Here is a 56,378-nt window from a genome sequence, read left to right as displayed (position 1 = left end):
ACCCCTACCCGGATTTGTTCTTCGAAAAGCACCTCTGAGCGGACCGCCGAATCCAGCTCCTTCTGCGTTATCGTTGAAGCCGCAGGAGCACCGCCATGACCCGCGTCGACCTCGCCGACGTCTACCGCAGCTACATCGCCTGCCTGAACCGGCAGGATTGGCCGGCGCTCGGACAGTTCGTTCACGACGACGTCTCCCACAATGCGAAGGCGCTCGGGCTCGCCGGCTACCGCGCGATGCTGGAGCAGGACTTTCGCGGGATTCCGGATCTGCATTTCAATATCGAACTGCTGATCTGCGATCCGCCCCGCATCGCCTGCCAACTGAGATTCGATTGCACGCCGGTGGGGACTTTTCTTGGGCTCGACGTCAACGGCAAGCGCGTATCCTTCTGCGAGAACGTCTTCTACGAATTCCAGAGCAACAAGATTTGGCAGGTCTGGTCGGTGATCGACAAGGCCGCGATCGAGGCGCAGCTTTAGGGCTGCGCCTCGGCCGGCCCAATCATGCGGCTACCGGCGCGGGCTCAGCCTCCCTCTTGGCAAATGGCCGGAACGTCATCGCCATCAAGAACGCGCCGAGGCCCATTGCCCAGGAGCCGATATAGAGCCAGGCGTAGCTCGAGAACGCGTCGTAGATCAGGCCGCCGGCGAGCGGGCCGGTCGCCATGCCGAGGCTGCCGGCCATCGCCGTGCCGCCGATCACCGTGCCCATCATGCGCAGCGGAAAGTTGTCGCGGGCAAGCGAGGCGTAGAGCGGCATGGTGCCGGCATAGATGAAACCGAACACTGCGGCGACCGCGTAGAATGTCGTGAGCTGGTGCGCGAAGACGTAAGCGAGCGCGCCGAAGGCTTGCGCAAGCAGGCCCGAGACCAGCACCCGCTTGGCGCCGAAGCGATCGCCCATGAGACCGAAGGCGATCCGGCCGCCCATGCCCGCAAACCCTTCGACGCTGTAGATCGTCACCGCCGAGATCAGCGGAATGCCGCAACTCACGGCATAGCTGACGGTGTGGATGATCGGGCCGGAGTGCGTCGCGCAGCAGAAGAAGTTGGTCGCAACCAGGATCAGGAATTGCGGCGAGCGCAGCGCCTCCGACAGCGACATCTCGGCCTGCGGCGCGCCCGCTTCGGACGTTGCAGCCTGCGGGTTCGCCAGCGCCGGCGGGCGGCGCACCAGCAGCGAGACCGGGATCATGATGGCGCCGACCACGAGCGCAACGAGCTGCATCGAGATGCGCCAATCATGACTGGAGACGAGCCAGGCAGCGAACGGTGCCATCGTCATCGGCGCCATGCCCATGCCGGCCGACACCAGCGAGACCGCAAGGCTGCGGTGGGTGTCGAACCAGCCGGTCACTGTCGCCATCATCGGCGCGAAAATCGCCGCGCAGGATGCGCCGACCAGGAGGCCAAAGATGAATTGGAACGCGATCAGTGAGGTCGCGTGGCTCGCGAGAAACAGGCTCAAGGTCAGCACCACCGATCCCGTCAGCACCACCGGCAGCGGGCCGAACCGGTCAGTCAGCGTGCCCCATGCCATGCTGGTGAAGGCCATCGCGAGAAAGCCGATCGTCATCGCGCTGGAGATGCCCGTCACGGACCACCCGGTGTCCTTTGCGATCGGCTGCAGGAATACCGGCAACGAAAACATGCCGCCGATCGCCACACAGCCAAGCAGGCCGCCGGCGGCGACGATCACCCAGCGATAGTGAGAATTGTTCATCCCAGGTCTCCCGAAAGGGTTTCTCTGGGTGGAAGACGAATGGGAACAGCGGAAGTCGACAGGCCTCGCCCGCTTGTCGGAAAAATATCAGGATTGGCGGGATAAGCCGCGTGGGCGCTGTTGGCGTGCGCGTTCCAATCGTGCTTCCTTGCCCACGCTTTCCCAAGGAGCCGGTAAGAGTGGGCGCAGATTGGTATTTTCTCTGGGCGGTACTGGGGCCGCCGCTTGGCTTCCTGCTCGTGATCGGCGCCATTCCGTTCCTGATCTACAGTCTTTTCGCCAGCAATGCGCCGCGGAGCCTCACCGCCAGTCGGATCACACTGATCCTCGCCCTCTCCTCGGCGCTCGTCTCGGGCCCGCTCTGGGTCACGCTGATCTCCGGCCAGCTCCGGGACGGATCAGCCGTCGACTACCACGACCGCGATTTTGTGGTCTTTGAGGCCATTGCCACGTCCGAAGCGCTCGTGCTCCTGGCATCCGTGCTGAACGTCGCACGACGGCGAGCACGTCGCATCTCGTGATGACGCGCTCGATGAGCGGCAAGACGAACTTGAGATGGAACAGGTAGAGCAACCTCGCCTTGGGCACCCTCGGACGATCGGGTTTCGCCGAGTCGGGCTCCTATAGTATTGTTGGAGATCATACGTCGATCGCTACCAGCCGGCCAGAGCGGGGAATGGCGACATGTCGAAGCAAGCCCAGGTGCAGGAGCCCAAGGTCGAGATCGGATCTGTCGTGATCGATCCCGACATCACGCTGCGGCGCATGGTCGTCCGCAGCCCGAATCCCAACGGGACCGTGCTTCTGCTGCATGGATTTCCTGAAACGGTTCTTGCGTGGAAGGACATCTCGCAAGCCCTCGCCGACAACCATGACGTCCACAGCTTCGACTGGCCCGGCTTCGGACTTTCGTCGCGACCGACTGTCGACCGCTTCTCCTACGCTCCCAGAGATTATGCGCGGGTGCTGAAGGACTATCTCGAAACGGCAGGTATCGATCGCTCGAATCTCACGATCTACGCGACCGACATCAGTGCCCTGCCGGTGCTGCTCCTGGCGCTCGATGAGCCCGACGTTGCCGGGTCACTCATCGTGGGCGACTTCGCGCCCTTCAACCGGCCCGCCCTGATGTGGGAGAACTTGCAGGGGCTGAAGTCGAAGCCCGCCTCGGACCACGTCCGCGCCGCGATGAACGCGGGTCGCGACGAAATCCTCGAAAACACCTTCCGGCGCGGCCTGCCGAAGGACGCGCATGTCGAGATTTCACAGAATTTCAGAGATGACATGGCACGCGCATGGAGCCACGGCGGGATGACATGTGTGGACGCCTTCTACCACTATTATTCCTTCTTCACCCGCGATCAGGAGTTCTTCGAGGCCAATCTGGCGCGGCTCAAAACGCCAGTGAAGGTCGTGTGGGGCGCAGACGACCTCTATATCAAGAAGGAAATGGGCATCGAACTCGCCGAGCGCATCCATGCCGAGCTCACGCTTCTTCCCGGCATCGGTCACTACCCTCACCTTCAGGCGCCCGGCCGGACGATCGAGGAAATCCGCGCCGCGTTGCGCTGAGCACCTGCAGACGTGACAGTACAAATACAGCATCTCCCAGAGCGCCGCGCGGCGCAGCGACCGCATGTCCAAGCGTGCAAGAGGGCACTTAAGGGCAACACTCAGGCCTATCGTCCGCGCCTGTCGGAGCCATTCGTCGAAACCGATGCGCCCGAGGCGCGCTTCGCCCAGCGACGCTTTATTCGACACGCTGCTGAAATCCGGCCGCCATCTTGGAGGAGAACAAAAGGATGGGAATGAGCTTCGAGCTAATGGTGCTGACGGCGGCGAGTGTTTGGGGTTTCCTCCAGCTTGTTGCTGCCGCGCAAGCCGCAAACGCGCAGTATGGGCTCGCATGGGCCGCAAGCCCGCGCGACCTTGAGATGCCGCCGCTCAAACCCATCCCCGGGCGGATCGACCGCAATTTCCGCAACTACATGGAGACATTTCCTTTCTTTGCAGCGGCAGTTCTGACCGCTCAGGCGACTGGCGTTCACAACGAGCTCACCCATTGGGGATCGCTTGCCTATCTCGGCGGGCGTATCGCTTACACTGCGCTCTACATCTGCGGGATACCGCTGATCCGCTCGCTGTTCTGGAACATTGCCGCTTTTGGCATGCTTGCGGTTCTAGCCGCGCCCTTCGTGTCGCACTGAAGCGCGCGGCGATGAAGAATGCCTTCGATTTCGTCTATCCGGCCGCCACGGCGGACACTAGCCGGCCCCGACGATACGCCAGCAGATAGAACGCGGCCACGTGCGTGATCATGAGCAGCGGCACATAGATGATCGGGATCGCGTAGACGGCACCCAGCTCCCCCGCTAGCGGCGCAAGGCCGAGCTGGTTGCCATGATAGTAGTCGACGAGGATGTCGACCGCCCCCACGAGATTAAAGGCAACGACGAACAGCCAGAAGAGTTTGGGCACCCGCACTGTCAGAAGCGCCAGCATCGCCAGAAGTCCGGTCGCGAAGTCGAAATAGGCGGCGAAGCTGGCGAATCCGGCGGGCAGATTCGGCCCGACCACGCCGGGGATCAGGAAGACCAGCCCGAAGAAGCGGAAGCTGTGCAGAGTGGCGATGACGCGCTGCGCCTCGACCGGCTCCATCGATTTGAGCCAGGGCCAGCCATACGCAAAGAAGCAGAGCAGCCACGGGACGTAGCCGAGAACGAGATGAATCTGGAAGATGGTTGCGGTCGACATCTGGTGTCTCCTCAGACGGCTGTGGGTATGGCTTCGAACACCGCGGTCAGAATGCCGAGCCGGCCTTCCAGGAGATTTCGTCCGAGATTGGCGGAGAGCTGGGCAAAGTCCGGCCCCATCACCACGCCGAGATTAGGCGACGGCGGCGGTCCGGACGCGCGAAGCTGGGTGACCCAGGCCTTGGCGGCCTCGCTGTCGTCCTGAAAGACCAGCGTGCGAAAGCCGGCTGCCTCGACCGCCTCGCGCGTAGCTGCGGCCGACAGCAGAAAGCTCGTCGCCGGCGTTCGCGCCCACGGCACCGGATAGAGCGGCTCGCCGGCGGCCAAGACGACGTCGTAAGTCGCAAACCTGCCGCCCGCCTTCAGCACGCGCCGGATCTCACGATAGAGCTGCGCCCGGTCCGGAATGTTCATGGCGACATGCTGGAGCCACGCCACGTCGAAGCGGCCGTTGTCGAACGGCACCGCGAACGCGCTGGCCGTCTCGAACGACACGCGCTCGCTTTGTTCGGTGCGTCCGGTCAGATAGCGCGCTGCATCAACGAACGGCTGGCTGAGATCGACGCCGGTCACCCGGCAGCCATAAGTCGACGCGAGAAAGCGCGCCGGCCCGCCGACACCCGCGCCGACATCGAGAACCGACATCTCGGCCGTAATTCCAGCGAGCCTGGCGAGCTCGGCGGTGGCCGCGAGGCCGCGGGTGTGGAATTGGTCGAGGGCTCCCAGTTGCTGCGGCGCGAGCCGCTGATCCTCCGGCCCAAGGACGGTGAGCGCCGTCTTCAGCCGCTCGGTCAGGCCGTTCGCCGCATAGTGGTCGCGCACGCCATCAAGGACATCGGTCATTTGCAGGACTCCATAAAGGCTTCAAGTCTCGCCGCATACGTAGGACCGCTTCCAGCCAGCGACTATCCGCGATAATCTCGACAGGCTATGAAGCAGAACTTCACAGTCAGGCAGAGCGCGCTCGACGGCGTGGAGGCGTTCCTCGTCGTTGCCCAACACCGCAATTTTCATCGTGCGGCCGCCGAACTCGGGGTGACCCCGTCGGCGGTCAGCCAGGCCGTGCGCACACTCGAGGCGCGCATTGGTGCCGCGCTGTTCGCGCGCACGACGCGCAGCGTCGGACTGACCGAAGCCGGCGAACGATTCCTGTCACGCGCCAAACCTGCCTTCGAGGAGCTCGTCGCCGCCAGCGAGGCTGCGCGCGACCTCGGGCAGCGACCGGCCGGGTTGCTGCGCCTCGCCGTTCCCCGCTCGGTCGTGCCGCTGATCCTCGATCCGGTGATCGCGGCCTTCTGCCAGGCCTATCCCGAGATCGAGGTGGAGATCGCGGCAAGCGAGGAGATGGTCGATCTTGCCGCAGGCGGCTTCGATGCCGGTATCCGTCTCGGCCAGCTCATCGCGCCGGATATGATCGCCGTGAGGCTGACGCAGCCGTTCCCGTTCATGGTCGTCGGCAGCCCCGACTATCTTAGCGGGCGCAAGCGGCCGCAGCGCATCGACGATCTTCGCGAGCACGCTTGCCTCCGCCTGCGCCGCGCGAACGGATCGATCGCGCCCTGGCCTTTCGTGGACGGCAACAAATCAATCGAGGCAATCGTCTCGGGGCCACTCATCGCGCACGACTATGTCTCGCTGCTGGGTGCGGCAATCCAGGGTGTCGGCCTTGCGCAGGTGCCCGCCCCCCTCGCCCGAGCCCCAATTGCCGACGGCCGGTTGCAAGCGCTGCTCGCGCCCTTTGCCGTCACGGGACCTGGAGTCTTTCTGTACTATCCGGGGAAACGTCAGGTCCTGCCAAAATTGCGCGCGTTCATCGAGCACGTCAAATTCCGCAGCGCCGATGCGCCGCGAGGCGCGAAGAACGCCGAGACTTCACGCACGCCCAAGCGTGCAAGAGGCCCTTGAGGGCAACGCTCAGGCCTTCGTGCGCGCCTGCCGGAGCCATTCGTCGAGACCAATGCGGCCGAGGCGCGCTTCGCCCAGCGGCACCAGCGAATGCTGCTCGACCTTGCCGCCAAAATATCGTGCCTCTGGATCGCGCACGACCGCACGCGGGTCATCGGTCGCCTTCAGATAGCGGGCAACGATTTCGTCGAACGGTGCGCGATCCGGGCCGGCGATCTCGACTATGCCGTTTCGCGGCGGTTCGAGCGCCACGCCGGCAACGGACCTCGCGACATCGTCGGCCGCAATCGGCTGAAACAGGCCGGGTGAAACCCTGAGCGTATTTCCTTGCGCACTCGATGCGGCGATGGCGCCGAGAAATTCCATGAACTGGGTCGCGCGAACGATGGTGTAGGGGATGCCGGAGGCCACGATCAGCTTTTCCTGGGCGACCTTCGCGCGGAAATAGCCGTTCTCTTGTGTCCGGTCGGTTCCGACGATGGACAGAGCGACATGGTGCCGGACGTCGGCTGCGGCCTCCGCCGCGAGCACATTGCGGCCGGCAACCTCAAAGAACTCCAGCACGGCCTTGTCCTCGAACGAGGGCGAATTGGCGAGATCGACCACGACCCGTGCACCGGTCATGGCGTCCTTGACCCCTTCGCCGGTGATGACGTTGACGCCGCTCTTGAGCGAGGCGGCGACGACGTCGTGGCCACCCTGGCGCAGAATGGCGACCACTTTCGAGCCGATCAGGCCGGTGCCGCCGATGACGACGATCTTCATGGAGGTCCCTCCATCGTGACGATTTGGTGCAATTGAGGATCCGGGCCTCAATGCGGTGCATCTTGCAGCACGCACCAGACCGTTTGATGTCGCATTTTGCCGCGCACCCTCAGATGTGATCGCGGGTCTCGGGACGAGGTTCCAAAAAGCTCGAAAACAACCCCATGCAAAGTAGCCCGGCTGCCGGTGCGTCGCCTGACGATGTCGGGAAGCGATTTGACACGTCGGGCAAATCACCGGCACGATGGCATCATCCAGCCAACTCGATCTCATCGCGCTCTGTCAGGGGTCAGCACCACTGACAAGTATTTTGTTCGACGAGTAGCCTTTGCGTCAGATCGACTTCACCTCACCGCCGTCCATGCGAAGCGTCGAGCCGGTCATCCAGCGCGCGCCCGGCGAAACCAGGAACGCCATCAACTCGGCAATTTCCTCCGGCTCGCCATAGCGGGCGATGCCGGCTTCCTTCGGGAAGTTGGCGGTTGCCTCCTCCACGGTCATGTCGTGCAGCGGGGCCCAGTGCTGGAGATAGGAGCGGCGGCGGCCCGTCATGACCGGTCCGGGCAGGACGCTGTTGACTTGCACGCCATCGGCGATGCCGCGATCCGAAAACGCCTTTGCCAGCGCAACGATGGCGGCATTGATGGTGCCGACCGCCGCATAAGGCGCCTTCGGAAACAGGGCCGAGTTGCCCGACATCAGCACCACCGAGCCCTTTGCCTCCTTGAGCGCCGGCCACGCCGCAATCGTCAGCCGTCGCGCACCGTGCAGCTTCAAGGCGAGGCCAGCCTCCCATTGCTCGTCCGTCATCTCGAACAGGTCGATCTGCGGCACGGCGCCGGCGATGTTGAGCAGCACGTCGAGGCGGCCAAACGCCTCGAGTGTCTTGTCCACCACCATCTGCGCCGCCGACGGCTGGCTCAGATCGGCATCGACGACCAGCGCCTCCGCGCCGACCGCCCTCACCGCTTCGGCGGTCTGCTGCAGACTGGTACGGCTGCGCGCCACCAGGGTTAGCGCGGAGAAGTCACGCGCGAGCCGGATTGCCGTAGCCTTGCCAATGCCCTGACTGGCGCCGGTGATGAGAGCGACTGATTTCGACATCTGTATCCTCCATCGAACATTTCAGTGTGAGTCGCGGACCACGACCATTTTTCCGCGCGCCTCATCGGCCTCCATGACGCTTGGCACTTGCGAGGCAGGCGCGGTTGCGAAGTCAGCGGGCAAGGAAGTCGCGGATGGCGGCTGCGATCTCGGCGGCGTGGGTCTCCAGCGCGAAATGGCCGGTGTCGAGGAAACGCACCGTTGCATTCGGTATGTCGCGCTTGAATGCCTCCGCCCCTGCCGGCAGGAAGAACGGATCGTTCTTGCCCCACACCGCCAGGAACGGCGGCTTATGGGTGCGAAAATAATTCTGGAAGGCCGGGTACAGCGCAACGTTGCTCTTGTAGTCGCCGAACAGATCGAGCTGCACCTCGTCGGCGCCGGGCCGCGAGAGATAGTAGTTGTCGAGCGAATAGCCGTCCGGCGAAATCCTGGTCACGTCGGGAACGCCATGCGTGTATTGCCAGATCGTCGTCTCCGGCTTGAGGAAGGCGCGCAACGCCTGCCGGTTTTGCTCCGACGCATCCTGCCAATAGGCGCGGATCGGATTCCAGCCGTCGCTCAAGCCTTCCTCATAGGCGTTGCCGTTCTGCGAGATGATCGCCGTGATGCGCTCGGGGTGTTTTGCAGCGATCCGAAAGCCCGTGGGCGCACCGTAGTCGAAGACATAGATCGCAAAGCGCTTTAGGCCGATCACCTCGGTGAAGCGATCGATGACCTCGGCAATATGATCGAAGGTGGTGGCGAACATGCCGCGCGCCGACGTGTCCGACTGCCCGAAGCCGGGCAGATCGGGGGCCACGATGTGAAAGCGATCGGCGAGCAGCGGGATGAGATCGCGGAACATGTGGCCCGCGCTCGGGAAGCCGTGCAGCAGCAGCAGCGTCGGCGCATCCGCACGCCCGGCTTCACGATAGAAGATCTTCCAGCCGTCGACGTCGGCAGTGCGATAGGTGATGGTAGACATTGCGGTGCTCCTGTTTGGTAACCTGTATTTTACCACATTAAAGGTTACGTTCGCTCGCCGCCTGGCGCTAACCATTCTTCGTGCCTGGCGGGGCGACGTTTCTGATCTCAGCGCGCAAGTGCGGCCGCATCGCGCACGGCTTCGCGAATGATGTCCACCGCGAGCCCGGGCGCGGTGACGATGGGAGTGTGATCGACCTGATGCGCTCGCACGCGCGCCTTCATGCGCGCCGCCATGAAACGCTGGGTCTCCGCAGCGATCATCCGGTCCTGCTCCGCAACCAGGAACCACGAGGGGCGATCCTTCCACAGCGGCCGATCGACCGCGACGGTGATGCAGGCTGGCGAGATCGGTCGCTGAACCGCGGTCAGGAGCGTCAACTCCTCGGCTGACGCCCGCTGGGCGAAAGCGGCGGCAAAGGCTTCATCGGGCAAATAGATCAGGCCGTGATGGTCCGGCGCTAGCTTAGGTGCCTGCGGGTGCGGTTCCGCGCGATAGAACATTTCGGCGACCGTTTCGCCCTCGTCCGGCGCAAGCGCTGCGACATAGACCAGCGCCCTCACCCTCTCATTCCGCGTCGCCCCGATCACGGCCCCCGCATAGGCATGGCCTGCGAGAACCACCGGCCCCGTTACACGCTCGAGGATCCGATCAAGCGCCGCCACATCATCGCGGAACGATGTGAGCGGCAGCGGCGCCGCGACGGCCCTGGTGCCCTCGGCCGCCAATAGCTGGATGACCTTGGCCCAACTCGATCCGTCAGCCCAGGCGCCATGGACCAGCACAACCGTCACTTCGTTCGCCAACATCGCCGCTCTCCTCCGGGGGTTCGGGTCAGTAACCCATTTATTAGCTTTAAACTGGTTACTATCGACGAACGTAACTTGTCAATCTGCATTAGGGCGGTTATCTATGGAACAACGTTCACGGTTGGGTGATGGAATTGGGCCAGCGCCCGGAACAGGAGCCTTCGATGAACCAACATCCTCCCGCGATCTTCGTCGGCGATGCGCCCGGACTGGATTTCCTGAATTCAATCGCCACGCCAGTCGATACGCCCCTCGACTGGCTCGATGATGGCGAGGGCCTACTGAACTGGCTCGAGCAGGCGCAGCTCGTGCCTGCAGACGCACTTGGGAGCATTCGCTCCCAGGCGCTGCCCGGCGAGCTGGACAAGGTCGCAGATCAGGCAAGGAACCTGCGCGAGTGGTTCCGAGGCTTTGTGCGCAAGCACAAGGGCCGTCCCCTGACGGCAAAGACTCTCGCCGAACTCGAGCCGCTCAATCGCCTGCTGCAGCGGGATGATTGCTTCGACCGCATCGTGGCTGCGCCGAAGGGCGCACCGTCGCCTCTCCAGCGGCAGTCGATCCGCCGATGGCGCACGCCCGAAGCCCTTCTCGCTCCCATCGGAGACGCACTGGCACAATTTGTCTGCGTGGAAGATTTTTCAAACGTGAAGGCCTGCGAAGGACCGGCCTGCACGCTGCTCTTCGCCGACCACACGCGCGGTCATCGGCGACGCTGGTGCAGCATGGCCATCTGCGGCAATCGCGCCAAACAGGCCGCGCACCGTCAGCGGATCAGGGCGCAGTAGGCCGCGCCAAGTGCCCTCGATGCCCCGCGTGTCTCGATCACTCGCACGCAACCGTCCCGGACGCCGACCGGGTTCCATCCAAGTTATTCAGCCCTTCCCCGGGGATCACCCGCCACTAGATTGTGCAAATCTCCAATGCATTGCACAAAAAGATGCACTTTAAATTTTCCTATTTTGTGCGACGATGTGGGGCTTCCGTGGCAATCCCAACAAAAGGGGACCCCCAAATGAAGTTTGCGCTCGCCAGCCTGACCGCCGCCGCGGCCGTCGCGGCAACCCTGGCCCTCGGCCAGCCTGCTCGTGCCGGCGACCTGATCGTCGCAACAGACACGGCCTTCGTTCCGTTCGAGTTCAAGGAGGGCGACAAGTATGTCGGCTTCGACATCGACCTTTGGGCCGCCATCGCCAAGGATATCGGCGTGACCTACACACTGCAGCCGATGGACTTCAACGGCATCATCCCGGCGCTCCAGACCAAGCAGGTCGACGTCGGGCTGGCCGGCATCACCATCAAGGATGAGCGCAAGAAGGTCATCGATTTTTCGGACGGCTATTACGACAGCGGATTCCTGCTGATGGTGCCGGTCAACAGCACGATCAAGGGTCCGGAAGACCTTCCCGGCAAGACGCTCGCCGTGAAGACCGGCACGTCGGCGACCGACTACGCCAAGGAGCACTTCAAGGGGACGGAGCTCCGCCTCTTCCCCAACAGCGACAACGCTTATCTCGAAGTCGCGACCGGACGCGCGGACGCCGCGATGCACGACACCCCCAACGTCCTCTACTACATCAAGACCAACGGTCAGGGGAAAGTGAAGACCGTCGGTCCGCAGATGATGGCCCAGCAATATGGCATGGCCTTCCCGAAGGGCAGCGAGCTCATCGCCAAGGTCAACGCCTCGCTGGTCAAGCTGAAGGGCGACGGCACGTACACCGCCATCTACAAGAAGTGGTTCGGCGCCGAGCCGCCGAAGAGCTGATCCACGTTCCGTGGCGCGCGCCGGCCTAAAGCGCGATGAGATCAGGATAAATCGCCATCGCGCTTTAGGTTGTTTGTTTGAGCATGATCTTTTCGGAAAACCGCTTCGCACTTTTCCGGATCATGCTTTAGCCGGCGCGCCTTCCCTAGAGGAATGCTCTCATGGATTTCGAGTGGTCGGTTATCTGGCAGGCCCTGCCTGAGCTCCTGAAGGGTGCCCGCCTCACCGTGCTGATCGCGCTGGCCGGGCTCGCCGGCGGCCTAGTGATCGGCTTCGCGGCCGGCCTGGCGCGCGCCTACGGCAATGCCGTCCTCAACGCCATAGCCTTCGCCTATGTCGAGCTCATACGCGGCACGCCGATCATCGTGCAGGTGATGTTCATCTATTTCGCGTTGCCGATCCTCGCGAATGTCCGCATTTACCCGCTCGCGGCGGCAATCATGGCCATCATCGTCAACGCCGGAGCCTATATCGCCGAGATCGTGCGCGGCTCGTTTCTCTCCGTCCATAAAGGATTGCGGGAAGCGGGTCTGGCGCTCGGCCTGCCGCTCTGGAAGGTGCTTCTCTACATCATCGGCCCGCTCGCCTTCCGCCGCATGATTCCGGCGCTCGGCAACCAGTTCATCGTCAGCCTGAAGGATACGTCGCTCTTCATCGTCATTGGTGTCGGCGAACTCACGCGGCAAGGCCAGGAAATCATGGCGGCCAATTTTCGCGCCGTCGAAATCTGGTCCGCCGTGGCGATGTTCTACCTGATCATGACCGGCGCGCTCACGCTTATCCTCAGGATGACCGAAAAGAGGATGCGCATCCTGTGAGCATCGTGGAGTTCAAGAAGGTCACCAAGCGGTTCGGCCAGGTCACGATCCTCAACGAGGTCGACCTGTCGATAGAGGCCGGCGAGAAGGTCGTGCTGATCGGTCCCTCCGGATCCGGCAAGTCGACGCTGCTCCGCTGCATCAACGCGCTGGAGGAGATCAATGGCGGTGATCTCGTCGTCGACGGCATCAGCGTCAAGGCCGGCGGCCGCATGGTCCGCATGATCCGCCAGGAAGCCGGCATGGTCTTCCAGCAATTCAACCTGTTTCCGCAAATGACGGCGCTCGAGAACGTCGCCTTCGGCCCGCGCCGCGTGCGCGGCGAGTCGCGGCAGGATGCGCGAAAGCGGGCGCTGGAAATGCTCGCCAAGGTCGGCCTCGCCGACCGCGCTCACCACTATCCGAGCGAGCTTTCCGGCGGCCAGCAGCAGCGCGTCGCGATCGCCCGCGCGCTTGCCGTCAAGCCGAAGCTGATGCTGTTCGACGAGCCGACATCCGCACTCGATCCGGAACTGCGGCATGAAGTGCTGCGCGTCATGCAGTCGCTGGCCGAGGAAGGCATGACCATGATCGTGGTCACCCACGAGATGGCCTTCGCCCGCAAGGTCGGCACCAGGCTGATCTTCATGGAAGGTGGCAAGATCGCAGTCGACGGCGAGCCACGGGAGCTGCTGGCCAATCCGCAAAACCCTCGGCTGAAAGAGTTTCTGCAACATGTCGTATGACGCCGGCCGCCGGCTTTCCTTCATCGATGTCGCAGGTTCACCATTCGATGTCGGAGCAACCCTTGGGCACTTCGGTCGAGCGGCCCTGCAGGACCATTTCCGTAACTCTGCTGCGTGGCGCGAGCTGACCACGCGCCGCGGCGATCCCTTGCTCGCCGAGATGGCGGCCATCGTCCGGGACCGGTTTCCAAGGTACTGGGCTGAGCTGCAGGGCCTCGCCGTCGGGCTGGCGCTGCCCTTCGACGACGTCTTCCTGTGGAACTGCCGCGGCGATATCTGGGCGATGGCGCCGGATGGCTGCACGACCGTGCAATTGCCCGGCTCTCCGCATGTGATCGGTCACAACGAAGATGGCGACCCCGACTTTGCCGGCCACTGCGCCCTCGCCCATCTTGCATCCGAAGGAGGCACACCGTTCACCGCCTTTGTGTACCCGGGCTCGCTGCCGGGACACACATTTGCGGCCACGTCGAAGGGAGTGGTCCAGACCGTCAACAATATCAGGCCGCTGGCCGGCGGCGCGGGCACGCCGCGCATGGTGCTCGCCCGCGCGATACTCGACGCGCCGGACCTCGACGCGGCACTCACCGTGCTCAAATCCGCGCCGCGCGCCGGCGCATTTCACCTGACGTTGGCGCAAGCCGGTGACGAGCGGCTTCTCAGCGTCGAGTTCACCGCCCGGGCCCTGTCGGTCGATCGGGTCCGGACGCCGCGTGTCCATTCGAATCATCTGACCCATGCCGACACCGGGCGCATGTCGCAGATCGTCACCGGTTCGTCCGGCGTGCGACAACGGCGCGGCGAGATGCTGCTCGGCCAAACGCTCCAGTCGGAACCGCAAGCCCGCGCGCTCGACATCTTGTGGGACGCGGCCGACGCGGAATTGCCGATCTACCGCACAGACCCGGCCGATAGCGACGTCGAGAACACGCTCGCAAGCGCCGTCTTCCGGGTCGGGGCTGACAAGGTCGAGTGGTCTGTCTACGATGGAGCGCACGAAGCGGCTCGCTTCGATATGCGGGATGGGCTGGTGCCCTTCGCGGCGTGAACAGGATCTAGGGTGATGCCAGAGGAAGCCATCGCGGTGCCGCCGCGCACCATCGAGGATCTCAGGGCACTCGCGCTCTCGGTTGGCCGCGACGAGGCAGGCTTTTCGCTCGGCTCCAAAGCGCACGACGTCTTCGCTAAGCTGGTGGAAGCACCGGAACAGTCGGCGGTTCGCTCGATCTCGGAGCTTGCCGATCAGTTCGGCATCAATCCGTCGACGCTGACCCGACTGGCGAAACGTCTCGGCTTCGAAGGCTTCAGCGATTTCCAGGCGGTCTTCCGCAAGGCCATCGCGAACGAGCAGCAGTATTTCTACAGCCGCCAGGCCGGCCGGCTGATGGCCGCGCCGTCCGCCGGCAATGCCGAAGTCCAGGCGTTCGCGCAGCTGGCGCGGGAAACGGCAGCGAATGTCGACGGATTCCTCGGACAGCTGGACGGAGCCGCTCTGCAAGGGGCCACGAAGCTGCTGGCAAATGCCCGCCGTATTCGTGTCCATGGCGTTCGCCAATTCCATTCGCTGGCGAGCTTTCTCACCTATTGCCTGGGAATGGTGCGCTCGGACGTCGCGCTGCTCGACGCGCCGCGCCTCGGCGTCGCCGAGGCATTGTCGCAGCTCGACCCGGGCGACGTCGTCATCGTCGCCAGCTGCGCGCCCTATACGCGCAGCGTCGCGGAGGTGGGCCGCGTTGCGGCTTCGAACGGCCAGAGGGTGATCGCGATTACGGATTCCCGGTCGTCTCCACTCGTTCCTCCTGCCGAGCATGCCTTTTTCATCCCCCACGCGAGCAGCTTCTATTCGAACAGCATGGGCGCCTATGTCGTCTTCTGTGAAGCGCTGCTCAACCTCGTCGCGCGGGAATTGGGTGACAAGGCACTGAACTCCCTGGCGGGTCGCGAGCGGCTGATCGCGGAGATGAACATAGAGGTCGGCTGACTGCGTAGCGATCTGCTTATGGCAGCAACGCCAGCCGCGCTGCGCCGCTTTGGAATCGTCACCGTCGAGCCCCAGAGATCATGACCATCCACCCGATCGTTCGCTATCCCGACCGCCGGCTCGCGATCCCGGCACGGCCCGTGACCGTGTTCGACGACGCGTTGCGAGAGCTTGCGCAGGATCTGCTCGAGACGATGCGCGCGGCGCCCGGCGTCGGCATCACGGCGCCGCATATCGGCATCCCCCTGCGCGTCGTGGTGCTCGAGCTCGACGCAAAGGATGGCGCGCGGACCTACGTCAATCCGCAGATCGACTGGGCCTCAGCAGAGATGCTCCTGCACCGCGAAGGCAGCGTCTCGATGCCCGGCGTCAACGACGAGGTCCAGCGCCACGCCCGCGTGCGGATCAGCTATCACGATGTCGACGGCAACATGCAGACCGAGGAATCGGACGGCCTGCGCGCCATCTGCCACCAGCACGAGATCGATCAGCTCGACGGGGTGTTCTGGATCCAGCGACTGTCGCGGCTGAAGCGGGAGCGGCTGGTGAAGAAGTTCGAGAAGATGGCGCGGGGTTCGTAAAGCTTCGTATGGCGGGTTAGCGGAGCGCAACCGGCTCTCTTCGCCATACGTGGAGAGGGTGGATCACGCCCGCCGGCCAACCAACTAATCCACCCTACGCCCGGCTCTGAACATTGGCAATGAGCGCGATGATCTTCGGTCGGACGACGTCGATTTGATCGAGAATCTGGCGCGGCATGTGATCGGCATAGGCCCTGAACTTTTCCAGCACATCGTGGGCGGCTGAAAGACCGACCTCGCGGACATGCGAGTCCACCTTGTGCTGGGCGTCCTTGAGCTGGCTGCGGAAGCCACCGATCAGCTCGCACATCAGTTTGTCGATGGGACCAATCGACTGGCGCGGATGCAAGGGAAGACCGCCCATGGCCAGTTGCGTGTCCCGGTCCATCGGGAGGTAGACGACGTTCCAATCGTCATAAGGCAACAGGTTCATCACCCTGATCAGCCATGGGCCGAGTTCGCCGTTAAAGACCGGCTCGGAAAGCACGAAGAACGGGCGGATCGCGTTGTGGCCATGGTCTCGCAGCAGATCCTTTTCGATCCGCGTGCGGCGCGCATCCTGCGTCGCCAGGGATTGCTTCACCCTACGCGCGAACTCGGCGTCGTCGGGGATGATATTCGCGGCGTCGTTCAGCCCGAATCCCAGCGCCCGCAGCATGTCGCCATGCCGTCCCGCGAACACGTCTTCGCCGAACACCCGACGCTTGCCGTCAGAATCGACCCGCGGCTGCAACGTTGAAGAATCGATCGGTGCCTTACGCCTGCCGAACATGTGGCATTCCCACCTGTTTTCCCCGGAAGGCTATGCGAGAAAGATTAAGAAATGAGGCCGCAGAAAGGTATCATTATCGTTGCTATGGCCGCCAGGTCGAGCGGGACTCGACGGCATCCTGTGCATCGTTGCCAGCACGTAGGATGGGTGGAGCGAAGCGATACCCATCAATCCCGTTTTTGCGATCGCGATGGGTTTCGCTGCGCTCTACCCATCCTACGCGCTATTTCAGCGGCAGAAAAAGCTCTGCAATCGTCTCATGCTCCGGCACCTCCGGGAAGAAGCTCAGCCGCCGCGTGGCGCGGAGAAATGGCTAGTTCGGCAAGTATCGGAATCAATCGACGCAGTGGACGGATGCTTAGTCAGAACGGCCTCCGCTTGGCATATCGCCATTTTTCGCTCGATACCGTCACAATCAACAATTCCCAATCGAGCTAGGCATTGATGGTCCGGTTTCGCGCAAAAACTGGCCGATACGCATGTCCGAGCTGAGACGGGATCCGGAGCTGACATGTCTTTCAGAGCCTGACTGCGCCGAAGTCTGCTCACCCTTCGATCAGTCGTAGTGACGCCCCAGAAACGCCCGCAACCTCTCGGTTTTCGGATCGGTCATGATCTCGCTCGGCGCACCCTGCTCGACGATCACGCCGCCGTCCATGAAGATGACGCGATCGGCAACCTCACGGGCGAAGCCCATCTCGTGGGTGACCACGATCATCGTCGTGCCCTCGTTGGCCAATTCTCGCATGACGCGGAGCACTTCGCCGACCAGCTCAGGGTCGAGAGCCGATGTCGCCTCGTCGAAGAGCATGACAGCCGGACGCATCGCGAGAGCCCGGGCGATCGCCACGCGCTGCTGTTGGCCGCCGGAGAGACGGGCGGGATATCGATCGGCCTTGTCGGCCATGCCGACCTTCGTGAGCATCTCCAGCGCCTGCTTCTGCGCCTCAGCTCTGTCCCGGCGCTGGACCGACAAAGGCCCCATCATGACGTTCTGAAGCACGGTCCGATGCGGGAACAAATTGAAGCTTTGAAACACCATGCCGACATGCTCGCGGTTCTTCGCGACCGCCTTCTCATCAAGCATCCGGCGGCCACCTGTGCCGTCGCTCTGATAGCCGACCGGCGCACCATCGACCGTGATCGTGCCGTCCTCGAATGTCTCGAGGAAGTTGACGCAGCGGAGCATGGTGGACTTGCCTGATCCGCTCGGCCCCAGAACGACAACGACTTCACCGCGCCGCACGTCGAACGAGACGCCGTCCAGAACCCGATGCGCTCCGAAGGATTTCACAAGGCCGTTTACTGATACGATGACGGCAGATTCAGCGGAGGTGGTCATGGGCGGCCTCAGTGATCGAAGGAGATTTTCCGCTCGCAGTAGCTAGCGAGCAGCGAAACCGGGTAGCAAATCAGAAAGTAGATCAGCATGACGCCCAGGAAGATCTGGAAAGCCGCGAGCGTTCTCTCGACGACCTCGCGAACTGCAAAAGAAAGCTCCCAGGCTCCGACAACCGAGGCGTAGGACGTCTGCTTGATCGCCATCAGTGAAATGTTGAGCACCGGTGCGATCGCGAGGCGAGCCGCCTGAGGCAGAATAACCTCACGCAGCATCGTCAACCGGCGCATGCCAAGGCTCTTGGCTGCGGCCACCTGGCCGGCCGGCACAGCTGCGATGGCCCCCCGCACCGCCTCTGTGACGAAGGCGCCGACGTAAACAATCATCGAGATTGTGACTGCGGAATACGCGCTGAGGCGAATTCCAAATGCCGGGAAAGTGTAAAAGCCAAGAAACATCACGACCAGCACGGGGATGCCCCGAAACACGAACACATATGCCGTGATGACTGACCGGAGGACCCGTCCTCCGCCGCTGGCGATCGTTCCAACCACCGTGCCCAGAAGCGTGCCGGCGGTGACGACCACGAACGCAAGCCACAGCGTGACGAGCGCCCCCTGCAATAGATAAGGAAAACTGCCGAAAAGGATGGAGATGCTCATCCAAGCCTCCCGGTGAAGCGCATCTCGCCGATCCGGAAGCCGATACCGACGACTGTAGTCAGGATCAGATAGAGCAGTGCAACAAGGATAAAGACTTCAAAGGACGCTCCCGAGCGTTCAATGATAACCTTGCCGGACAGCGTCAAATCGAGCACCCCGATCGCCGATACGAGAGACGTGTCCTTCACCAGGACGATTAGCTGGTTCGAGACAGGTGCCATAACTTGGATTGCGGCCTGCGGAAGAATGATCTGTCGAAAAATGGCCCAGCGACGCATGCCGATCGCCTGTCCTGCCTCCCACTGTTTAACGCCCACGGCCGCGATGCCGCTACGAAAGAGCTCTGACAGGAAGGCTGCGTGTTGAAGCGCAACGGCGAGGACACCGCAGGTGATCTCGTCCCAGAAGATTCCCAAGATAGGTAGGCCGAAGAAGAGGAGGTACATCTGGACGAGGAGCGGCGTGTTCCTCATCACTTCCACATAAGCTCGCACCAGACCGCTCAATAGCCGCCAGCCGGCGATTCGGGGCAGTGTGAGAAGAATACCGATCGCGAGAGCCGTCGGCGCCGCGAGAGCCGCGACGAGGATGGTAACGAGCATCCCGCTCCAGAGTTGCGGAAGATAGCGGGCGGCGAAGCTGCCGAACTGTGACCAATCCATCACCGCCCCCTACGCTCTTCAGTTATTGTTGAGATACCACTTTGCGTTTTTCGGCTTTTCACCGAACCATTTCTCGTAGATCGCGCTGTAGTCCGCGAAGAGGTAGCCGCCGGTCATTTCAGACACGACGAGATCGAGGTACTGCCAGAGCCTGAAGTCACCTGACTTCATGAAGATGCCTGTGTTGACGACGTCAGTCAGGCGCGTTTCCATCACGCGCATGTCCGGATTGTTCTTGACGTACCAGGCGGCGACGGGCGCATCGAGTTGGGCGGCCTGGGCTCGTCCGAGCTTCACCGAGTTGAATTGGGAAGCGATACCGTCAAAAGTCTGGAGCTTGGCCTGCGGGAAGAGGCGCTTGGCGCGCTCCTCCTGGGTCGGCGTGGTCAGATTGGCGATGGTGACGTTTGGCTTATTGAGATCCTCCAGCGTCTTGAAGGGCGCGTCCTTCCGGACGATAAGGACGATGCCGCCGTCGATATAGTTTCGGGTGAACGCGACGCGTTGGGCGCGGTCAGCGTAGATAGTGGTCGTCTGTGCGCCGAAGTCGATCGTGCCGTTCTGGGCGTTCGGCCAGCGCTGCGCGGCGCTCTGGCGGATGAACTCGACCTTGTTGGGATCGCCGAAGGTCGCCTTGGCAATCAGCCGGGCAATGTCGATGTCGAAGCCGACCAGTTCACCCTTTTCATCGACAAATCCAAACGGCGGCGACTCGCTAGACACGCCGACGATCAGCTTGCCTCGCCCCATGATTTCATCGAGCCTGGACTTTTCCTGAGCGTGGCTCGCCCCGACCGAGAGCCCGAGGGCGCAGAATGCCGCAACCAGACCGATGACAAACCGCCGCGAAAGGCATCGCATTTCCGTGCTCCATTGGCTGTTGGAAGGTAGAAAACGTGGCATTCGGCTACGACTAGCGCTCCGCCGGGTACGGCGAAAGAACACGGCTTCTGACGGAGCACGTTAGAAATAATTACGCCACGAATGATCTAGAGGCGGCAGTTGATCGCCGCCCGCTCCAATGCGGCCAGCGCAGCCGCGACGACAGGGCGCCGGGACGTACCTTTCGGCACGGCGCTGAAGATGTGCCGGTGCAAGGCAGGCGCAAGGGGAAGAACCAGAAAGTCGGGATCCTTCTTCAAGTGATGCACCGCCAGGCCGGGCAGCACCGTCACGAAATGCCCCGTGCGTACCATCTCGAGAGTGGCGGAAATATTACGGGCGCTGCAACCAATCTTCATCTCGAAACCAGCGGCGTGGCATGCGTTGGTCAGGTTGAGCTGGTACGCGACTGCCGTTTGGTTGATCGCCCACTTCTCGTTCGAGAGATCCTTGAGTTCTATGCTCGTCAAGTCAGCCTTTGCGAAGCGGTGATCTGACGAGAGAATGGCGTTCAAGCCGTCGACATAAAGCGGGTGAAATTCGAGAGCCTGCTGATACGCATTTGCGTCCACGTAATCATCGACAATTGCAATATCGACCTGCTTGGCGACAGTCGCCTTGAGGCCTTCGGTCGGCTCGAGTTCGACGAAGCTTGCATCGATCAGAGGATGCGTCTTGTGCAGATAACCGAAGGCTCTGGGAACGATGCTTGTCGCGACGCTTCCGAAAGCGGCAAGCCGCAGCTCACCCGCGGGCGGACCGTCACTCTCGCTCAGCTCGGCCTCGATGCGATCGGCTAACTGCAGGAGCGGAGTGACGCGGTCCAGGAGTTGCTGTCCCTTGGTCGTCAGGCGCAACCCACCGGCTGAACGCTCGAAGAGGACCGCTCCCGCCTCGCGTTCAAGCAGCGCCAATTGCTGGGACACGGCCGGTCGCGTTTGGCCGAGTGCCCGTGCAACCGCCGAAATCGTGCCGAGCTCGGAAAGCTCATGAAAGAGTCGCAGCCGTGAAAGATTGAGCGCCAAACTCGCAAATCCCCTCAGACCCTCACAGTAAGAATTTCTTTCGCCTCGCGTCAATTGGACTGGTCTTCCGGGCCCTGTCGAACTGGACCTAAAACGGCCGGCATCACGCCCGTGATCCCGATCGCCGCAAGGGTGAGCTCGTGGTCGCCGGCCATTCCATCGGCCTTTTGGCCAATATCGCGAGGATTTTCGATGCCGACGATCGCCTTTCTGGGTGTTGGCCGCATGGGTTCACATATGGCGCGGCGGCTTGCCGCGGCCGGACACAAGGTGCGGGCCTACGATCCCAATACGCCGGCTGTCGCCAACCTTGCCGCGGCCGGCGTCGAAGCTGCCACAAGCCCGAAAGCTGCGGCTAACGGCGCCGATTTCATTCTGGCCAGCCTCCCCTCGCCAGCGGCCCTGCGGACGGCGGCGACGGGCGAGGATGGGATCCTCGCCGCTGCAAAGAAGGGCGCAATCGTAGTCGATTTCAGCACGGTCGATCCCGCCACCACCAAGGCAGTCGCTGCGATCTGTAACGAAGCCGGCGTCGGATACCTGGATGCTCCGGTTAGCGGTGGCGTCGCCGGCGCGGAGAACGGCAAGCTTCTCATCATGATCGGGGGCGACCAGGCCGTGTTGGACGCGACGCGCCCCGTCCTCGAGACGCTGGCGGGCAAGATCATTCATTGCGGACCGGTGGGTTCGGGGCAGCTCATGAAGCTCAGCCACAACCTGCTGACCGCCATCAACACGGTAGCGCTCGGCGAGGTTCTCGCGGCAAGCGTGAAGTCGGGCGCGAAGCTCGACGTGCTGCTCGAGGTTCTCGGCCGCGGCCTCGCCGGCAGCAAGATGCTCGATTGGCTGGGCAAGACGCTCTTCACTGAGGAGCGCCCCGCGTTCTTCGCGCTCGACCTGATGCACAAGGACATCTCGCTCGCGCTCGACGAGTTCACGGCTTCGCCGATGTACCTCGGGCAGCTCGTTCGCCAGATCTACAACACTGCCCGCGCAGAAGGTCTTGGCGGAAAGGATTCCACGAGCGTCTCGGAGGTCTATGAGCGGCTGCTCAAGGTCAATCTCCGTCAGCCGTCAGCTTAATTTCAAAGGCCAAGGAAAGATCTCATGAGCGCGCAACTCGCTACCTCCCGCTACGACTCCGAACTGACGCTGCCTCGCGCTGGGCTCGCCGGGAACTTCATCGGTGGCCAATGGGTCAAGCCGGTCTCAGAGCGCACGATGGCAGTCCAGAACCCTTGTCGGCGTGACACCATTGCTCGGGTCGGCGCCGCGGACAAGCAGGACGTCGACGCTGCCGTCGCGGCGGCCAAGAAGGCCTTTCCTGCCTGGCGGCGCATGGCAGCCCGAGCCCGCGGGGCGCTCCTGACGGAGCTTGGCAATCGCGTCTCGGCGCATGCCGAAGAGATCGCCAAGGTTCTCGCGGCCGAAACCGGCAATGCGCTGCGTACGCAAAGCCGGCCCGAGGTCGCGAGCACCGCTGAGGTCCTGCGTTATTACGGCGGTGTCGTTTCCGAACAGAAGGGCGAGACGTTGCCGCTCGGTCCGGGGATCTTCAGCTACACGACGCGGGAGCCGCTTGGCGTCGTCGGCGCGATCATCCCCTGGAATTCACCCCTCGTTCTCGCGGCCGTGAAGATCGGTATGGCGCTCGGCACCGGTAACACGCTGGTACTGAAGCCTGCCGAGGATGCGCCGCTCGCCGTCATCAAGGTCGCGGAGCTCGCAGCCGACCTTTTCCCCGCCGGCGTTTTCAACGTCGTCACTGGGACGGGCATCGAGGCCGGTGCGCCGCTTTCGAACCACCCCGACGTCTCGAAGATCTCGTTCACCGGCTCGGTCGAGGTCGGCAAGCTCGTGGCGCATGCCGCCGCTGACCGCATTGCGAAGGTGACCCTTGAACTCGGCGGTAAGAGCCCCTGCATCGTCTATCCCGACGCGGCGACGCCCGAGCAACTCGACACCTGCGCGACGAACGTCATCAATGCCATGCGTTTCGCACGCCAGGGACAGTCCTGCACCGCGGGCTCGAGGCTTTTCGTCCACCGGGACGTGTTCAAGCCGGTGGTCGCAAAGGTGGTTGAGAAACTGAAGGCCATGAAGGTTGGCGACGCGCTTGACGAAACCTCCGACATCGGCGCGATCATCAACGCTGAGCGGTACGGCGAGGTCTGCGCCTTCATCCGCGAAGCCGTGGATCGCGGCGCGAAAGTCGAGATCGGCCAGGTACCGGCTCCTGCCAATGATACGGACGGCTTCATGCCGGGCCCTGTCGTGTTGACGGGCGTCGATAACGGCTGGCGTGTCGCGCGCGAGGAGGTCTTCGGCCCTGTCCTTGTTGCGATCCCATGGACGAACGAGGACGAGATGATCGGCTGGGCGAACGACACCCACTACGGTCTCGCTGCCTACATCTTCACGAACGACATCACCACCGCCCTGCGCGCTGCCGAGCGAATTGATGCGGGTTGGCTTCAGATCAACCGCGCCGGCGGTCAGATCCCGGGCATGTCCTACGGCGGCGCCAAACAGAGCGGTATCGGCGCCGAATACTCTATCGAGGGAGCTCTCGAAAGCTACACCTATCGCAAGAGCGTGACCGTCACGGTGTAAGCCGCGAGATAAGCGAAGAGGTCGCCATGGCCATGCTCCTAACCGAAGACTCCGCGGGTCCGGACCCTCTTCTGGCCATGGCAGGCGAGCGGTTCGATCGTCTGATGACGATCGAATCCCGTCCCCTCTCGGGCGGGCTTCCACCAGGTCTCGTCGTGCCGATGTACGAGATCTGCCGTCGCCATCATGGCGAGCCGTTGTCCACGTTGGCCGCCAGGACTCTCATGTCACGCGTCGCCTACGGAGACCACGTTATCGTTGCGACCGGCGCCGGCGTTCCACCTAAACTGCCGCAGGGCGAGACCGACGGACCGCCAGGTGCCGCTGTCCTTGCCCGGGCTATGGCCCTCGGTCTTGGCGCCCAGGTCACGATCGTCTCGGAAGAGGCACATTCCAAGCCGGTGGAAGCCTGCGCCGCGCTTGTTGGATCCTCCACGGCGAGGCCGATCAATGTGGAGACAATCCCGCCTCATCCCACGCATGGACCCAAAGCCGTCGAAGCGCTGCTCGCGAGATGCCAGCCATCGGCGATTGTCTTCGTCGAACTCGACGGCCCCAACCCGGATGGCCACTTCCACGGCGTCCGGGGCGATCGCCGCCCTGCCGGCACAATGGCGCATCTCCATCTGCTCGCGCAGGCTGGCCGCACAGCGAAGCGCTTGACCATAGGGATTGGCGACGGCGGAAACGAGGTAGGCTTCGGCTCCGTGCGGACGGAGCTTGCCGCGTTCCATCCCAACGGCTTCGTGGTCACGACGGCCGAGACTGACGTGATCGTCAGCGCGGCAATTTCGAACTGGGGCGCCTACGCCGTTTGCGCCGGACTCGCTGTCGGCCTTGGCAGTCCCGACCTGCTTCACGGCGATACTCTCGAAGGGAAGTTGATCAAAGCCTGTATTGGTGCGGGCGCTCGTGATGGCGCGACGGCAAGTGCCGAACCCCGCGTCGATGGCGTCTCTGAGAGCGGTCATCGGGGCTTTGTCAGCCTGCTCGAAAGCATCGTCGCAAGCTCAATGACCGAACCTGGCCGCGCCTCATTGTCGCGTCTGCGGTCCCGGGAGGTGAAGCCGTGACGCCGAACTATGACCCCGCAGTCGGACCCGACTTCATCGGTCTTGTCCCGGGCGCTAGGCACCGAGAGTGCCTCGCCTGGCGTATTCGCGCGGCGAGACGCTTTTGCCGAACGTTGACACGAATGCCGATTTCATCCCGCGTCACCTGTCGCCTCGGCTTCCTGGTTGTCCGCGCCGCCAAGTCACGCTGGTTCTAGGAGAAGTTCATGACAGCCGCCACCGCGTCGAAATCGCAGTCCCCGAGGCCCACAGATCGTTTCGGCAATATTATCGACCCGGTCGTCGGTTTTGCGCGCGGCACCATCATCCGATCCAGTGTCGACGAAGCGCGCCGCCTTCGTCAGGGGCAGGCCGTGGCGGCTGATCGCGTCCGCAAGCTCGGCCCGCATTCCATCGGTGTGTTCACCGGAAATCAGCGAGACTTTCCGCTCAAATCTGAGGATCTCGCAACGCTGTGCGAGGAATGGGTCGGCCCGGGACTCTTCGCCAATGATCTCCGCGAAGTCGCGATTGCCCACCTCGGAGGTAAGAGCGAGGATGGTGTCGCCGTATTCAACCGCACCAGCGCGGGCATCATTGCCAGCATCGCCGCTCTTGCTGGCGGCAGTTGGGTCGTTTCCGTAGTCCCCCCTGGCGGACGGTCGCACGCGTCGGTGATCCGAGGCTGCGCCATCGCGCGAGTCGAGCTCATCGAAATCGGAGGCGACCGCGACTGGCGGGCGGCTCTGGCCAAGGCGAAGCCCCAGCTCGTTGTCGTCACCACGGTGACAAGCGCTCTCGAGCTGCTCGATGATGCCGTAACCTCCGCCGTCGTCGAGGCCACCCACGCGGCCGGCGGCATCGTGCTCGTGGACGATGCCTATGGCGCCCGGCTCCGTCCCGTGCTCCACGGCGGCAAGCCCGGCCTTGCCCTCGGGGCCGACCTCGCAATCACCAACTGCGACAAGGCGGGTCTCGCCGGACCGCGCGCTGGCGTGCTTGCCGGCCGCGCCAATCTCGTCACGGCTGCGTCGGCGAAAGGTGCTGAATTCGGGATGGAGGCCCGCGCGCCGATCGCCGCCGGCGCCATGCGATCCCTCCAAGGTTTTCGGCCAGAGGATCTGCGCGAGGAAGCACGCTCCGGACAGGCGCTCGCGGTCGCCTTGGCCGAGAAGCTCGGCCGCGACATCGTCGCCGTCAGCGATCTCGGACCGATGGTCGACGAGCAGGATGTGCTCGCCCTTGTCCTGCGGCGCGCTGGCCGTTCCGCAGAAAACTTCGGGCTGGCTCCCTGCGAGGTCTCCTCCGCACTCGGAATGGTCCTCCTGCGCGACGCTGGGATCCTCACGGTCAACACCCATGGCCAGCCCGGGGCACGCGTGTCGCTGCGCCTGAAACCGACCCTCGATGCGATCGGGCGAGTTGGAGGCCAGGACGCGGTCGTCGCCGCCGTCGACGCTGCACTCAATCACCTGGCCGCGCGGATCGACGAAGTTACCACGATCTCGCGGCTCATTCTGGGAGATCAGGCATGAGCGCCGTCAACACGAGCTTTGCAGGCATGGATGACCGGCTCGACCGGCTGGTCAATCTCGATCTCGGCGGCCGAGGTGTCGAGCATCTTTACGAGGCAGCGCGCACGCGCCAAGGCGGTTCCCTGTGCGGCGCGGCTGCCGAGGCGCTCGCTGCGATTCCTGCGGGTGCGACCGTGCTGATGACCACAGGCTCCGTTTCGCGTGCCTGGATATCGCCGACCATCGGCGAGAACGACGGTCCGGCCGGCGCCGCCGCGATCGTGAGGGCTCTTGCGTTATCCAAGCGCGTGACTTGCGTCGTCCTCGCGGAGGAGACTTTGCTCGACGGCACCGTCAAGATCCTGACCAGCGCCGGTCTTTCGGTGTTGCCCTACGATCAGGCGCGGATTGCGAGCGGCGATGGAAGCCTCGCCGTCGCGAGCACGCGCTCCTTTCCGGTGACGGACGCAGAGGCGAAGGCCGCCTCCGCGTCCTTGCTCGACGAGCTGAAGCCAGCCCTGGTTTTCTCAACGGAGCGAGTCGGCCGTAACGCCGACGGCATCTACTGTTCGATGCGCGGCATCGACTACGGCATGGGGCGGGCAAGGATCGACTATCTGTTCGACGAGGCGCTTGCGCGTGGGATTCCGAGCGTCTGCGTGGGCGACGGGGGCAACGAGATCGGCATGGGTGTGGTTGCTGACGCTGTGCGGCGCCACGTGAATTTCGGCGACGCGCGGCCCGAAGGCGGCGCCGGTATCGGAGCCGTGACGGGTACCGATGTGCTCGTCACCGCCGCATGCTCGAACTGGGGTTGCTACGCCATCCTGGGGGCACTCGCAGCACGCCTGAAGCGGCCTGACCTCCTCCATGCACCCAAAATGGAAGAGCAGTTGCTGCGCCGCGGTGTCGATATCGGCTTGATCAACTCGGTCGGCAACGTTGTCGACGCTGACGTCGATGGGATCCCTCTCCAGACGCACGTCGCGATGGCCGATCTGATCTCGGCGATCGTTCGGCCAGCGTTTCGCTGATAGCCGAGAAAGGCACGCAATGTCGACCGGAGCAACCGTACCCTTCCTCGATTTGCGCGGCATTCGCGTTTCGTACGGATCAAATGAAGTCCTGAAGGGTGTCGACCTGTCCGTCCGGCAAGGCGAAGTCGTCGTTATCATCGGCCCGAGCGGCAGCGGCAAGAGCTCGCTGCTGCGGACGGTCAACATGCTTCAGCCGGTTGCCGGCGGGGAGATCGTTCTGGACGGCGAGTACCTGCTCTCTGGCAAGCAGGACGTGAACAAGGTCCGCCAGCGCGTCGGGATGGTCTTCCAGCACTACAACCTGTTTCCGCACCTCACCGTCCTGAAAAACCTAACCTTGGTGCCGCGGCGTGTCTTGAAGGAGCCGATTGCGGAAGCGGAAGCTCGCGCCCGGGAACTGCTCGCGAAGGTCGGCCTGGCGGACAAGGCCGGCAGCTATCCGGACCAGCTTTCGGGAGGCCAGCAGCAGCGGGTCGCCATTGCTCGGGCCCTGATGATGCGTCCCCACGTGATGCTGTTCGACGAGGTCACATCGGCGCTCGACCCTCAGCTCGTGCGCGAGGTCTTGAACGTCATGAAGGACCTCGCCCGCTCCGGCATGACCATGCTCGTGGTGACCCATGAAATGAACTTTGCGCGCGAGGTTGGTGACACGCTGGTGTTCATGGCTGATGGCGTGGTTGTCGAGAAGGGAAACCCGGCCGACGTCCTCGATCGACCGAGTCACGACCGCACGCGCCAGTTCCTTTCACATGCCGACACCTGACCCGTTTTCGCGCAACTCAAAGGGACCAAAGAGAGAGGGAAACATGAAGATGCTGAAATGTTTGGCTGCGATCGCCGGCCTGTCATTTTCCGTACTTGCCTTACCGGCTATGGCGCAGTCGAAGGTCGACGTGCCGATGCCAGCAGACCTTGCCACGCCAAAAGTTCTGACGATCGGCATCAATTGCCAGTATCCGCCTGCGGGCTATGTCGGCCTCGATGGAAAGCCAGCCGGTTTTGAGTATGCGCTTGTCAAGCGCATCGCCGCATTTGCCTTCGGCACCGAATCCGGCCTGCGGACGCAATGTGTGAACGACAGCAACCGCATCCCGTTCCTGCAATCCGGCAAGGTCGACCTCGTGCTGGCCTCGCTCGCCCGAACGCCGGCGCGCGCCGAGCAGGTCGACTTCTCGGATCCGATCTGGTTGAGCAATCTTCAGCTCGTCGTGAAGAAGGATTCGCCGATCAACAACTATGCCGACCTCACCGGGCACACGGTTGTCACAGTGACGGGAAGCACCTATCAGACCTGGCTCCAGAAGTGCCAGCCAAAGGCGAACCTAATTACTGCGCAAAGCCCGGCCGATTCCTCGACGATGTTGGTGCAGGGGCGAAGTGACGCCTTCGCTTACATCGACGTTTACGACTACAATTTTGTACAGAACAACAAGAATTTCAAAGTCGTCGGCGAACTCGCTTCACCCGCGATCCAGGGTATCGGGGTGAAGAAAGGCAATGCGGCCATGCTTGCCTGGATCAATGCCGTGATCGCCGAGATGCGCGAAGACGACGCCTTCTACAAGGCTTTCGCTGACGAAGTGAAGGATCCGAGCATGATCGCGAAGTATCGTAACGTCGTGCCGGGACCGAAAGTCAAGCTCGACTATGCGGGCGTCGATCCTCTCGAGTGTAAGTCCTGACGGTGGCGCGTGGGGCGCTCAGGCGCCCCGCGCGATCGGGCGGAGGTGCGTATCATGCAGAGCGATCTCGCGAGAGAGGTGACCGCGCTACTGGTGGGGTTGGGCAATAGCCTCCTCATCAGCGCGATCGGCATAGTGCTCGGAATCGGAATTGGGGTCGCACTTGGGGCAATACGCTACGCGCGGATCCCCATGGTCAGCCTGGTGATCGTCGGCTTCGTGAATGCATTCCGCTGCACGCCCCTCCTCGTACAGATCTTTCTCTTGTTTTACGCGCTACCGGATATCGGTATTAGTCTGACGCCATTCCAGACCTCTTGGCTCGCGCTGGCATTGTGGGGCGGCGCTTATCAAACGGAAGTATTCAGAGCGGCCTTCGACGCCGTGCCGAAAGGCGAAGTGACAGCGGCCCGCGCGCTTGGCCTACCGGCGTTCCAGACCTTTCTTGACGTCACGCTGCCGCTCGCGCTGCGCATCGCAATCACCGGAGCGACGACCACGGCGATTACGCAGTTCAGATCGTCGTCCTTTATGATCGTCGTGGGCTATCAGGAATTGACCTACGTCGCCAACCGGATCGTGTCCGATACGTTCAAGGTGTTCGAGACCTTCGGCATTGCATGTCTCATGTATCTGCTCGTGTGCAGCATTCTCAGCGTCGTGTCGCGCACCTTCGAGCGCAGGCTGGCGATTCCTGGACTGGGATTCGTTAAATGAACAATTGGGTTTGGCCGGTCGCTGCCTACCTCGGTCAGGGTCTTCTCATCACGCTGTGGATCTCGCTGCTCACCGTCGTGTTGGCGACGATTCTTGGCCTCGCGATCGCAGCGCTGTCGCAGAGCACGCTCACTTTCGTGCGCATGATCGGACGATTTTACGTCGATGTATTCCGTGGCGTGCCGTCGCTGATGATCCTCCTTTTCGTGTTCTTCGCGCTTCCACAAATTGGCGTTCGCACGGGGCCGCTGACGGCCGCTGTCATCGGACTGGGACTTTGGGGCGGATCGAACATCGGTGAGGTTCTTCGTGGCGCATTGAGTTCCATTCCACACCGCCAAGAGCAGGGCGCTCGAGCGCTTGGCTTGAGCGCAACCGAAGCTCTCGTGTTCGTCATTCTGCCGCAAGCGTTTCGGCGCGCACTACCGCCCTATGTCGGGCAGCTCACGGTTCTCGTCCAGGCGAGCGCGCTGACTTCCGTTGTTGGCGTTTCGGATCTCCTGGGATCGGCGCGTCAAATGATTGAAAGACTAGCCTATGTTGGGAGTGGACAGTCACACGCCATCGAAATCTATCTGGGCGTTTTGAGCATATTCTTCGTGATCTGTTACGCATTGACTGCGCTGGCAAATACTATCGAACGCCGTCTTCGATACTGAAATCGACCCGATCTTATCGCCGAGCAACGGCAATCAATAGCCGAGCATTTGTCATCGCGGCTGAAGGGGATGGAGTTCTTTGTAAAGCGGCGCGCCCCCCGGGCCCCGGCTTTAGCCCAAGCCTGGCTCTCGCCCTTTCTACGCTATAGTCCGCCGCGCTAACCCATCGGCGCAACGTCTGTTGGATATCCGCTTCCACAGAGTTAAGTCGAATAGGAAACAACAGGCCAATCCATCGAGAACACGAATGAACCTACGCCAATCTGGCTGATAACCGCCGAGGGCACTACTCCCACTCAATCATTTTGGACGATATTTCCGCGTTGATTTCCAAGCACAAATTGACAAAGCTGACGGTCAGATCCCGACGGTATGCCCGCTCTAATTCTTCGGTCTTGAATTCACAGGAAAATTTGCGCGGATCGGAGAAATGGGTACTTCGGCAAGTATCGGAGTCAATCGACGCAGTGGGCGTATGCTTGGTCGGAAGGGCCTCCACTTGGCCAGCCTTTTTTTCCGCCCGTACCGTCAACCATCAACAATTCCCCGTCGACCACCGACGTATGGCTCGCGCAAAAAGTCCGGTTTGCGCCAGGAGCTGCCTTTCCGCGACGCCGCGTCATGCAAATTCGCGCAAAGCGTCCTTAAGACCTGGCTACACAGAGTCCCGCAAGGCGCCAAGCGGTTGCTTTCGCCAGAATACGTCTACGGATCAATCAGGACGCCCGGGTTGAGTAGGCACTGCGGATCCAGTTCCCGCTTGGCCGCCCGCAATGCGGCTGCGAAAAGTTCCGGCCGTTGCCGGTCGTACCACGGCCTGTGATCGCGGCCGACGGCATGATGATGCGTGATTGTGCCACCTGCCGCAATCAGCGCGTCGCTTGCCGCTTTCTTGATCGCCTGCCACTGCTCGAGAAGTCCGCCGTGGCGACCAAGAGCATGGAAAGTGAAATAGGGTGCAGGCCCGTCCGGGTAGACGTAAGTGAAACGGCAAGTCACTTCACCCCTGACGCCAGTTGCTTCAAGAATGGCGCGCTCGGTCGCCCCTTTGACGTTGTCGTGAAAGCCTTCGAACTGATCCCAGGTGATGGCAGTCTCGAACGTATCGTTGACAAGCCCTGCGGGCGTCAGAAATTCGCGCGCATAGGGCATCCGAATGAATGCGTTGCGCCAGACGCCCGCCGCACCTTCCAGATGTGCGCCGCCCGCCTCTGCCGGCTCCGGCGTTCCCCGATGGTCGGTGCAGCATTCCAGCGCGCGCGCTATCCAGGCGTCCATCGGATGATCGCCCGACTCGAAGGCGAGCACCATGATGGCAACGCTCCCATCGGCTGCACCGGTGTTGAAGGCCTCCTGTGAGTCCAGGATCCGACAATTTGATGGATAGAGGCCCGCTTGCGCGACTGCGCGCACGGCGCGCGCAGCATCGAAGAACGACGGAAAACGAACGGATGCGCCGGCGCGGAATTTTGGACGGGGCTGCAATCGCATCCAGGCGCGCGAAATCACACCCAAAATTCCTTCCGAGCCGATGAACATCCGGTCGGGACTGGGACCCGCACCCGACCCGGGAAGCCGGCGCGTTTCGACCACGCCAGCCGGCGTCACGACGCGCAGGCTTTCGACGAAATCGTCGATGTGAGTGTGAAGGCTGGCGAAATGGCCGCCCGATCGGGTCGCAATCCAGCCGCCGAGCGTCGAGTATTCAAAACTCTGCGGGAAGTGCCGCAACGTGAAGCCATGGGGCTTGAGCTGGTTTTCCAAAGATGGGCCACAGGTGCCGGCTTCAATCAATGCAGCGCGAGAAACCGGATCCACTTCGACGACTTTAGCGAGATTACGCAGGTCGAGGGTAACGGCAGCTTTATGCTTGATGCCGTCAACCCGCGGCTCGACTCCGCCGCAGACACTGGATCCGCCCCCGAAAGGCGTCAGCGAAGCACCGACAGAACCCGCCCAGTCCATCACGGCGGAAATCTCCGCCTCATTGCGCGGATAGGCCACGACGTCGGGCGCACAATCGTAGTTGCCGAGCATCGCTCTGACGTAGTCCGGATATGACTTGCCATAGGTGTGCGCGGCGCGATCGTAGCGTTCCGCCGTGCAGAAGGGTGACAGCGAAGCCGGCGGCAGCACGCGCGGCTCCCGCAGGGAGAGGTCTTCGAGGCGCGGGACTACGATCGTATCGAACTCGCCAGCTCCAAACTTCGCATGATAGCGGCCGAGAACAAACTTTCGCTCCTCTGCGCTCATACCTTCTCCTTCGCGGCCCCACCCGTAATATTTCAGCCTTGCGTCCTCCATGAGGGGTCCCTCCCGGTTCTTTGAGAGTTTCTGAGATCGAAGAGAAACTTCTGAACCACGGGGCCGCTGAAGGCGACCTCGGTCGATCGAAACGATACGCTTCCAAGGCAGAACGTGAAGGCCCGGCATCGCTGCTGGGCCCTTTTTTCTTGAGCGCCGAACGGTTGGATTCAGAAGTCCATGCCGCCGCCCGGGGGCATGGCGGGTCCGGCTCCGGCCTTCTTCGGCAGCTCGGCGACCATGGCTTCGGTGGTAATTAGAAGCGCCGCGACCGAGGCTGCGTTCTGGATCGCGACGCGAACCACCTTGGTCGGGTCGATGATGCCCTTGGTGACGAGATTACCGTACTCGCCGGTCTGGCTGTCGAAGCCGAACGAATACTGATCCTTCTCCAGGATCTTGCCGACGATCACCGAGCCGTCTTCACCGGCGTTGATCGCGATCTGGCGGGCCGGCGCGGACAGCGCCTTGCGCACGATCTCGACGCCGGTCTTCTGGTCGTCGTTCTTGGTGCGCAGACCCTTGAGATGCACGGAGGCACGAAGCAGGGCGACGCCGCCGCCCGGGACAATGCCTTCCTCGACCGCGGCGCGGGTCGCATGCATTGCGTCATCAACGCGATCCTTGCGCTCCTTGACCTCGACCTCGGTCGCGCCGCCGACGCGGATCACCGCGACGCCGCCGGCGAGCTTGGCGAGACGCTCCTGGAGCTTCTCACGGTCGTAGTCCGAGGTGGTCTCCTCGATCTGCGCCTTGATCTGGGCCACGCGCGCCTCAATGTCGGCCTTCTTGCCGGCGCCGTTGACGATCGTGGTGTTCTCCTTGTCGATCATCACCTTCCTGGCGTGGCCGAGCATGTTGAGCGTGACGTTCTCAAGCTTGATGCCGAGATCTTCCGAAATCGCCTGGCCGCCGGTCAGGATCGCGATGTCCTGGAGCATGGCCTTGCGGCGATCGCCGAAGCCCGGAGCCTTGACGGCCGCGACCTTCAGGCCGCCGCGCAGACGGTTCACGACGAGGGTCGCGAGCGCCTCGCCTTCGACATCTTCAGCCACGATGACCAGCGGCTTGCCGGTCTGCACCACGGCCTCGAGCAGCGGCAACATCTCGTTCAACGAGGAGAGCTTCTTCTCGTTGATCAGGATGTAGGCGTCTTCCATTTCAGCGCGCATCTTGTCGGCATTGGTAACGAAGTAGGGCGAGATATAGCCGCGGTCGAACTGCATGCCCTCGACGACGTCGAGCTCGGTCTCGAGTGACTTGGCTTCCTCGACGGTGATGACACCCTCGTTGCCGACCTTCTTCATGGCATCGGCGAGAAACTTGCCTACTTCGGCATCGCCATTGGCGGAGATGGTGCCGACCTGGGCGATCTCCTCGTTCGAGGTGACCTTCCTGGAGTTCTTCTCGAGGTCCGCAACGACGGCGTCGACCGCGAGGTCGATACCGCGCTTGAGGTCCATCGGGTTCATGCCGGCGGCAACCGATTTGGCGCCTTCACGGACGATCGCGGCGGCGAGCACGGTCGCGGTGGTAGTGCCATCGCCGGCGGCATCCGCCGCCTTCGACGCCACTTCCCGCACCATCTGCGCGCCCATATTCTCGAACTTGTCCTCGAGTTCGATCTCCTTGGCGACGGCAACGCCGTCCTTGGTGATGCGGGGCGCGCCGAACGACTTGTCGAGGACGACGTTGCGGCCCTTTGGACCGAGCGTGACCTTCACGGCATTGGCGAGGATCTCGACACCGCGGAGCATGCGGTCGCGGGCATCGACCCCTAATTTGACTTCCTTAGCTGACATATTTGTCCTCCCCGAATTGAAATTCGTCTCTCACCTGCGAGGCAGCATAGGCAGGCGCTCCTCAGGGGTGAGCATTTGCGGCGGTCAGCGTTAGGCCGCCTTCCTGGCGCCGGCGACGTCGGTGAGAACACCCATGATGTCGCTTTCCTTCATGATCAACAGCTCCTGGCCGTCGATCTTGACCTCGGTGCCCGACCACTTGCCGAACAGCACGCGGTCGCCGACCTGGACGTCGATCGGGATCAGCTTGCCGCTCTCGTCGCGGCCGCCGGGGCCGATGGCGATCACTTCGCCCTGGGAGGGCTTCTCCTTGGCCGTGTCGGGAATGATGATGCCCCCAGCGGTCTTCTGTTCGGCCTCGATGCGCTTGACCACGAGGCGGTCGTGAAGCGGACGGAATTTCATGCGATCCTCCCTCTTTAGTGATTGTTGCTGGATTGGCCGTCGCAATGAGCCAGTGATCGCCGCTCCTCACATAAGCCTGTGACACTTGGGCGCAAGGGTTTCGACCCATGTCGCCTGTTGGCCCAAACAGCGGTTGGCATGTCCGCTATCCCGCCGCGGTCAGGGAGCAAGCAGACATCCGGCAACCGGGCCAAAAGCGACGCGATTGACCCCATCCGGACGTTGCGCACTCAAGGGCGGGAACGTGGTATCCTCCGTTACCGAGGGGACGGTTCAATGAAGCGGCGGACCCTGGGCTCAGCTCTGCTTATCGAATGAGTGCGCCAGGCAAGCCGGTGCGATCCTGCCGACGGAAGGCCGGTCCAATCAGGGTTAGCGCCCCGTGTGGTAGCGCATGTTGCACGGCCCCTGACGACAGTGGCCGCGAAGCGTACGACTACATACAGATCTGAAGTTTGCGCTGCGGGGTCGCGAGGAGGATCAACGTCGTGAAGCGGGACTTCGACCTCATCGTTTATGGCGCGACGGGCTACACCGGCCGCCTCATCGCCGAATATCTGGCGACGTCCTATCGCGGCGACGATGCGCCATCCTGGGCGATCGCGGGTCGCTCGACCGACAAGCTCCAGAAGGTGCGCGCCGATATCGGCGCACTGGACGATTTGCCGTTGGTCACGGCGGATGCCGCCGAGCCGGCCAGCCTGCGTTCGATGTGCGAGCGTGCGGCCGTAATCATCACGACGGTCGGGCCTTATCAGCTCTACGGCCCCGAGCTCGTGGCGGCCTGCGCTGCCACGGGAACAGCCTATGTTGATTTGTGCGGCGAGCCGGTTTGGATGCGGCGCATGATCGACGCCCATCACGAAGAGGCGAAACGAACCGGCGCGCGCATCGTCTTCTCCTGCGGCTTCGATTCCATCCCGTTCGATCTCGGCGTGCTCACGTTGCAGGAGAAGGCGCGCGAGAAATTCGGACGCTCTGCACGGCGGGTCAAGGCCCGCTTGCGCAAGGTGAGAGGCAGCATATCTGGCGGCACCGCGGCAAGTGCTCAGGCGACATTGGCCTCCGCGGCACGCGACCCGACCCTGATCCGTCTGTTGAGTGATCCCTTCGCGTTGACGCCCGGGTTTACCGGGCCGTCTCAACCGTCGGGCCTCATCCCCGAATACGACCCCGGCACTAGGGTGTGGCTCGTGCCATTCCCAATGGCGCCGATCAACACCAAGAACGTGCACCGCACAAATTTCCTTTTGGGTCATCCCTACGGCACCGACTTCGTTTACGACGAGATGATGGTCGCGCCGGGATTTGGGGAAATCGCCCACGTGACAACGGAGACCTTTGTCACGATGGTTTCCCTGTTCCGGACCGGCGGTCTCAAACCCGGCGCCGGCCCCACTCGGGAAGAGCGCGAGAAGGGCTTCTACGACATCCTCTTCCTGGGCGAGCTACCGGACGGCGGACACGTCGAGGCGGTCGTCTTGGGCGACCGAGATCCGGGTTACGGCTCGACCAGCAAGATGATCACGGAGAGCGCTCTCTGCCTCGTGCGCGATGTGGAGGGCGAGGGTGGCATCTGGACGCCGGGCGCGCTGATGGGCCCGGCGTTGCGCAAGCGTCTGGAGGAGCGCGCCGGCCTTACCTTCAGCGCGCGTTGAGGTGATACTCAGAACTGCAGCGGCGTGGTGGATTGCGTGGATCGTAACCAACGAAAATGCGACGCGATCCTGAAATCCGGTTCAATGGCCGCTTCTGGCTGCTCGCTCATCGCGGTGTGGCGTTGGTGCAGAATGCGGTCCAGCCGCGCGCTGAAGTATGAATGACGACCTGCTGTAGCGGATGCCTTTTCACGCAGGAAGCACTCGTAGCCCGCGGTGCCTTCGACGCCACCTTGACGAGGTAATCGCAATCGCCGGCGGTGAGATAGGCTTCGATGACTTCGGGAAAATCGGCAAGCAGTTGTCCGAAACGCCAGCACTTCCTCAATGGCGGTTGGTTGGCCAGTTGCTGATGAAGGAGGCCCAGGTTGGCGGCGAGGTCCGAGGATCATTTCTCGGCGGCCGCGGTGCTGATGACCATGCCCGCACTCGGTCCTGCTGCGCTTGCACACCAGCTCCAGGCCGCCGGGATGGTACGCCAACCACCATATTAGGAATGCACAGGCTTTTCCGGATAGCGAAATGCTGTAGGGTTACGGATTGCGTGGGCTCAGGCTCGGCACTTCAATCAAATGTACACGGGAGGGACCTATGGACATTCGAAAGCTTGCGGCAACTGCCGCGTCGGCTGTCGCCTTGTGCGGGTGGTCGGGCATCGCCGGTGCCGGCCAGTATGACGGCATTACGATCAACATCCTGACGCGCCCGGGACCCGTCATCGCCGGCGCAGTGTCCCAGCGCGGCAAGGAATTCGAGAAGCTGACGGGCGCCAAGATCATCGTAAATGAAGTGCCGTATGCTGAGATCTTCCCGAAGGTTCAGCAAGACTGGTCCACGGGAACGAATTCCATTGATGTTGCCGTCTTCGCCGCCGGCTGGGGCGTCGAGCTCGCGGCGGCTGGACTGCTCGAAAACCTCGATCCCTACATAGCGAAGGACAGCAAGATCGACCTCCAGGACATCGCCCCCTATTTCCGCGAGTTTGCCCAGAAGATCGGCGGGCATACGATGGTGATCCAGGTCGATGGCGACTTCCAGATGGTCTATTACCGGAAGGACATCCTGGAAAAGAACAACCTGCAGCCGCCCAAGACCTGGGACGACTATCTCGCCATCGCCAAGGCGATCAACGGTCAGGACATGAGCGGCGACGGCAAGCCGGGCTATGGCTCCTGCATCTTCAAGAAGCGGAACGCGCAGAGCTATTTCGCCGTACAGACGATCGCTTCGACGATCGTTCAGACTCAGGGGACGGCCCAAGGCTTTCAGTTCGACAACGCCACAATGAAGCCCCTTGTCAACAATGCCGGCTGGAAGAAGGCCTTTGAACTCTACAAGGAGACAAGCAAATACGGACCGCCTGAAGAATTAAATATGGACATCGGCGACACCCGCGCCTTGTTCAAGTCGGGCCGCTGCGGCCTCCTGATCGAATGGGGCGATCCGGGTCCGCTGCAGCTCGAAGACGACGCAAAGGGGATCAAGAACAAGCTCTACGCCACCAATGTCGGTTCGAAGGAAGTTTTGGACCGCAAGACCGGCAAGCTTGTTCCTGTCAGCAAAGAGTCTGCACCGAATGCGATCGATGGCATCAACTATGCTCCGTTCTCGGCCTTTGGCGGCTGGGGCGGCGCCATCAACGCCAAGTCGGATCCCAAGGTAAAGCAGGCGGCCTATGACTTCCTGTCTTTCATGAGTCAGAAAGAGCAATCCAACGTCGACGTGACCATGGGCTGGACAGGCTTCAACCCTTACCGCCTCAGCCAGCTCAAGAGCACGGACCTTTGGGTGAAATCAGGCATGGATGAGGGCCTTGCCAAGAACTACATGGGCGCCATTAACGATGCACTTAACAACCCGAACATGTCTTCGGACCTCAAGATCCCGGGTGCGCAGCAGTACACCGGGGTCGTTCTCGACACCGAGCTGGCGCGCTATATGGCTGGCGAGATCACTGTGGACGAGGCCTTGAAGAACATCGAGGCCGGTTGGGAAAAGATCACCAAGGACTTCGGCCGCGACGAGCAGATCAAGCAGATGGCACTCGCTGTCGGACCTGCAAAGTGAGCGAGCCTGATGTCTGATGGGACCGCTACGAGCCAGCCGGGGATTTCCCCGGCTGGCCTTTCTCGGGGTGAAAGCTGGGGCGAGTGGTTTGACCGCCATTCGAGAACGTTCTTCATCGCTCCCGCTGTGACACTTCTCCTGCTCTTTGCGATCTTCCCGACCTTCTACACGATCGTCTTTGCGATCAGTCATGTCAGGTTCTCGGCCACCGGTCTCAAATTCCGGACGGTCTGGTTCGAGAACTTCGCGGCCCAATTTACCGGCAACCAGCAGGTTCACTTCCTCGGCCGCTTCACCAGCATGAGCATCGCCGGCTGGGTATTCACCCTCGTGATTGCTGGCGCCCTGCTGTGGTGGCTCTATCGCGCCGTCGTCAGGGGAACTACCTGGGTCGGCCTGGCCGGGCGGTTGATCAGCGCAGCCATGGCCATGTTCATTGCGCTTCTATTCGCCGCCACCCTGCTCTCCGGCAATCAGTGGGGCACGCTGCTCAATACCCTGTTCTATGTCGTCGTTGGTTGCTCCGTCCAGTTCGTCATCGGCCTGATGCTGGCGTTCCTGTGCTCGCAGCCCGTTATCGGCAAGAATTTCTTCCGCATCCTGTTCTTCATCCCCCTCATGATCACCCCGCTCGGGGTGGGCTATGCCTTCAAGATGATACTGGACGTGACCAAAGGTCCGTTCCAGCCCTTCTGGCAATTGATCGGTCTCGGGAATTGGGCGTGGTCAACCGATGCCTGGGCCGCTCGCTGGTTTATAATCCTGGGGGACTCCTGGCAATGGATCCCCTTCATCTTCATCGTTCTGCTCGCCGCTCTGGAGAACGTGCCCAAGGATCATGTCGAGGCCGCACAGGTCGACGGTGCCTCCAGTTTCCAGATCTTTCGCGAAATCACCTGGCCGCAGATTCTTCCAGTCGCAGCAACCGTCATGCTTATTCGCATGATCGAGGCGTTCAAGATCGTGGATCTGCCAAACATCATGACAGCCGGAGGGCCCGGAATAGCAACCGAGTCAATGACACTGCATTCGCTGTTTCTCTGGCGCGCAAATAACATGGGTGATTCCGCGGCCGTGGCATATCTTCTCCTGATTTTGACCGTCGTCGTGTGCTCCTCGTTCTTCAACTATGTGGTCGTCAAACGGATACGCAGGGCGCGGGCATGAGCGGGGCGACTTACAAGATTTCCAGGCACCGGTCTTTCAGACAGCGATTGTTCGAACCGCCTGCCGTGGGCAAGATGTCCCTTATGGCCAACCTTGTGGCCTCGGCCATCCTGTTGTTCTGGTCATTGTTCGTGCTCTTTCCGATCTATTGGGTGGTCATTACGGCCTTCAAGGATGCCGCGACCGTCAATAACGGGCCGTTCTTTATCCCTTTTGTCGATTTCCAGCCGACGCTGAAGGGTTGGACTGCACAATTCGCAACAGACCCTTATTGCGATGCCTATTCGATCGGCCGCCAGCTTTTCCTGCTGGTCAACAATCTGTTCGCCTTCATGGTGTCGCCGATCGTGAAGATCGAAAAGCTGGAGCCGCAGATTTGCAAGGTCTACCTTGCCTATACGAATTCCTTTGTGATCAGCTTCGGCGCCACCGCGCTTTGCATTGCGGTCGGGTCCATGGCGGCTTACGCGCTGGCGCGCATTAGCTACAAGCCGAAGTTCGGGAACATCGTGGCGTTTGTGCTGCTGGCCCTGTCGGCCATCGTCGCTTCCAACTATTTCGATGTTCATTGGGCGATTTCAGGCTCAGTTGCCCTCGCCCTGTTTTTCCTTCTTGCCCGCGCCTTACGGTGGCGTTTCAAGTCCACGCTCGGAAATGATGACATTCTGTTCTGGATCGTATCTCAGCGCATCTTGCCACCGATCGTCGTCATTATTCCGGTCTACATGATGTTTCAGTCCGTCCGCATGATCGACACGCACCTCGCGCTGATCATCGTCTATGCGGTCGCGAATCTGCCGATCGTCGTCTGGCTCATGCATGACTTTTTCGCGAACCTTCCCGTTGAACTGGAGGAATCGGCACAACTCGATGGCTCGTCACGCTTCGAGATATTCTGGGACATCGTGTTGCCCTTGACCCGTCCGGGGCTCGCTGCAACCACCCTGCTGACGCTTATTCTCAATTGGAACGAGTATCTCTTCGCGATCTTCCTCACGACCGCTCGGGCCCAGACCATGCCGATCATGGTTGCCGCCAAGAACACCGGCGAGCGTGGCATTCTTTGGTGGGAGATGTGTGCCATTATCATGATCATGATCCTTCCCGTGATCATCATGGCTGTGGTGTTGCAGCGCTATATCGCCAAGGGCGTCTTGCTTGGTGCGGTCAAGGGATGAGCGGATGAACAAGACAATTTCGGGCGCCGCTCGCCAGGTCCCGGTCCGTTTCGACAAGGTGCGGAAATATTTCGGTTCCGTGAAGGTGCTCGAGGAATTCAATCTGGACGTCGCGCCGGGCGAATTCCTGGTGCTGCTCGGCGCTTCCGGCTCGGGAAAGACCACTGCGCTGCGCATTCTCTCCGGCCTTGAGACCGCCACTGCCGGCCGCGTATTGATCGGCGACCGCGATGTTACCGACATCTTGCCGAAATACCGCGACATCTCGATGGTGTTTCAGTCCTACGCGCTCTACCCGCACAAGACCGTGGCCGAGAACATCGGCTTTCCCCTCAAGGTTCGCCGCATTCCCGAAGCTGAGCGTGCCGCCGCGATCAAGGAGGCCGCCGCTCAGGTTCAACTCCAGACCCTGCTCGACCGCTACCCCCGGGAGCTATCCGGAGGTCAGCGTCAGCGAGTGGCGCTGGCTCGGGCCATCATCCGCCGCCCGTCGGTGTTTCTCATGGATGAGCCGCTTTCAAATCTCGATGCCAAGCTTCGTGGTCACATGCGCGCCGAACTGAAGCACATGCAGCAGTCGTTGGGCATCACGACCATCTATGTCACTCACGACCAGATTGAAGCCATGACCCTGGCCCACCGGGTCGCAATTCTGGAAAAGGGAGTTCTGCAACAACTCGATACGCCGGTGAACACGTACAACGATCCTGCCAATCTGTTCGTCGCCCAGTTCATCGGCTCACCGCCTATGAATATCATCCATGGAACTCTGGAGGGCGGGACCTTCATGGGCCACGGAGCCCAGCTGGTGTCATCGGTGTCGGGCAGGATCGCCAGGGCTGTCCTTGGTGTGCGGCCTGAAGACTGCACGATCGTTGAGCACGACAAGGGCGATCTGAAGGGCGAAATCTACGCCAACGAGCTGATCGGCGACCACACGCTTGTGACGGTCAAGGTCGAAAATGACTTCATCGCCGTGAAAGCCCCCAAGCAGTTTGCTGGCAGGCAAGGCGAGCGCATCGGTGTCTCGCTCACGCCATCACGCACATTCGTTTTTGATGCTGAAAGTGGCCTGCGTGTGCGCTGAGCGGACGCTTGGTTCCACCCGCAAGGATACCATCGTATTGATGATCAATATCTTGCGGATCAAGATCTGAATTGGTGTTTTAAAATATCCCGCCAAAGAAGTGGATTCTCGATGCGACTACCGTTTCTTATTTCAGGCACTGACATTATCCAGACGTGACCATCGTCGTCCTTCGCGTTGGGGGATAAGCAGACATCAGGCGAACCGGCAAAAGTAGCGCGAGTGACCGGATCATCCCAGACTCTAGTCGTGATGGCATCCTGCAATGAGACCCCTTCACGCCACAACCTGCAAGACCTATCTATGGATTGTCTTGAGCATGCCGATACGTCTCGGCGTCTTTAGCGAGAGGTCTTCCGATGACCATCACCCTCAACCACACCATCGTCCCTGCTCGCGACAAGAGGGCCGCGGCACAATTTTTTGCGCGCATTTTTGACCTCCATGCCGATCCGAAAGGCGGCCATTTCGCGCCGGTACGTATCAACGAGACGCTCACGCTCCTTTTCGACGACGAGGAGGAGTTCGAGAGCCACCACTACGCCTTCCACGTCAACGATGCCGATTTCGATGCCATCTTCGGCCGTATTCGCGAGGCGAAGCTCGCCTATGGCAGCGCACCGTGGAGCCTCGACGACGGTAAGCTCAACGACTGGAATGGCGGCCGCGGCGTCTATTTTCGCGACCCTGACGGCCATGTGCTCGAACTAATGACCGTCCCGCAGTGAGCTTCACCCCTCCGCTGAGCGTTGAGGTGCTCGAGTCATTCTCCTTGTGCATTGCGTGAGTCAGGTCCTGGCCCGGAGCCGAACAGGCCAATGATGGGTCGTCACGTCGGCTGTCAGCGGTACGCCGGACGTCGGTCCACAGTCGCTTCCACCGCCGCCCTTCACCGTAGCGGACCATAGGCCTTTATCAGCCAGCCTCGGCGACTTGCTCGTCTGAGGGATTGGTGTAGTCTTCCGGCGTCACCCGTCCGGGCTTGCGGCCAAGCCAAGGCACCGCCAAATGACGCACAGCGGCCAAAAGGGCTTCGGTATGACCAAGCACGGCCGATCAGGGCATGCGACCCGATCGCCGCGTTTCCGTTTCCTGCAGAAGCTCGAAGCACAAAAGAACGATCGCAAGGACCGCTCTCAGATCAAGGACCCGAAACAGTCCGTCGAAGAGCTATTCCATCCCCGGAAGCCGACATTAACCTGACGCTGTGTTGGGTCTAGTCGGTTGTTACTCGTTCGCGCTGGTAGAGACTTCCGAGCCTGACCCAGACCGGACCTTCGGTGATGTCCGCTATTGCGCCGCTATCGGTGGCACAGCGGACCTCGTACGCGCCGTGACCAGGTACACGCCCTCAGTATTTGAATTCGTCGAAAGACCACTTCCGCGTTCTGCGGAATCCAGACGAGCAGTCCTGGCTACAAACCAAGTCTGGATCCGGTAAACCCCGCGTCCGCCTCTTCCGCTCTTCGGGCTTCTTCTCGAGATTCAACGCGCGCTGAATCCGACCCGCGAACATCGTCGGCCGCGCTTCTCCACAACAAGTATCAGCGCTTCAATCGCTGCCAACCATTCCGCCACGTCGTGTTCACGCTACGGCAACGTGTGATGAACGTTGTTGCGTCGTGCAAGGGTGTGCAATTCCTGGCCGTTGGGCAAACGATCGCGTCGTCAAATGGTCGTTGCCAGCCGCTCACGGCTTGTTCTTGTCGGTTATTCCCCGCGCCGCCATCTTCAGTTCTAATTCGCTGATTTGCTCTACCAGCCGCTCCACAATCTGTTCGTAGTCGGACAGCGCCAGCGACTCTATTCCGCGCGCCATCAGCTCGGCCTGTAGGACTTCCGCCATAACGGCTTTGATGCTCATTGGAAAAGCTCGATCGTGATGAAAACAAAAACCAAGCTCACAACTACCTACGTCCACTAGAACTACCGGGCAGGAGGCACCGAGGCTATCAGCTTACAAGGAACACACCGGTAGACCCGCACAGCCTCACGATTCCCGATCGGCGGCAGCTCGCCAACGCGAGTCATCTCGCGTTTGCACTTCTCGCAGATCGGTCGTTGATTGCCGCTTCGCATGGTTGAGTGCTACCAGATCTATCGGGACCAAGCACTTGGGACATTTACGGGGGATGACTAATTCGGCAGGCGGGTCAGTCGAGCGGCTCGGCTAATCCTGGTCGAACGCTACACCCATGCGATATTCCTTCCGCCAGACGACGTGACAGGACAACTCCAAGCCGTCCTCCGGTATGATCAAATTGAACTTGTCCGGGATGTGAAGCGAACGAATTAGGTCCGAGAACTCGATAGCCGCGCCGGTAATCGAAATATCACGAATCGTGCAGGCGAATTTCGAGCCCCAGCGCTCAACCGTGGCAGGCTTTCTCACACGAAAGCGTGGAGCGACTCGCGTCTCAACCATGATGAGCGACCCGGATACGGTCACAGAAAAGGAACGATAAAAACAAACCGTCGCACTAGTATTGACTGACGCGCTGCACGGTAGGCATCGCGAGCGCACGTAAATCTAGGAGGGAGTCGTTAGCTCACCGTTAATGGTTGCTTTCCGTTCTCCGTATTTTTTCTGATGCGGCCGCGCTTCATGGATTAGCACGCGTGATAGTTCGACGTCGGCGGCAGTAGGTGGTGTGTTCTCGTCTTGAACCGACCATCGATTGCCGTGAGGCAGGGTCTTTCCTTGCGCATCCGCACCTCACAGCTTGCGGTGACGCCGGATGCGAGCTGCCGCTGCCGATCGCTTAATACCCAAAACAGACCCCTCGCGAGAGGGGCCGCAGGTTACCGAAGCTGGGCTTATTTTGCCGGTACGACAGTTATGGGACCGATTATGAGCTCATAGTACGGATGTGCGGTGGAATATGCGCACCCGTCCTTAGTCGCCAAGCCCCCGGCGGCTTGATCAAGTTCATCCGCTAATAGCTCACGAGGTGACTCATGCGGTTTAGCATGCGCAGCAGCAATAATCGTAGGCATGACTTACTCCTTCTACGGCACGGGACCATCTCCCGAACCGTAACGGTAAAGTCCGCTGGACGGGCGCTGACGGGCAGTGACCTGAATCACATCCCTCACCAGGGCATTCGATTTCTCTTTCGTGGTTTCGCGCCTGGCGTTGTTCGCCGCGCCATTTCGTTGCCCCGTACATCGCTCTGGTGCGCCCGGACATCTGAACCGCAGCCATGCCATTTCGATGATGATCGAGAAGTAGCAATGGAAGTGCTGGCACGTTTTCCGTATTTCCGAGGGGATGGCCTGCCTGGCCCGGAAGCTCCGGACTACGGGCTCGGCCGGTTAGGCTTTCCCCAAACACCGGCGGCCCGTGTGGCGCGCGGCGATGGACGGCCGAGTCTGGCAAGGCGGTAAGTACGCCCGGGTGGCCAAGCGTGCGGCCCGGCAGAGTCGTCGGAACCAAGCGGATCGAAGGGTTTCGGCGCGATAGACGAACATCCCCATTCGGCTAGTGCGGTTCCTAGGTACCAGCACTATCGGGTGAAGCCACGGTCCGGACAGGCCCTATGCGGCTGCCGATCTTCCTTATCGGCCCCGCGCATCACGATCTTGAGCGCATCGTCTGGCAGAGGTCGCTGCAACGCCTTTGCCTCATCCCAAGGCGCCCGCATCCAGACCTCTCGCTCCTCGTCAGTCGTCAGGATCACGGGCATGGCCTTCGGATGGATCGGCTCGACCATGGCGTTTGGCGCGGTCGTCAGGATGCCGTAGACCAGATGCGGCCTCGGGATCGGCTTGGACTTGGGGCCTCGGTCACCCTTGAACTCGGCCCAGATGCCCGCGAACGCGAACAACGGGCGGTCCTCATTCAGCGAGAACCAAACCACGTCCTTTTTCTTCGTCTCAGGGTTCGGCTCCGGCGCGTATTCGGCAAAGCTGTTGGCCGGGACCAAGCAACGATTCTCGGGCTTCAGCCATCCCCGCCAATGCGGCGATGACGCGTTGCGGATGTTGGAAATGGGCGGCCCGCCGGTGCGCGGTGGTTGCGGCATGCCCCACCGCATCAGAACCATCTCGCGCTCGTCCGCAGCGTTGCGGACGACCGGCGCCGGGTAGTCTGGGAAGACGCCGGGCATCGGCCGCTAGGTTGCCGACGTAGCGGTTGATCACGCGGAAAAGAGCCCGGATTGCCTCTTGGTTGGTCGTGACCGAATAGAGATTGCACATGGAACCGATCTATTAGGGACGGGCGGGCCGGCATTCTGCAGCGAAATGCACCGATGGCAGGTACCCGCCAATAATTGGCTAACTCCTTTTTGCGTATAGTCTTTTTGATCACAATCGCTCTAAATTCCAATATTCAACCGAAGGTGGTTATTTGGGAGGTCTGTTGAAACGCTCCCCCTCAATAGTGACGAATGCGTTAGCCCGCGGCGATGTCTATCTTGTGCTTGAGGACTTTGGCGGCGGGCTTGGCCGCGCCTGGTGCGAGACAGCCGAAGAGGACACCGGTCGTGCGACGCTTCTGCGGCACCTGACAGAAGGCCAGTACGAACATCCTGTTCGCATCATTGTCTTCAACACGACACAGGGATGGTCGCGCGATGTAACTGCGGAAATCGCTGACGAGCTTCGCCGTCGTTTGCTCGAGCTAGGCGACGTGACTCCCTCCCTGCTGGATTTTGTTGAGAGGGCAATGCGGCACTGAAGCATGCCTGCACCAAAATCCGCCGCGAAAGCGTGCCCGCCAACGATGAAACTCATTTCCACATCCACTATGGACGGTGGTCTCGCGCCGCTCCGACCCGCGATGGATTGATAATTTGCCAGCCGCCGATCGCGGCGCTTTGATTGTGGCACGCCGCTCTCACCCGCCGCTCATCGCGAGACGTGGCTCATCTACTTTGGTGATGCCCGGGTTGGTGTCATAGGGCGCCGCGCCGGGGTCCCTAACTCCGCCCCGCAGTGGGGTTGGTCTTGCGGCTTCTATCCTGGCACTGATCCCGGCGAGCACCGCAGCGGCATGGCCGAGACGATTGATGAAGCTCGCGTCGATTTCCAAGCCCCTTGGCAGGATCTGGCAGACACGCGCACGGAGGCGGACTTCGAGGCTGGGCGTCGCCAGCGCGACTCGACGGCATGGAAAGGCCGGATGCATGACCTGGCGCTTCCGCTGCCGACGCAGCGGCTAGAGGGGATTGCCCGCTGCTTCTGCGGCGAGATAATCATGATCCCCACCTTGCTCGATCACGTCCGAATCACCCACCATCTAACGACCTCATGAAGCTCACAGCCGAACGTGCTTTCGCCAACCCGGAAGCTGCCGCCCGCAAGCTGGTGGAGATCGCCAGTAGCATCGAGCCTGTGCAGGACGGCCGCATCCACATTGAGAAGATCAACGCGCCATTCCTCTACACGCTGAAGGCCAGCGGCGCCGAGTTTGGTGCGGGCGTCAAGTATGCGGTGGACCGCGGCTGGCTGGAGCTGCACGAGAGCGGGACCTATGTGCAGCTGCTCAAGGCCTAAAGCTGCAGGCCAGGTTTTGAAGTAGGTGGCAGAGCCATCCGGCCAGGAACCAGGCCGCGTACCTATAAACCCGTTGGCATGAGGCGATGAAGGCAACGTCCGCTTTGTCCCGTTAGCGGTCAAGCTCGCGCGGCGGTGCAATATGTCGCGAAGGGCCAGGTGCAGACATCAATAAACGCGCGCAACAGTTCTGCGAGCAGTCCGCTAATGACGCCAAAACGTGCAAAACTAACGGGCACTACTATTCCCCCAACCTGTGCGGTCGGGCGTTAGGTGCCCTGGGACGAAGATGTAATTGGGCCACGCATTATCGAATCTTGGCGAAGGCCTCGACCTGCAGCAGAAAATCCGGGCTCTCCAATTGCGGCACGGGGACCGTCGTACTCTTCGGCGAAGGCGCGCCGAAATAGCGCTGGCGCAAATCTGCGTATTTCTCGAATTCGACGGGCTGTGTGACGTGGCTGACCGCAAAAATAATGTCCTTGACCGTCGCGCCGCCGCCATTGAGGCAAGCACCGACGTTCTTGCCAACTTGTTCGATCTGTGCCTGCAGATCACCTTTGCCCACAACATTGCCGGCCCCATCGCGCGGGACCTGGCCGCCCACGAGGACCAAATAGCCACCGTCGCGCATCGCGACCTTTGTTGTGGGCGGAGAAGCGGCGCACGGCGGCCCGACGATCTCCGGTGCCGGCAAATCTTTGACGACCTCCCAATCTTGCTCGGCTTGGCGGATATGCTCTTTCGCGCTTTCGCGCCATACCTGCATCCAATAGCGGTTGCGCGTCAAATAGAGCTTACCATCGACGATGGCCCAAGCTTCGGGATCAACTGTATCCTTGTGCGCCGCCTCGCCGTCCGAAATTCCCATGGCACAGTAGCCATCGTATTGCGGTGCGTAGTGATTCGGATCTCGCGCAAAGAGATTGCGGTGCTCGCCGCTGACAAAGTGCCAGCGCAATCTGTGCCACGAATACTCGAACTCGGGCTTGCCTTGAACGGGTTTTCCGTCAGTAAAATACGCGACTGGGTCGTAGCCGCTAATCGAGAGCCTCGGTTCATCCGCGCACGCTGTGCGGGCGACGAAAGCCGCGAACAGAAGCCCGACCAGCTTTGTGCTCCACTTCAGTCCAAAATAAGAAGCCGTCTGCACGTCTTCCTCCGGACCACCCTCGGCCACAACTCGTTTTCGTGGCTATGCGGAACCCAAGCTGATATACTGCTCTCCGTTTGCGGCTAGGTCAACGGCTTGCCTTTTTCCCCGAGGACCGATGGCCAAGATCCTGGAACTCGGTGGTCGGAATCGGAAACTCGCCGCCATTCTGCATGCGGATGTGGCCGGTTTCAGCCGCCTGATGGGCTTGGACGAAGCGGGCACGCATCGAGTGCTCGGAGAGCTTCGCCGCGCTGTCGATCCGCTGATCACCTCCTACGGCGGACGGATCGTCGGCACCGCGGGGGACAGTCTCCTTGCGGATTTTTCGAGTGTCGTTGAAGCGCTAAATTGCGCCGTCGAGATTCAACTAGCGTCTCGGGCCATCAACGACCCCATCCCACCCGACCGGCGTCTCGAGCTCCGGATCGGTGTCAATCTCGGCGACGTGATCGTCGATGGCGGCGACATCTTCGGCGATGGCGTCAACATCGCCGCTCGCCTCCAGGCTCTCGCCCGGCCTGGCACCATTTGCATCTCACACACCGTTTACGAGCAGGTCAGGAATAAGCTTGCTCTCGATTACCATCCGCTCGGCAGCCATCGCGTCAAGAATATCGCCGAGCCGGTTCGCGCTTACGCGGTAGGCGTGTCTGCCGTCCCAGGTCGGATAGGAAAACAGCGGAGACTGTTGGCCGCGGCAGCTGCGGCCTGCGCACTCTTTGCAGCAAGCTTTGTTGCATGGACGCTTTACACGGGTGCGGGCCGAGATCTGCTCGGGTTGGCCGCGCCCAAGCCGGTCGAAGTCGCTGGCCTTGCTGCGCCGCATCGTCTCGCCGGACGCCCTTCGGTTGCGGTGCTGCCCTTCAAGAATCTATCGACCGACGCGGGCCAGGATTTCTTTAGCGCGGGGATTACGGAGGACGTGATCACCGCGCTCGGTCACTTCTCTAACCTGCTCGTCGTCTCCAAATCCGCGAGTTTTCAATTGAAGGACCGAAACCTGTCGCCCGCCGAAATCGGGCGCCTGCTCGACGTTCGCTACCTCCTTGAAGGCAGCGTTCGCCGCGCTGGCGATCGTCTTCGCGTCAACGTCGCGCTGTCGGAGGCTCCGACAGGGCGAAACGTCTGGTCCGAAGCGTATGACGCCGAGATTAAGGACATCTTTGCTGTGCAGGAGGACATTGCCCAGCGCGTGGTCGGCGCGGCTGCAGTGAAGCTCACCCGCTTCGAGCGGGACCGCGCTCTCGCCAAGCCCACCGAGAGCCTGGCCGCCTATGAATATGTCCTGCGCGGGCGCGAGCACTTTTCGCGCGCGACCCGTGACAGCAACGATGAGGCGCAGGACATGTTCCAGCGCGCCATCGATCTCGACCCGAGCTACGCCGCTGCTTACGCAGAACTTGGTTTGACGCTTATCGAGGCGATGGCGTCGGGATGGACAGAATTTGTCGCCGAGGACCTCGCTCGTGCCGAAACGCTGGCACAGAAAGCCCTGTTGCTGGACTCCGCATCGACCACCGCCTACCGCCTGCTCGCCGAGGTACATTTGGCGAGGCGGCGTTTTGACCTCGCCCTAGGACAGATCGATCGTGCCCTCGAGATCAATCCGAGTGATGCCGAGAGCTTTTCGATGCGGGGTAACATTCTGGTGTGGGCAGGCAGCGCCGCAGAGGCTTTGCCCTGGCTCGAAGGCGCCCTTCGCCTTGATAACGCAAATGCCAGAGCGACCTTTCTTCTCGGTACGGCCTATTATTTCCTCGACCGGTACAGCGCGTCCGTCGAAGCCTTGGACCGTGCCCTTGCCGGAAGTCTCGGACGTAACACCCAGGTAACTGGACGGTCTGTTTTGGCGGCTGCCTACGCAAAGTTGGATAGACGACCGGACGCCGAACGAGAGCGGAGCGCGGCGATGCATATGGCGCCGTTTCTAGACGCTGAGCGGTTCGCCTCGCAATTCGGTACGCAGGCAGCACACGACCATATGCTGGAGGGGCTGAAAAAGGCCGGATTTCATTGAAATCGCCGCATCTGAGAAAATCATTCGATACAGCTCTGAGAGCAGGATCTTTGCTTCCTTGCCATTGGCCGATCCCTCGCTAAACCAAGCCGGGGCAATACCGAGCTACAGCGAGCCCGTCGTTCGACAAACCCATAGAGCCGTTCCAGAATGCTCGTTGCGCGCAGCAAGGGCGGTCCGCCAGCATCAACCGGAGCAATGCCATGACAGATCAGTGGAGCACCGATCGTCGCGACTTCATGCGTGCAACTACCCTTGCAGCCGTGGGGGCTGCGTCATCGGTCATGGCTTCAAATGTTGCGGCACAAACCGCCGCCACCAAGCTGCCGGGAGGAACGGTCTACACCGGCAGTACTGTGGACGGAAAACCGGTAATCAGCGCGCTCGGTATCGCCGACCTCGAGGCGGGAAAGGTTCATCGGCTCTTTTTCCGCGGCGTCGAAAGTCCATCAGGCCAGCCGTGGCTTGTATCTGTCACCGTCATGCGCGGAACGAGCCCAGGCAAACGGATCACTCTCACGAGCGGCGTCCACGGCGATGAAATGAGCTCGATTTATGCGGTGCAAGCCATCATCAACGGCCTCGACCCTGCCTCCATGAGCGGCGCCGTCATGGCGATATTCGATATCTCGCGCCCGGCGATAGAAAGTATGAACCGACGCTGGCCAAATTCCGGCCGCGGCGCGGACCTGGTCGATATGAACCGAGTTTGGCCTGGCGACGAGAACGCCCCGAGCGCGCCGGCGCGGCATGCGGGTCTCCTGTTCAATCACCTGATCCGTCCGAACTCAGACTACGTTCTTGATTTCCATACCGGCGCGACCGGCCTCGATGCCGCCGACTTCCACCTGGCGAAAATGGACGTCCCGGAGATCAAGGCCATGGCGGAACTCTTCCCGATCTCCCAGATCTTTGACAACCCCGGCTATCCTGGGCTTCTCTCGGACGCGCTGTTCAAGGTGGGCATTCCGGCGTTCACGCCGGAGATAGGCAGTGGCCGAAGACTCGACCTGGCAATGATCCCTCGCTTCGTGGAGGGCACGATGAACGTGCTCAGGCTGCACGGTATCATCAAGAGCCCTATGGGACGCACGGGGCGCGATACAAATGTCTTCGTAGGCAATGGTCTCACGCCTGTTGTTGCGACCTCGGGCGGAATTGTCGAGCATCTGACGAAGCTGACAGACAACGTGAAATCGGGCCAAAAAATTGCGATCCAGCGCAACATGTTCGGTGAGGTCGTCGCGGAATATACAAGCCCGATCGATGGTCAGATCGGCGGACTTCGCAGCGACGCCACTTCAGAGCCCGGAAATGTGCTTGCTTTCATTCTCTTCAACCGTCCGACTTCGGGCGGGGTTGAATTATACCCGGAGTAGGCGCGACTATCTGGAATTGGCCGTGGCGCGGCCCGCGGTTTGTCGGACGGACATCCATTCCACTTTGACAAGCAGCGCATCCAACGGAAACTTGGCTTCGATCGCGCCGTCGAAGATGCGAGGCCCAGCATTTTCGAAGTCGACAGTGCTGCACGTGAAGCCTTGGTGGTCGACATTCCTGGCGCCAATCCGCAACCGACGAGAAGCGTGTCGCGAATGATATGGCGACGTGGCCGCCAATCGTCGCGCGAGGTGAGGAGCTGAAGTCAGAACAGCGTGCCCTTTATGGCTAGCTCCAGACCAAGCTGCCGTAGCTGCTCATCCCCGCGAAGTCGTGCTATCTGTAGCTTGCCACCGTAGCTACTCGCGCGCGCTCTCGACGAGCGGCCCGAATTGTGACGAAACTCGCGGAAGTCACCAGAAGTCGTGGCGCCTCGGGCCCATGCTAGGCCAGCTAGGCCCCGAGTGCTCCGCGGTGCTCTTCCGAAAACACGTGCGCATAAAGATTCGCGATCCACTGCTTGCCTTCCTGTGTGACCCTCAGGTACCTAAGTGCATCGCCGATATAGGGACGGACAGCCTTCCAAAAGAACGACGGATACGCTGCCCGTAGATCGTCTGAACTTTGATAGCCGAGTTTTTCACTAACGCCTGTTTCGCGAAATTCCGCAAACAATGCCGACGTTTTGCGGAGATAGTTAATGTCGGCTAGTTGTCCGATCAAATCCGCCGCTCGAAGCAAGCCGGGATAGTCTGCCGTACTGGCATGCTGTTCGTGTTCGGGCAGGGGAAATCTCGTGTGCTCAATATTGGCTTGGATCTCGAGCGTATCGATATGTGTCAAGCTTGCTTTCCCGAAGCGCTCACTGACAAAGAGTTTCGATCGTGACACGTGGTAGGGAGTCATAGATGCATCGGTTGCTCCCGGGGGAATATGCACGAGATCACCTTTTTCGTTGCAGACATATTTCCCCTCCTGATCGCCTCGGCATACCCCCCGTACATAGCCAATGTCGTGGCAAAGAAGTGAAATAACAAAGTGGAGCCAATCGTGTGGCGTAACGCCGCCCTCCTTGGTATGCTTCCCGCGCAAGATCTCTTGGCCCACAAGCGTTACCATTATGGTGTGGTTCATATCGTGGTAGGCTGCATCGCTGTCGGCGATGTTTTCTAGAGCGAGGCGCCCCACGAATGCAATGATGTCCGGATAGGCCGGCTCAAGGACGCCATAGCTTTGAACGTATGCCTCCCGAAGCTGCTCGATAAATGCCTCGATGACAATTTGTGTGGGATTGAACATGGTCGCCTCCCCCTAATGAGTGGATGCTATTCCCGTTCGAGCCCGCCGTCACGAGCACGCATCTCGTTGCCACCTTCCGTATCCTTGCCGACTGTGGCCTGAGAGGGGGATCAATCGCGGCATGCGCGAAACCAGGGAGATATTGGCTCGGAGCGCCGCGCAGACCCAGCGGTATGCCGCTATTGGCCAATCGCGTTATTTCGTTGTGAGGCGGGATTTGTTCGCTATCGGGGCCTAGCAGACCATACCCTGACTCGCTGCTCGCTCAGGCGGGTCGCGAATGACCTTGGCTGTGTGAAAACGCGAAGGATCGAAACACGGCTAGAATTACATTCTGCAGTTCGTCATCTAAGTTGAAATCGCTTGCGAGCTTGAACGCTAGAGCGGTCTCGGACGAATAACTTGTTCTATCGGGCTCAAGCGGAGCGGACATGCCTCGCCTTGCGGCAGCGACTTTTGATCCGGTGCGGAACGGTTGGAACTGCTGTGACGGCGCAGTTGATGCGCGATCTGGCACAAACCGCACCTCACACGATTGCGACACCACGCCATTCCAACAATTTCAGCGTTAGCCCGGAGTCTATCGTCGAAAAGTACAAGGTCTCGATTGCGTTCCCAACAAGCCTAGGGTCTGACGAGATTTGTCGGCTGTCTTGGCAGATTGGCAAGCTGCCCTGCAGCGGGCCCTTTGGCTTCGCCCCTTGTCTTATGAGCGTCACTTGGGAGATATTGCGCCATCTCACGCAACACGTCGATGGTCTGCAGCGTGACCTCCGCCTGCCGGGACGGGATCGTGATCCCGGCCTCCTGGAAGGCTTCCAGGATGGCGATCCTTAGATCAGCGGCCACGTTGCCCACCGCGCTAAGATCGACAAAGGCGTAGAGTTTGAAGGTGAGGCCGTCTACCCCAAAATCTTCAAAATCGAAGGACGGTGCAGGCAGTGTCAGGACACTGGGATGGTTCTGCGCGACCTTGAGCAGAATCGATTTGACCGCCCGCGGATCAGAGCCATTCGCGACCCTAACCGGGATCGCGATGCGACGCTTGTTGTCGCGTAAAGTCCAGTTCTTTACCTTCTCCGTGATGAAGTAGGAGTTCGGAATCACAACGCTCGCTCGCTCAAACGTCTCGACCTCGGTCGAACGAACGCTGATCTTGCGAACATAACCTTCTTCGCCTCCGACGACGACCAAGTCACCAACCTTGATGGGGCGCTCAGCCAGAAGGATCAGCCCTGACACGAAATTGTTGACGATGCTTTGCAGACCGAAGCCGATTCCAACGGAGAATGCGCCGGCCAGGATCGCGAGACTGGACAGGTCGAAGCCTGCGTAAGAGAAGGCCGCAAGCGTTGCGATGACAACGCCGCCGTATCCCACTCCAACACGAATCGAATCGCGGAGGCCGCCCGAAATGCCCGCCGCCTTGAGGACCCGCTCATCGAGCCACCCCTGGAAAAGTCGGGCAGCGCCATAGGCGAGCCCGAACACGATCATCGACGCGAGGAGCACCGCAACGGATACGTGGGTGTTGCCAACCCGGAAACCGAAGAAGAGCTGCGTGTACCAGTCGTAGACTTCCGGCCAACTATAACCCCACTGGAGCAAAATGAGGGGCACGGACAGTATGATCACAATAGCCTTGAGGAGCAGGCCGATCGGCAGAACTAGCCGCTCGTGCCGCCGGTGTTGCTCACCAAAGCTTTCCTTGAGCCAGCGGCCTGTCGCTGCGCGGTCGTCGCCCAAGCCCTGCATCAGTCCATCGACCCACAGCAGCAGCAGGTAGGCAAACGCCATAATGGAGCCGGTCACGACCAATTGTTGCGCGAGAAACCGAGCAAGCGCCAGGTACCCGGCAAGCGCAGATATGACAATCGCAGTGACTGCAATCCAAACAGGAACCCGCAGCATGCCGAGCAGCCGCGGAGAGAGGGTTCGGTCCTGGTGCTGCGCCTCCAGCGGCGTAAGAAGGATGGCAACGATGATTCCAGCCACAAGCAGGCTCGAGGGAAGTGCGACCGCGACCGTCAGCGCAAAGGGGGCCTGCACGACGCGGGTGACCATGTAGAGCAACGTGGTCACGCCGTACACGATTGCGAGCGCCACAAGGAGCCCGCAAATCCGACGTGCTGTGCGATCTGAGACGGGGATCAACCGCCAATGCGACACCCTCGGTGCGAACGCGCTGATGACAAGCACGCTGACTGCGAGAACGGTGATGATTGATTGCGCAGTCGAGTACAGCAGCCAATCGACGCGTTTAGGCAATTCATGCATGTCGGCGACGAGCCCGTAGAGGAAAGCGATCGGCACCACGGCCGGCAATATCCACAGCAAGGCGATGGCGCCGGCGACCGCAGCGCGCCGCCAGAAAGGCTGATCGTCGTCCTCGGACGGCCGGCGGCGCAACCGCCAGGTTCCGAAGGAGGCGGCAATGGTGAGTCCGACCAGGAGCAGTCCGGCTTCGAAAACGACGAGCAACACCTCGTCCTGATCGCCGAGACTGCGCCACCAGCCGGTCATGATGCCGCGAACGCGGTATGTGGCTAATGGGACATAGTCCGGCACTCTCGACCAGGTCTCAGACGAGTAGATGCCAGGGACCGGCTGCAACAGGCGCGTCGCGAAATTCTTTCGACGGATGTCCTGGATGGTATCGATGAGCTTGTCGATGCGCAGGTTGGCGGAGTCGATCTCTTTCTGGCCTCCAGTCAACACTCCGAGGTAGTAGGTCCGGTCAGCTCGAATTCGTGCTACGTCGTCCGGCTCGGTTGGTTGACCGGTGGCCGGTGCCGGTCCGAGCAGGCCCAATTGGTCCCTGGCGGCCGCGAGTGCAGGTTCA

55 protein-coding genes and 1 pseudogene (2 of these 56 cut by a window edge) are annotated in these 56,378 nt (G+C 61.4%); 33 read left to right on the top strand and 23 right to left on the bottom strand.

Going from position 1 to position 56,378, the window contains the following annotated elements:
* A protein-coding gene (locus tag Q3C01_RS09600) for a bifunctional helix-turn-helix transcriptional regulator/GNAT family N-acetyltransferase (protein WP_458145074.1) crosses the window boundary here: on the top strand, positions 1–38 show its 3' portion. 835 nt of this gene lie to the left of the window's left edge; only the last 38 of its 873 coding nucleotides appear in the window; its start codon lies off the left edge, out of view; the stop codon is at positions 36–38.
* 57 nt (positions 39–95) lie between these two features.
* Positions 96–482 (top strand): ester cyclase, encoded by a 387-nt coding sequence (locus tag Q3C01_RS09595; protein ID WP_458145073.1) that lies wholly within the window; start codon positions 96–98, stop codon positions 480–482.
* A gap of 22 nt (positions 483–504) precedes the next feature.
* On the opposite strand, the gene Q3C01_RS09590 is transcribed toward Q3C01_RS09595, so the two are convergent.
* Positions 505–1,725: an MFS transporter gene (locus Q3C01_RS09590; protein ID WP_458145072.1), complete on the bottom strand. Its 1,221-nt coding sequence runs from the start codon at positions 1,723–1,725 to the stop codon at positions 505–507.
* A 179-nt stretch (positions 1,726–1,904) separates the two neighbouring features.
* Between Q3C01_RS09590 and Q3C01_RS09585 the strand changes: the two genes are divergently transcribed.
* The 3 genes from Q3C01_RS09585 (at position 1,905) to Q3C01_RS09575 (ending at position 3,932) form a co-directional block, all read left to right on the top strand.
* Positions 1,905–2,246 carry a hypothetical protein gene (locus tag Q3C01_RS09585; RefSeq protein ID WP_458145071.1) on the top strand — a complete coding sequence of 114 codons (342 nt, stop codon included), beginning with the start codon at positions 1,905–1,907 and terminating at the stop codon, positions 2,244–2,246.
* Positions 2,247–2,409: 163 nt separating this feature from the next.
* Positions 2,410–3,297 carry an alpha/beta fold hydrolase gene (locus Q3C01_RS09580; protein WP_458145070.1) on the top strand — a complete coding sequence of 296 codons (888 nt, stop codon included), beginning with the start codon at positions 2,410–2,412 and terminating at the stop codon, positions 3,295–3,297.
* A 236-nt stretch (positions 3,298–3,533) separates the two neighbouring features.
* Positions 3,534–3,932 carry an MAPEG family protein gene (locus Q3C01_RS09575; RefSeq protein WP_458145069.1) on the top strand — a complete coding sequence of 133 codons (399 nt, stop codon included), beginning with the start codon at positions 3,534–3,536 and terminating at the stop codon, positions 3,930–3,932.
* A gap of 34 nt (positions 3,933–3,966) precedes the next feature.
* On the opposite strand, the gene Q3C01_RS09570 is transcribed toward Q3C01_RS09575, so the two are convergent.
* Both Q3C01_RS09570 and Q3C01_RS09565 read right to left on the bottom strand, forming a co-directional pair.
* Positions 3,967–4,479 carry a hypothetical protein gene (locus tag Q3C01_RS09570; protein WP_458145068.1) on the bottom strand — a complete coding sequence of 171 codons (513 nt, stop codon included), beginning with the start codon at positions 4,477–4,479 and terminating at the stop codon, positions 3,967–3,969.
* Positions 4,480–4,490: 11 nt separating this feature from the next.
* Positions 4,491–5,321, bottom strand: a complete 831-nt coding sequence (locus Q3C01_RS09565; protein ID WP_458145067.1) for a class I SAM-dependent methyltransferase — start codon at positions 5,319–5,321, stop codon at positions 4,491–4,493.
* A gap of 87 nt (positions 5,322–5,408) precedes the next feature.
* Between Q3C01_RS09565 and Q3C01_RS09560 the strand changes: the two genes are divergently transcribed.
* Complete coding sequence (locus tag Q3C01_RS09560) at positions 5,409–6,383, top strand: LysR family transcriptional regulator (RefSeq protein WP_458145066.1); 975 nt, start codon at positions 5,409–5,411, stop codon at positions 6,381–6,383.
* 9 nt (positions 6,384–6,392) lie between these two features.
* Here Q3C01_RS09560 and Q3C01_RS09555 read toward each other — a convergent pair whose 3' ends face one another.
* The 4 genes from Q3C01_RS09555 to Q3C01_RS09540 form a co-directional block, all read right to left on the bottom strand.
* Positions 6,393–7,148, bottom strand: a complete 756-nt coding sequence (locus Q3C01_RS09555; RefSeq protein WP_458145065.1) for an SDR family oxidoreductase — start codon at positions 7,146–7,148, stop codon at positions 6,393–6,395.
* A 333-nt stretch (positions 7,149–7,481) separates the two neighbouring features.
* Complete coding sequence (locus Q3C01_RS09550) at positions 7,482–8,252, bottom strand: SDR family oxidoreductase (RefSeq protein ID WP_458145064.1); 771 nt, start codon at positions 8,250–8,252, stop codon at positions 7,482–7,484.
* A gap of 112 nt (positions 8,253–8,364) precedes the next feature.
* Complete coding sequence (locus tag Q3C01_RS09545; RefSeq protein WP_458145063.1) at positions 8,365–9,219, bottom strand: alpha/beta fold hydrolase; 855 nt, start codon at positions 9,217–9,219, stop codon at positions 8,365–8,367.
* Between the two features lie 107 nt (positions 9,220–9,326).
* On the bottom strand, positions 9,327–10,028 hold the full coding sequence (locus tag Q3C01_RS09540; RefSeq protein ID WP_458145062.1) for an alpha/beta fold hydrolase: 702 nt from the start codon (positions 10,026–10,028) through the stop codon (positions 9,327–9,329).
* A gap of 164 nt (positions 10,029–10,192) precedes the next feature.
* Here Q3C01_RS09540 and Q3C01_RS09535 point away from each other — a divergent pair, with 164 nt between their 5' ends.
* The 7 genes from Q3C01_RS09535 to Q3C01_RS09505 all read left to right on the top strand — a co-directional run bounded on the left by Q3C01_RS09535 (position 10,193) and on the right by Q3C01_RS09505 (position 15,898).
* Positions 10,193–10,813 (top strand): CGNR zinc finger domain-containing protein, encoded by a 621-nt coding sequence (locus Q3C01_RS09535; protein WP_458145061.1) that lies wholly within the window; start codon positions 10,193–10,195, stop codon positions 10,811–10,813.
* 227 nt (positions 10,814–11,040) lie between these two features.
* Positions 11,041–11,793: a glutamine ABC transporter substrate-binding protein GlnH gene (glnH, locus tag Q3C01_RS09530; RefSeq protein ID WP_027522501.1), complete on the top strand. Its 753-nt coding sequence runs from the start codon at positions 11,041–11,043 to the stop codon at positions 11,791–11,793.
* A gap of 161 nt (positions 11,794–11,954) precedes the next feature.
* Complete coding sequence (glnP, locus tag Q3C01_RS09525) at positions 11,955–12,611, top strand: glutamine ABC transporter permease GlnP (protein WP_027522500.1); 657 nt, start codon at positions 11,955–11,957, stop codon at positions 12,609–12,611.
* Positions 12,608–13,336, top strand: coding sequence for a glutamine ABC transporter ATP-binding protein GlnQ (glnQ, locus tag Q3C01_RS09520; protein WP_458145060.1), 729 nt, complete (start codon positions 12,608–12,610; stop codon positions 13,334–13,336). Before glnP ends, glnQ begins: the two co-directional genes overlap by 4 nt.
* A complete protein-coding gene (locus Q3C01_RS09515; RefSeq protein WP_458145059.1) occupies positions 13,326–14,384 on the top strand; it encodes a C45 family autoproteolytic acyltransferase/hydrolase in 1,059 nt (352 codons plus the stop codon). Before glnQ ends, Q3C01_RS09515 begins: the two co-directional genes overlap by 11 nt.
* A gap of 15 nt (positions 14,385–14,399) precedes the next feature.
* On the top strand, positions 14,400–15,317 hold the full coding sequence (locus Q3C01_RS09510; RefSeq protein WP_458145058.1) for a MurR/RpiR family transcriptional regulator: 918 nt from the start codon (positions 14,400–14,402) through the stop codon (positions 15,315–15,317).
* 80 nt (positions 15,318–15,397) lie between these two features.
* Positions 15,398–15,898 (top strand): peptide deformylase, encoded by a 501-nt coding sequence (locus Q3C01_RS09505; protein ID WP_458145057.1) that lies wholly within the window; start codon positions 15,398–15,400, stop codon positions 15,896–15,898.
* Between the two features lie 94 nt (positions 15,899–15,992).
* Here Q3C01_RS09505 and Q3C01_RS09500 read toward each other — a convergent pair whose 3' ends face one another.
* The 6 genes from Q3C01_RS09500 to Q3C01_RS09475 all read right to left on the bottom strand — a co-directional run bounded on the left by Q3C01_RS09500 (position 15,993) and on the right by Q3C01_RS09475 (position 21,240).
* The gene (locus Q3C01_RS09500; protein WP_458145056.1) at positions 15,993–16,556 is read right to left on the bottom strand and encodes a hypothetical protein; all 564 of its coding nucleotides are present in this window, start codon (positions 16,554–16,556) and stop codon (positions 15,993–15,995) included.
* A 670-nt stretch (positions 16,557–17,226) separates the two neighbouring features.
* Positions 17,227–18,012 carry an amino acid ABC transporter ATP-binding protein gene (locus tag Q3C01_RS09495; RefSeq protein WP_458145055.1) on the bottom strand — a complete coding sequence of 262 codons (786 nt, stop codon included), beginning with the start codon at positions 18,010–18,012 and terminating at the stop codon, positions 17,227–17,229.
* 8 nt (positions 18,013–18,020) lie between these two features.
* Positions 18,021–18,671, bottom strand: coding sequence for an amino acid ABC transporter permease (locus Q3C01_RS09490; RefSeq protein WP_458145054.1), 651 nt, complete (start codon positions 18,669–18,671; stop codon positions 18,021–18,023).
* The gene (locus Q3C01_RS09485) at positions 18,668–19,333 is read right to left on the bottom strand and encodes an amino acid ABC transporter permease (protein ID WP_458145053.1); all 666 of its coding nucleotides are present in this window, start codon (positions 19,331–19,333) and stop codon (positions 18,668–18,670) included. Before Q3C01_RS09485 ends, Q3C01_RS09490 begins: the two co-directional genes overlap by 4 nt.
* 18 nt (positions 19,334–19,351) lie before the next feature.
* Positions 19,352–20,194, bottom strand: a complete 843-nt coding sequence (locus Q3C01_RS09480) for a transporter substrate-binding domain-containing protein (protein WP_458145052.1) — start codon at positions 20,192–20,194, stop codon at positions 19,352–19,354.
* A 128-nt stretch (positions 20,195–20,322) separates the two neighbouring features.
* Positions 20,323–21,240: a LysR family transcriptional regulator gene (locus Q3C01_RS09475; RefSeq protein ID WP_458145051.1), complete on the bottom strand. Its 918-nt coding sequence runs from the start codon at positions 21,238–21,240 to the stop codon at positions 20,323–20,325.
* Between the two features lie 192 nt (positions 21,241–21,432).
* On the opposite strand from Q3C01_RS09475, the gene Q3C01_RS09470 reads away from it, so the two are divergent.
* From Q3C01_RS09470 to Q3C01_RS09430, 9 genes are all read left to right on the top strand, one after another.
* Positions 21,433–22,323 (top strand): NAD(P)-dependent oxidoreductase, encoded by an 891-nt coding sequence (locus tag Q3C01_RS09470; RefSeq protein WP_458145050.1) that lies wholly within the window; start codon positions 21,433–21,435, stop codon positions 22,321–22,323.
* 24 nt (positions 22,324–22,347) lie between these two features.
* The gene (locus Q3C01_RS09465) at positions 22,348–23,853 is read left to right on the top strand and encodes an aldehyde dehydrogenase family protein (protein ID WP_458145049.1); all 1,506 of its coding nucleotides are present in this window, start codon (positions 22,348–22,350) and stop codon (positions 23,851–23,853) included.
* 26 nt (positions 23,854–23,879) lie between these two features.
* A complete protein-coding gene (locus tag Q3C01_RS09460) occupies positions 23,880–24,926 on the top strand; it encodes a glutamate cyclase domain-containing protein (RefSeq protein WP_458145048.1) in 1,047 nt (348 codons plus the stop codon).
* 206 nt (positions 24,927–25,132) lie between these two features.
* Entirely contained in the window at positions 25,133–26,440 is a 1,308-nt protein-coding gene (locus tag Q3C01_RS09455) for an aminotransferase class I/II-fold pyridoxal phosphate-dependent enzyme (RefSeq protein ID WP_458145047.1), read from the top strand.
* The gene (locus Q3C01_RS09450; protein WP_458145046.1) at positions 26,437–27,453 is read left to right on the top strand and encodes a glutamate cyclase domain-containing protein; all 1,017 of its coding nucleotides are present in this window, start codon (positions 26,437–26,439) and stop codon (positions 27,451–27,453) included. The genes Q3C01_RS09455 and Q3C01_RS09450 overlap by 4 nt, the downstream gene beginning before the upstream one ends.
* A 19-nt stretch (positions 27,454–27,472) precedes the next feature.
* Positions 27,473–28,222, top strand: coding sequence for an amino acid ABC transporter ATP-binding protein (locus Q3C01_RS09445; protein ID WP_458145045.1), 750 nt, complete (start codon positions 27,473–27,475; stop codon positions 28,220–28,222).
* A 43-nt stretch (positions 28,223–28,265) separates the two neighbouring features.
* Entirely contained in the window at positions 28,266–29,141 is an 876-nt protein-coding gene (locus tag Q3C01_RS09440; protein ID WP_458145044.1) for a transporter substrate-binding domain-containing protein, read from the top strand.
* A 54-nt stretch (positions 29,142–29,195) separates the two neighbouring features.
* Positions 29,196–29,858: an amino acid ABC transporter permease gene (locus Q3C01_RS09435; protein ID WP_458145043.1), complete on the top strand. Its 663-nt coding sequence runs from the start codon at positions 29,196–29,198 to the stop codon at positions 29,856–29,858.
* Complete coding sequence (locus tag Q3C01_RS09430; RefSeq protein WP_458145042.1) at positions 29,855–30,517, top strand: amino acid ABC transporter permease; 663 nt, start codon at positions 29,855–29,857, stop codon at positions 30,515–30,517. Before Q3C01_RS09435 ends, Q3C01_RS09430 begins: the two co-directional genes overlap by 4 nt.
* A gap of 705 nt (positions 30,518–31,222) precedes the next feature.
* Here the strand turns inward: Q3C01_RS09430 and Q3C01_RS09425 are convergent.
* The 3 genes from Q3C01_RS09425 to Q3C01_RS09415 all read right to left on the bottom strand — a co-directional run bounded on the left by Q3C01_RS09425 (position 31,223) and on the right by Q3C01_RS09415 (position 35,028).
* On the bottom strand, positions 31,223–32,821 hold the full coding sequence (locus Q3C01_RS09425; RefSeq protein WP_458145041.1) for an FAD-binding oxidoreductase: 1,599 nt from the start codon (positions 32,819–32,821) through the stop codon (positions 31,223–31,225).
* Between the two features lie 170 nt (positions 32,822–32,991).
* Positions 32,992–34,623: a chaperonin GroEL gene (gene groL, locus Q3C01_RS09420; protein ID WP_458145040.1), complete on the bottom strand. Its 1,632-nt coding sequence runs from the start codon at positions 34,621–34,623 to the stop codon at positions 32,992–32,994.
* A gap of 90 nt (positions 34,624–34,713) precedes the next feature.
* Entirely contained in the window at positions 34,714–35,028 is a 315-nt protein-coding gene (locus tag Q3C01_RS09415; protein WP_458145039.1) for a co-chaperone GroES, read from the bottom strand.
* A 488-nt stretch (positions 35,029–35,516) separates the two neighbouring features.
* On the opposite strand from Q3C01_RS09415, the gene Q3C01_RS09410 reads away from it, so the two are divergent.
* Positions 35,517–36,686 carry a saccharopine dehydrogenase family protein gene (locus Q3C01_RS09410; protein WP_458145038.1) on the top strand — a complete coding sequence of 390 codons (1,170 nt, stop codon included), beginning with the start codon at positions 35,517–35,519 and terminating at the stop codon, positions 36,684–36,686.
* A 106-nt stretch (positions 36,687–36,792) separates the two neighbouring features.
* Here the strand turns inward: Q3C01_RS09410 and Q3C01_RS09405 are convergent, their stop codons facing one another.
* Positions 36,793–37,014: an Lrp/AsnC ligand binding domain-containing protein gene (locus Q3C01_RS09405; protein ID WP_458145037.1), complete on the bottom strand. Its 222-nt coding sequence runs from the start codon at positions 37,012–37,014 to the stop codon at positions 36,793–36,795.
* A 263-nt stretch (positions 37,015–37,277) separates the two neighbouring features.
* Between Q3C01_RS09405 and Q3C01_RS09400 the strand changes: the two genes are divergently transcribed.
* The 5 genes from Q3C01_RS09400 to Q3C01_RS09380 all read left to right on the top strand — a co-directional run bounded on the left by Q3C01_RS09400 (position 37,278) and on the right by Q3C01_RS09380 (position 42,913).
* The gene (locus Q3C01_RS09400) at positions 37,278–38,753 is read left to right on the top strand and encodes an ABC transporter substrate-binding protein (RefSeq protein ID WP_458145036.1); all 1,476 of its coding nucleotides are present in this window, start codon (positions 37,278–37,280) and stop codon (positions 38,751–38,753) included.
* A 9-nt stretch (positions 38,754–38,762) separates the two neighbouring features.
* Positions 38,763–39,920, top strand: coding sequence for a carbohydrate ABC transporter permease (locus Q3C01_RS09395; protein ID WP_458145035.1), 1,158 nt, complete (start codon positions 38,763–38,765; stop codon positions 39,918–39,920).
* A gap of 83 nt (positions 39,921–40,003) precedes the next feature.
* A complete protein-coding gene (locus Q3C01_RS09390; protein ID WP_458145034.1) occupies positions 40,004–41,098 on the top strand; it encodes a carbohydrate ABC transporter permease in 1,095 nt (364 codons plus the stop codon).
* Between the two features lie 79 nt (positions 41,099–41,177).
* Positions 41,178–42,185, top strand: coding sequence for an ABC transporter ATP-binding protein (locus Q3C01_RS09385; RefSeq protein WP_458145033.1), 1,008 nt, complete (start codon positions 41,178–41,180; stop codon positions 42,183–42,185).
* Between the two features lie 359 nt (positions 42,186–42,544).
* Positions 42,545–42,913, top strand: a complete 369-nt coding sequence (locus Q3C01_RS09380) for a VOC family protein (protein WP_458145032.1) — start codon at positions 42,545–42,547, stop codon at positions 42,911–42,913.
* Positions 42,914–43,875: 962 nt separating this feature from the next.
* Here the strand turns inward: Q3C01_RS09380 and Q3C01_RS09375 are convergent.
* The 3 genes and pseudogenes from Q3C01_RS09375 to Q3C01_RS09365 all read right to left on the bottom strand — a co-directional run bounded on the left by Q3C01_RS09375 (position 43,876) and on the right by Q3C01_RS09365 (position 46,385).
* Positions 43,876–44,049, bottom strand: coding sequence for a hypothetical protein (locus Q3C01_RS09375; protein ID WP_458145031.1), 174 nt, complete (start codon positions 44,047–44,049; stop codon positions 43,876–43,878).
* Positions 44,050–44,355: 306 nt separating this feature from the next.
* Positions 44,356–44,610: a PilZ domain-containing protein gene (locus Q3C01_RS09370; protein WP_458145030.1), complete on the bottom strand. Its 255-nt coding sequence runs from the start codon at positions 44,608–44,610 to the stop codon at positions 44,356–44,358.
* 1,081 nt (positions 44,611–45,691) lie between these two features.
* Positions 45,692–46,385, bottom strand: a pseudogene (locus Q3C01_RS09365) (SOS response-associated peptidase).
* A 163-nt stretch (positions 46,386–46,548) separates the two neighbouring features.
* Between Q3C01_RS09365 and Q3C01_RS09360 the strand changes: the two are divergent.
* The 3 genes from Q3C01_RS09360 (at position 46,549) to Q3C01_RS09350 (ending at position 47,684) form a co-directional block, all read left to right on the top strand.
* Entirely contained in the window at positions 46,549–46,866 is a 318-nt protein-coding gene (locus Q3C01_RS09360; RefSeq protein ID WP_458145029.1) for a hypothetical protein, read from the top strand.
* A 315-nt stretch (positions 46,867–47,181) separates the two neighbouring features.
* Positions 47,182–47,442, top strand: a complete 261-nt coding sequence (locus Q3C01_RS09355; protein ID WP_458145028.1) for a hypothetical protein — start codon at positions 47,182–47,184, stop codon at positions 47,440–47,442.
* Positions 47,439–47,684 carry a hypothetical protein gene (locus Q3C01_RS09350; RefSeq protein WP_458145027.1) on the top strand — a complete coding sequence of 82 codons (246 nt, stop codon included), beginning with the start codon at positions 47,439–47,441 and terminating at the stop codon, positions 47,682–47,684. Before Q3C01_RS09355 ends, Q3C01_RS09350 begins: the two co-directional genes overlap by 4 nt.
* A gap of 307 nt (positions 47,685–47,991) precedes the next feature.
* Here the strand turns inward: Q3C01_RS09350 and Q3C01_RS09345 are convergent, their stop codons facing one another.
* On the bottom strand, positions 47,992–48,837 hold the full coding sequence (locus Q3C01_RS09345) for a YHS domain-containing (seleno)protein (RefSeq protein ID WP_458145026.1): 846 nt from the start codon (positions 48,835–48,837) through the stop codon (positions 47,992–47,994).
* Between the two features lie 118 nt (positions 48,838–48,955).
* Between Q3C01_RS09345 and Q3C01_RS09340 the strand changes: the two genes are divergently transcribed.
* On the top strand, positions 48,956–50,857 hold the full coding sequence (locus Q3C01_RS09340) for an adenylate/guanylate cyclase domain-containing protein (protein ID WP_458145025.1): 1,902 nt from the start codon (positions 48,956–48,958) through the stop codon (positions 50,855–50,857).
* A 203-nt stretch (positions 50,858–51,060) separates the two neighbouring features.
* A complete protein-coding gene (locus tag Q3C01_RS09335; protein ID WP_458145024.1) occupies positions 51,061–52,236 on the top strand; it encodes a M14 family metallopeptidase in 1,176 nt (391 codons plus the stop codon).
* Positions 52,237–52,690: 454 nt separating this feature from the next.
* On the opposite strand, the gene Q3C01_RS09330 is transcribed toward Q3C01_RS09335, so the two are convergent.
* Positions 52,691–53,536: an Npun_R2479 family HD domain-containing metalloprotein gene (locus Q3C01_RS09330; RefSeq protein ID WP_458145023.1), complete on the bottom strand. Its 846-nt coding sequence runs from the start codon at positions 53,534–53,536 to the stop codon at positions 52,691–52,693.
* A gap of 624 nt (positions 53,537–54,160) precedes the next feature.
* Positions 54,161–56,378, bottom strand: partial view of a mechanosensitive ion channel family protein gene (locus Q3C01_RS09325; protein ID WP_458145022.1) — the 3' portion only. Its footprint extends 380 nt past the window's final position; only the last 2,218 of its 2,598 coding nucleotides appear in the window; its start codon lies off the right edge, out of view; its stop codon occupies positions 54,161–54,163.

This window comes from Bradyrhizobium sp. UFLA05-109 (genome assembly GCF_054185165.1).
The sequence above is the reverse complement of the archived record's forward strand: the minus strand, read 5'-3'. Positions and strand labels throughout refer to the sequence as shown.

Bases quoted from the DNA above. Each gene is read 5' to 3' on its own strand.
- Q3C01_RS09595 (WP_458145073.1), top strand. From the start codon at position 96: ATGACCCGCGTCGACCTCGCCGACGTCTACCGCAGCTACATCGCCTGC.
- Q3C01_RS09590 (WP_458145072.1), bottom strand. From the start codon at position 1,725: ATGAACAATTCTCACTATCGCTGGGTGATCGTCGCCGCCGGCGGCCTG.
- Q3C01_RS09580 (WP_458145070.1), top strand. From the start codon at position 2,410: ATGTCGAAGCAAGCCCAGGTGCAGGAGCCCAAGGTCGAGATCGGATCT.
- Q3C01_RS09575 (WP_458145069.1), top strand. From the start codon at position 3,534: ATGAGCTTCGAGCTAATGGTGCTGACGGCGGCGAGTGTTTGGGGTTTC.
- Q3C01_RS09570 (WP_458145068.1), bottom strand. From the start codon at position 4,479: ATGTCGACCGCAACCATCTTCCAGATTCATCTCGTTCTCGGCTACGTC.
- Q3C01_RS09565 (WP_458145067.1), bottom strand. From the start codon at position 5,321: ATGACCGATGTCCTTGATGGCGTGCGCGACCACTATGCGGCGAACGGC.
- Q3C01_RS09560 (WP_458145066.1), top strand. From the start codon at position 5,409: ATGAAGCAGAACTTCACAGTCAGGCAGAGCGCGCTCGACGGCGTGGAG.
- Q3C01_RS09555 (WP_458145065.1), bottom strand. From the start codon at position 7,148: ATGAAGATCGTCGTCATCGGCGGCACCGGCCTGATCGGCTCGAAAGTG.
- Q3C01_RS09550 (WP_458145064.1), bottom strand. From the start codon at position 8,252: ATGTCGAAATCAGTCGCTCTCATCACCGGCGCCAGTCAGGGCATTGGC.
- Q3C01_RS09545 (WP_458145063.1), bottom strand. From the start codon at position 9,219: ATGTCTACCATCACCTATCGCACTGCCGACGTCGACGGCTGGAAGATC.
- Q3C01_RS09540 (WP_458145062.1), bottom strand. From the start codon at position 10,028: ATGTTGGCGAACGAAGTGACGGTTGTGCTGGTCCATGGCGCCTGGGCT.
- Q3C01_RS09535 (WP_458145061.1), top strand. From the start codon at position 10,193: ATGAACCAACATCCTCCCGCGATCTTCGTCGGCGATGCGCCCGGACTG.
- glnH (WP_027522501.1), top strand. From the start codon at position 11,041: ATGAAGTTTGCGCTCGCCAGCCTGACCGCCGCCGCGGCCGTCGCGGCA.
- glnP (WP_027522500.1), top strand. From the start codon at position 11,955: ATGGATTTCGAGTGGTCGGTTATCTGGCAGGCCCTGCCTGAGCTCCTG.
- Q3C01_RS09515 (WP_458145059.1), top strand. From the start codon at position 13,326: ATGTCGTATGACGCCGGCCGCCGGCTTTCCTTCATCGATGTCGCAGGT.
- Q3C01_RS09510 (WP_458145058.1), top strand. From the start codon at position 14,400: ATGCCAGAGGAAGCCATCGCGGTGCCGCCGCGCACCATCGAGGATCTC.
- Q3C01_RS09505 (WP_458145057.1), top strand. From the start codon at position 15,398: ATGACCATCCACCCGATCGTTCGCTATCCCGACCGCCGGCTCGCGATC.
- Q3C01_RS09500 (WP_458145056.1), bottom strand. From the start codon at position 16,556: ATGCTGCGGGCGCTGGGATTCGGGCTGAACGACGCCGCGAATATCATC.
- Q3C01_RS09495 (WP_458145055.1), bottom strand. From the start codon at position 18,012: ATGACCACCTCCGCTGAATCTGCCGTCATCGTATCAGTAAACGGCCTT.
- Q3C01_RS09490 (WP_458145054.1), bottom strand. From the start codon at position 18,671: ATGAGCATCTCCATCCTTTTCGGCAGTTTTCCTTATCTATTGCAGGGG.
- Q3C01_RS09485 (WP_458145053.1), bottom strand. From the start codon at position 19,333: ATGGATTGGTCACAGTTCGGCAGCTTCGCCGCCCGCTATCTTCCGCAA.
- Q3C01_RS09480 (WP_458145052.1), bottom strand. From the start codon at position 20,194: ATGCGATGCCTTTCGCGGCGGTTTGTCATCGGTCTGGTTGCGGCATTC.
- Q3C01_RS09470 (WP_458145050.1), top strand. From the start codon at position 21,433: ATGCCGACGATCGCCTTTCTGGGTGTTGGCCGCATGGGTTCACATATG.
- Q3C01_RS09465 (WP_458145049.1), top strand. From the start codon at position 22,348: ATGAGCGCGCAACTCGCTACCTCCCGCTACGACTCCGAACTGACGCTG.
- Q3C01_RS09460 (WP_458145048.1), top strand. From the start codon at position 23,880: ATGGCCATGCTCCTAACCGAAGACTCCGCGGGTCCGGACCCTCTTCTG.
- Q3C01_RS09455 (WP_458145047.1), top strand. From the start codon at position 25,133: ATGACAGCCGCCACCGCGTCGAAATCGCAGTCCCCGAGGCCCACAGAT.
- Q3C01_RS09450 (WP_458145046.1), top strand. From the start codon at position 26,437: ATGAGCGCCGTCAACACGAGCTTTGCAGGCATGGATGACCGGCTCGAC.
- Q3C01_RS09445 (WP_458145045.1), top strand. From the start codon at position 27,473: ATGTCGACCGGAGCAACCGTACCCTTCCTCGATTTGCGCGGCATTCGC.
- Q3C01_RS09440 (WP_458145044.1), top strand. From the start codon at position 28,266: ATGAAGATGCTGAAATGTTTGGCTGCGATCGCCGGCCTGTCATTTTCC.
- Q3C01_RS09435 (WP_458145043.1), top strand. From the start codon at position 29,196: ATGCAGAGCGATCTCGCGAGAGAGGTGACCGCGCTACTGGTGGGGTTG.
- Q3C01_RS09430 (WP_458145042.1), top strand. From the start codon at position 29,855: ATGAACAATTGGGTTTGGCCGGTCGCTGCCTACCTCGGTCAGGGTCTT.
- Q3C01_RS09425 (WP_458145041.1), bottom strand. From the start codon at position 32,821: ATGGAGGACGCAAGGCTGAAATATTACGGGTGGGGCCGCGAAGGAGAA.
- groL (WP_458145040.1), bottom strand. From the start codon at position 34,623: ATGTCAGCTAAGGAAGTCAAATTAGGGGTCGATGCCCGCGACCGCATG.
- Q3C01_RS09415 (WP_458145039.1), bottom strand. From the start codon at position 35,028: ATGAAATTCCGTCCGCTTCACGACCGCCTCGTGGTCAAGCGCATCGAG.
- Q3C01_RS09400 (WP_458145036.1), top strand. From the start codon at position 37,278: ATGGACATTCGAAAGCTTGCGGCAACTGCCGCGTCGGCTGTCGCCTTG.
- Q3C01_RS09395 (WP_458145035.1), top strand. From the start codon at position 38,763: ATGTCTGATGGGACCGCTACGAGCCAGCCGGGGATTTCCCCGGCTGGC.
- Q3C01_RS09390 (WP_458145034.1), top strand. From the start codon at position 40,004: ATGGCCAACCTTGTGGCCTCGGCCATCCTGTTGTTCTGGTCATTGTTC.
- Q3C01_RS09380 (WP_458145032.1), top strand. From the start codon at position 42,545: ATGACCATCACCCTCAACCACACCATCGTCCCTGCTCGCGACAAGAGG.
- Q3C01_RS09375 (WP_458145031.1), bottom strand. From the start codon at position 44,049: ATGAGCATCAAAGCCGTTATGGCGGAAGTCCTACAGGCCGAGCTGATG.
- Q3C01_RS09370 (WP_458145030.1), bottom strand. From the start codon at position 44,610: ATGGTTGAGACGCGAGTCGCTCCACGCTTTCGTGTGAGAAAGCCTGCC.
- Q3C01_RS09355 (WP_458145028.1), top strand. From the start codon at position 47,182: ATGGCCGAGACGATTGATGAAGCTCGCGTCGATTTCCAAGCCCCTTGG.
- Q3C01_RS09350 (WP_458145027.1), top strand. From the start codon at position 47,439: ATGAAGCTCACAGCCGAACGTGCTTTCGCCAACCCGGAAGCTGCCGCC.
- Q3C01_RS09340 (WP_458145025.1), top strand. From the start codon at position 48,956: ATGGCCAAGATCCTGGAACTCGGTGGTCGGAATCGGAAACTCGCCGCC.
- Q3C01_RS09335 (WP_458145024.1), top strand. From the start codon at position 51,061: ATGACAGATCAGTGGAGCACCGATCGTCGCGACTTCATGCGTGCAACT.
- Q3C01_RS09330 (WP_458145023.1), bottom strand. From the start codon at position 53,536: ATGTTCAATCCCACACAAATTGTCATCGAGGCATTTATCGAGCAGCTT.